This is a genomic window from Rhodoferax sp. GT1R46 (assembly GCF_056521285.1).
In genome coordinates this window covers 169,454-225,915 of sequence record NZ_JBWMBC010000007.1, presented here as the reverse complement: position 1 = coordinate 225,915, position 56,462 = coordinate 169,454, and the positions used below count along the sequence as shown (strand labels likewise).

Below are 56,462 nucleotides of genomic sequence, written 5' to 3'. Positions count from 1 at the left end.
GTGATGCTGGCGCTGGGCATCAGCCATTCACCCAAACTGCTGGTGGCCTGGCCGATTCTGCTGGGGGTGGGCGTCACGTTCAGCTGCATTGCGCTGATCTTTAACGCGCTGGCCAAGGGCTATGATTTTTTCACCTACTACTTCACCCTGTTCCTCACCCCCATGATGTTTTTGAGCGGCATTTTCTTTCCGCTCGAACAATTGCCTGTGGCGGTGCGCGTGGTGGCTGACTGGCTGCCTCTGAGCAATGCGGTGGCGCTGGTACGGCCTTTGTTCATGGACCAGTGGCCTGCCGAGGCCGCCCGCCACGCGCTCGTGCTGACTGCTTACGCCGTTGTGTCGTTCTGGCTGGCACTGGCGCTGACACGCAAAAGGTTCGGGCTGTAGCCCATTCAAGGCCTATTCAAACTGTTACGCATGTTGCATTTTCTGGGTAGATTTTCTGGGGCATGACACCTACCATTGATCTTTGAAAGGAAATCACATGGCAATGGCTCCAAGTTTCTTCGGCAAGCGCGAACCTGTTACCTCCCCACAGCGTCAGGCTTCTGGCTCCCAAAACACCACCGGGAGTGGTGCGGCGAGTAATACCGCAGCCCATGCAACCCCCTCTACCTCGCCTCAAACCGGTTCAGAGTTCACTGTGGTGACTCCGGTTACCGCCAGTCCGCCCGAGGGCGGTAGCAAGCTGACCGTGGGACCCAACATCAAGCTCAAAGGAGTTGAAATTACCGATTGCGACACGCTGGTCGTTGAAGGCATCGTCGAGGCGACCATGGATTCGCGCGTGATCCAGATTTCTGAGCGAGGCGCCTTCAAGGGCTCCGCGGAAATCGACATTGCCGAGATTCATGGCCATTTCGACGGCAACCTGACAGTTCGCCAAAAGTTGATCATCTATTCCACCGGCAAGGTCACTGGCAAGGTGAGCTACGGCAAGCTGATCATCGAAGAGGGTGGCCAACTGACGGGCGACATCCGTTTTGGGGGGGCTGCGAATGCGCCCACAGGCGGCAATGCGGACCGGTTGGGGTTGTCCGTAGCCCGGTGAACGTCTGCGCTGCCCTCAGAGCTTGGGCAGCCGGATGCGGCTGACCATCAATGAGCCGGACACAGCGAACAGTAAAACCAGGGGGTGCAAGGCAAAGCCAAACACCCTCACCTCCCCAAACCACATCGCCCCATGCAGGGCCCCTTGCGTGGCGGCAATAAACAATATGAACACCAGCAGCAGCGAGGTGGGAATCGGCGTTCCCTCAAAGTATTTCACTTTGTCCTGACCTTGCGAAAGCACCTCGGCCGTTACGTTGTAGCGGGCCAGGCGCGACACGCCGCAGGCGACAAAATAGGCCAGAACGACACGGTCGTAGAGCCCTTGCATGCCGCAGCCATACGCAATCACGGCGGGCGCCACGCCAAACGAGATGATGTCCGAGAGCGAATCCAGCTCCCGACCCAAGGCAGAGGTCTTCTGCCGCCACCGGGCGATCCGGCCATCGAGTACATCAAAGACCAGGGCGGCCAGCACCAGCGCGCAGGCAAAGTAGATATGGACGACCCCTCCGGTTTGCAGGTAGGTCATCATGGAAAACAGCGCCCCGACGCCGCACACCGCATTGGCCAGTGTGACCCAGTCGGCGAGGTGGAACTCCCGGATCATGGAGAAGGGTTTTTGCATGGTTCGCATCCTTAAAACGGGCAGACTACTCTACTTCTCCAAGAAAGTGTACCCATCCGCGAAACTGGCGGGTGCGCGAGTAAACGGGGCGAGGCACGACGAGTCGCCTGCATGTCTGCCTACGGGTGACATGTGGCAATGCGTGCCGACGTGCACCGTTTGCCACAAACTCAGCACGAGCCCACTGAATATTTCCCGGAGGTCCAATTTGCAAAGCTCCGTCGTACGGTCGCAAATTTCCGACCTCGCCATCATTTTTGTTCTGCTGGTGATCCCGCGCATGTTGCAGCGGTACAAGATCTGCGCAGAGGCCTCTGGCCGCTATTGAGTCATATGCTGATACGCACGCTTGTGTTGGCTGGGAATGCATGGATCGGCATGACCAATTTTGATTTCTCTTGGCAGGTGGCCGGACTGGTTGCGCTGACACTCCTAACCCCTTCGACTGGCTTCATTCTGGATTCCCTGCAAAGTCTGGGACTCGACGAACAAGAACAATTCTGGGTTACGAGCAAAGCGATCGTGGGCGAGTTGCTCGCATTGTTGCTTTTGTTTCTGATTTTGAAATCAGAATCTTACGTAGAACTCGCCATGTCGTCCGGCGTCCTGCTTGCCACGGCCGTCGGCTTACCGCTGGTGCTGATATTTTTGGGGAGGATAGTCATCCCTCATGCACCTGGATCCGAGTTTTCTCTACTGGTGATGGTCGGACTCATTTCTGCCTACCTTACCAAGCAAATTGGCGTGTACTACCTGGTTGGTGCATTCTTGCAGTGGCATGAAAGTTCCCGAAGCCGCCCTGCAATGGCAGTCGCTTGCGCTTGGTTTGAGCATGACTGCAGCGGTACTGCCACTAAGAGTCGGGATCGTCACCTTGCAAAGAGTGATCGTGCACAGGGACAGCGCATCAAGCAGTTTCCGGGTAGCCATCGCACCAAAGGAATTGCACTGGATGTTGACGCTTAGGGCTTCGATGATTAAGGTCCGCGATGTGACCCGATTACGCAACTTGTCTGGCAGTATTTGACGCCGAGGATGACTTGATCATGTCGGCCGCCTTCTCCGCGATCATGATGGTCGGCGCATTGGTATTGCCACTCACCACGCGCGGCATGATGGACGCATCCACCACCCGCAAACCTTGTATTCCACGCACCTTCAGTTCATGGTCCACCACATCCAGCGGACCGGTTCCCATGCGGCAAGTACCCACCGGGTGGTAGACCGTGTCGGCGTGGTCGCGAATGAATTGCTCCACCTGAAAGTCGTTGGTGGCCTTCGCGGAGTTCGCCGTCTCCTGCCCACCCAATGCGGCCAGCGCGGGTTGCTGCAGTAGCCCGCGCATGAGGCGGAAACCCCGCATCAACCGGTCCACGTCGTCGCGTTCGCCCAGAAAATTGGGGTCAATCAGTGGGGCGGCAAAGGGGTCCTTGCTTTGCAGTGTCACACTGCCGCGGCTGACGGGTCGCAGCAGACAGACGTGGCACGAGTAGCCATGGCCCAGCACCGTCTTGCGGCCGTGGTCCACCAGCTTGGCGATGGCAAAATGAAACTGTAAATCAGGCGTTCGCTCCTGGGGCTGGCTTTTGACAAAACCACCCGCCTCGGCAAAGTTGGTGGTCAGCATGCCGGTGCGCTGGTTGCGCCATTCAAAAATTCCCCGGATGGCGGCAACCACGCCAGCGAACGACACGCCAAAAGATTCCTTCAGATGCGGTGCATTGACCACTTGCACGGTGTCGATGTGGTCATGCAGGTTCTGCCCGACTCCCGGCAGGTCGTGCACTATCGCAATGCCGTTTTCCACCAGATGCTGTCGTGGGCCGATACCCGAGAGCATCAGCAGTTGCGGTGATTGCAGTGCACCTGCGCACAGCAACACTTCGCGTGCGGCGCGCAGCTGCTTGGTATCCCCCTCGTGGACAAACTCCACCCCCACGGCGCGCTGGCGCTCCATGAGAATGCGGGTGGTGTGCGCGCCGGTGAACACCTGCAGGTTGGACCGCTGCAGGTTGGGTGTGAGATATGCCTTGGCGGCACTGAAACGCTCGCCGTTCTTATGGGTCACCTGGTACAGGCCCACCCCTTCCTGGCTGGCGCCATTGAAGTCCGGGTTGACGGCAAAGCCCGCCTGTTGACCGGCCTCCACAAACACCGGCCCCAGGCGGTTGGGGCTGGTCAGATCCATCACATGCAGCGGCCCTTTGCTGCCATGAAACGCATCGGCGCCACGGGCATTGTCTTCGGCGCGCTTGAAATAGGGAAGCACTTCGTCGTATGACCAGCCCGGGTTGCCCTGCGCGGCCCAGTGGTCGTAGTCTTCACGCTGGCCACGGATGTAGATCATGGCGTTCACCGAACTGGAGCCGCCCAGCACCTTGCCACGCGGCTGGTAGCCGCGCCGCCCGTTCAGACCCGGCTGAACGGTGGTATCAAACTTCCAGTTCGCATCCCCACTTTTGGCCATCAGGGCCAGTCCCGCCGGGCAATGAATCAGTACGCTCTTGTCAGCCGGTCCCGCTTCGAGCAAGGCCACGGTAATGTCGGGGTTCTCCGTCAGCCGGGCTGCCAGCACGCAGCCGGCCGAGCCGCCGCCAATGATGATGTAGTCAAACATGCCGTGTGTCCTTTGTACGTGTGGCACTTTCAGTGCCGTCGCGCACCTTAGCCCAGCCACCTGCCCATGCCAAGCCCCGACTTACCCGGATGCCGCAGTTTTTGATTTTACATTGCACACAATTTAATTGTGTGCAATAATTCAACCCATGCCACTCAAAGCACTTGACTCCACGCCCAACCCCGCCCTAATGCTGGACAACCAGCTGTGCTTCGCCCTGTACTCCACCTCATTGGCCATGACCAAGCTGTACAAACCCTTGCTGGACGCGCTGGGGCTGACCTATCCGCAATACCTAGTCATGCTGGTGCTGTGGGAACGCGATGGCCTGACCGTGTCCGCCCTGGGTGAGCGCCTGTACCTGGATTCGGGCACGTTGACGCCCCTGCTCAAGCGCATGGAGGCCGCTGGCTGGCTGGTCCGCCAACGCTCCCAAGAAGACGAACGACGCGTGGAAGTGCATCTGACTCCGGATGGCCGCTCGCTCAAGACCCAGGCCGCCCGCATACCCGGCTGCGTCGTTGAAGCCACGGGCTGCCCCATTCCGGACCTGATGGCCCTGACCCAGCAGGTGCAGGCGCTACGGGGACGCCTGGCCCCCTCCCGCTGATCCCATTTTTAAACCGCTGCATTGGCGCAGCACAACCCGAAGGAAGCTCCATGACAACCAAAATTGAAAAAGTGATTTACCAGGCCCACGCCAAGTCCACCGGTGGCCGCGACGGCACCACCCGCACTTCCGACGGCCTGCTGGACCTGAAGCTGGCCGTCCCCAAGGAAATGGGCGGCGCGGGCGGCGGCGTCAACCCGGAGCAGCTGTTTGCAGCAGGCTACAGCGCCTGCTTCATCGGCGCGATGAAGTTTGTGGCGGGCGTGCAGAAGATTGCATTGCCAGCAGACACCAGCATTGAAGCCACTGTAGGCATTGGCCAGATTCCCGCCGGCTTTGGCATTGAAGTGCAAATGGTCGTGAGCATTCCCGGCATGGAGCGCGCTGCGGCTGAAGCCCTGGTGGCAAAAGCCCACGAGGTGTGCCCCTACTCCAACGCGACCCGCGGCAACATTGAAGTCACCTTGACGGTTGCTTAAGTAGAAGCCACCCTGCTGTCGCCTGCGCGGCCAGCCCCGGTTGTCGGGGCTGGCCGTTTGCTTTATCGTGCTCTCCCATGAACACCACCGACTTCCTGGTCCGCAAAGACCAACTCGCCACCACCGCGTTGCGCACCACGCCCACCACTGCTTTGCCCGAGGGCCAGGTACGGGTCCGCATTGCGTCTTTCGCGCTCACCTCCAACAACATCACCTATGCAGCCATGGGCGACGCCATGCAGTACTGGCGTTTCTTCCCGGTGACTGATACGGGTAGTGACGGCGTCGCCTGGGGCCGCATTCCGGTGTGGGGGTTTGGGGTGGTCAGCGAATCCCGCCACCCGCAAGTGGCCGTGGGTGAACGCCTGTATGGCTACTTTCCCATGTCGTCCTCTGTGGACCTTGCGCCTGAGAGAATCTCGGCAACCGCGTTCTCGGACGCAGCGCCCCACCGCGCCGAATTGCACGCCGTCTACAACCAGTACACCCGCTGCGCCACTGACCCGTTCTACACCGCGGACACCGAAGACGTGCAGGCCTTGCTGCGCCCCTTGTTCATCACGTCCTGGCTGATTGACGATTTTCTGGCCGACAACGCCTTTTTTGGTGCAACCGCCATCCCCGGGCAGCGGGGTCTCATGCTGCTGTCAAGCGCTTCCAGCAAAACCGCTTATGGCACAGCCTTCCAGCTGGCCCAGCGTCCGGAGGTGGAGGTGGTGGGACTCACATCTCCGGGCAACGTAGCGTTTTGTGAAAGCCTGGGCTGTTACCACCGGGTGCTCACCTATGACCAGCTGGCACAGATAGATCCCAACGCACCCAGTGTCTATGTGGACTTTGCCGGCAACGCCGCATTTCGCAAAGCCCTGCACGCCCATTGCACCCAGCTCAAGTTCAGCAGCTCCATTGGCGCCACGCATGTGGCGGAAATGGGCGGCGCCAAAGATTTGGCTGGCCCCAAGGCCACCCTGTTCTTTGCGCCGGCACAAATCAAGAAACGCAGTGCCAAGTGGGGCCCCCAGGAGTTTGGCCAGCGGCTGGTGCACTCCTGGCAGGCCTTCATCGCCGAGGTATCCCACCCGGAACATCCATGGCTCACCGTGCAACACCACGCGGGCGAGCAAGCCGTTCAGGCCGCTTACCTGCAGGTTTTGGGAGGTCGGGGCGACCCGCGCGTGGGGCACATTCTTTCGCTGTAGTCAGCCGCGTGCGGCATGATGGGTCCTGAACCCATGAAAACTACGGAGTCACGATGAGACTGGCCCTCCTGTCCGATATACACGCCAACCTGCAGGCCCTGGATGCCTGCCTGGCCCACGCGCGTGCACAGCAAGCCCAACGGTTTGTCTTTTTGGGGGATATGGTCGGCTATGGCGCCGACCCGGTCGCGGTCGTGGAGCGCATTCAGCTGCTCACGGAAGAGGGAGCCATGGTGATCCAGGGCAACCACGATGCCATGGCCGTAAAGCCCCCGCCCGAGGTCAAAACGGTGGGCGACAGCACCGCGGCCTGGACCCACAACCAGCTCAACGAGTCCCACCGCGCATGGATGCAGGAGCTGCCGTTAACCCTGCAAAAAGACACGGTGCTCTTCGTCCACGCCAGCGCCAACGACCCCGAGCTCTGGCGCTATGTGTACGACGCGCGCGCAGCCACCGCCAGCATGGATGCCGCCAACGCCTGGCCCGGCGTGCACTACGTCTTTGGCGGCCATGTGCATATGCAAACACTCTACTACCGCGGCGCGGGCGGCGGCCTGATGCCGTTCAAACCCCAACCCGGTGTGGCGGTGCCTGTGCCCAAACACCGCCAATGGCTCGGTACCGTGGGTTCGGTCGGGCAGCCCCGTGATGGCAACACCCAGGCCATGTACACGCTCTTTGACACGGATCGCGCGCAGCTGACCTTTCACCGCGTTGCCTATGACCATTTCAGCGCGGCAAGCGCCATTCGCCGCGCAGGGCTGCCTCCCTTCTTTGCGGACCGCCTGGAGACCGGACGATGAAACTGCTGGAGCCCGGCGCCCTTCTGGATGGCTTCATCATTGAGGAGTGCATCCACTCCGGGGGCATGGCCCATATTTACCGGGTGCACTACGCCGACCGCACACGCAGTCCGGGCTTTGCGATGGCCATGAAGATTCCGCGCATGACCGCGGGTGACGGTGCTGAAAACATTGTCAGCTTCGAGATCGAGAGCCAGATCATGCAGGTGCTCACCGGCACCCACGTGCCCCGGTTCGTTGCTGCGGGCGACCTGGACCGGGTGCCGTATCTGGTGATGGAATACATCACTGGCAACACGCTGCAGCACTGGCTGGACGCCGAGCTGGCCCCGACTTTGGACGAGATTGCCCGGCTGGGCTCTGCCATGGCACACGCGGCCCATGCCCTGCACCAGCAAAACACGGTGCACCTGGACCTCAAACCCGCCAACGTGCTGTTCCGGCCAGACGGCAGCGCGGTGCTGCTGGACTTTGGCCTCTCCTGCCACGCCCATTACCCCGACCTGATGGCCGAGCAATTGCGCAAGGCCGTCGGCTCCCCGGCCTGGATTGCGCCGGAGCAAGTGGTGGGTATGCGCGGTGACCCGCGTAGCGACATTTTTGCCATCGGCGTCATGCTCTATCAGCTGTGCACCGGCCGCTTGCCTTTTGGCGAGCCGCAAACGGCCGCCGGCCTGCGCCAGCGCCTGTGGGTAGACCCGGTACCACCGCGCAAGCTGAAACCGGAGTTGCCCGAATGGCTGCAAGAGGTGGTGTTGCGCTGCCTGGAGCCCGAAGCAGCCCAGCGCTATCCCTCGGCTGCACACCTCGCCTTTGACCTGAGCCACCCCGAGCAGGTGCAAATCACCGAGCGCGGACGCAACGTCACCGGCACCCGGTTTCGTACCCACTTCAAGCGCTGGATCAAGGCAGCGGGCATGCACTACCAGCCCAGCCCGATTGCATCCCAGCAGATTGAAGAGGTGCCCATCGTCATGGTGGCCATACCCTACAAGGACGTGACGGACGCCACGCTCTACTCCCTGCGCCAGGCCGTGGCGCGCTCTCTGGGCACACGCCCCGGTGCGCGGCTGGCATGCGTGACGGTCATACCGTCAGGAATCAGCAGTACATCCGATGAAACGAAAAGTGAAACCAGTGTGCACCGCCGCCACCTGACCACCCTGCGGCAATGGGCGCAGCCGCTGGACTACCCGGGCCGCCAGACCTCCTGCCATGTACTCGAATCCGGCGACGTAGCCCAGGCCCTGCTGGACTACGCCGTGGGCAACCACGCCAGCGTGATCGTGATGGGCGCCGCCACCCACGGTCTCAAGACCCAGCGTTTTGTTGCCACCGTGCCAATCAAGGTGGCCATGGAGGCACCCTGCACCATCATCCTGGTCAAGCAGGCCCTGCCGTTTGAACGGCTGGGCGAAAAATCGCCCGGTGGATCAGGGCAGAGTGGTGGTTACTCGGATTCGGATTCGGATCAGCCCTCCGTGTACGGCGACGACCTGGGCCCGCTGGGCTAGTCTGCCTCCCCCTCTTGCGATAAAGGCCGACAATCGCGGCATGCCCCATGAACGCGATACCCCCCCGGCTGGCAACGGCCCATCCCGCCACCCTTTTGAAACCCTGACCCCCGACCAGGTGCTGGATGCCCTCGACACCGTGGGCCTGCGCGGCGACGGCCGCTTGACCGCCCTGTCGTCGTATGAGAACCGCGTCTACCAGGTGCAGCTGGAAGACGGCAGCGCCGTGGTGGCCAAGTTTTACCGCCCCGCACGCTGGAGCGACGCGCAGATTCAGGAAGAACACGACTTTGCCGCCGAGTTGATGGCCGCCGAGGTGCCCGCCGTCGGGCCCATGAAACTGCAGGGCGCTACGCTGCACCACTTTGGCGGCTTTGCGTTCAGCGTCAGCCCACGCCGCGGGGGCCGCCCCCCCGAGCTGGACGATGGCGAGGTGCTGGAATGGATTGGCCGGTTTCTGGCGCGCATCCACACCGTGGGTGCCAAGCGCCCCTTTGCCGTGCGCCCGACGCTGAACCTGGAATCTTTCGGTATGGAGTCCATGCAATGGCTGCTGGAGCACGACAAGGTGCCGCTGGATGTGCAGTCCACCTGGACCAAAGCCTGCCAGGGCGCTATTGATTTAGTAGCTGGTTACGCTGCGTTGACGGGGGCTACAGGCCTAAAAGATTCAAATAACTCTCAGGACGATGGCATTGCCAGCCTGCGCCTGCACGGCGACTGCCATCCCGGCAACATTCTGTGGACACCCACGGATGCCGCCGCCAGCGCGGGCCCCGGCCCGCATTTTGTGGATCTGGATGACGCCCGCATGGGCCCCGCCGTGCAGGACATGTGGATGTTGCTCAGTGGCGACCGCTCGCAGCGCACACGCCAGCTCGGCGCACTGGTGGATGGGTACGAGCAGTTTCGCAACTTCGACCGCCGCGAGCTGGCGCTGATCGAGCCGCTGCGCACGCTGCGCCTGATTCACTACAGCGCCTGGCTGGCCCGCCGCTGGGAGGACCCGACCTTCCCCGTCAACTTTCCATGGTTTGGCTCCAGCGACTACTGGAAGGGCCAGGTGCTGATGCTGGAGGAGCAGATGGAAGCGATGCAGGAAGAGCCGCTGGTGGTTTGAAGACGGGTATTGAAGAAACGCACTGGCGGTAGAGAATAGGAATGACTTGGCCAATACGAAATCAATTCGCAATTGCAGCTGTGGGCTCTTGCGCTTTGCACGTGGCGGTCTTTTTGCTTTTCAGCCACACCTCGGTTGAATACAGGGCATCCAGACTGCACAGCAGAGGAAGAATCGTAGCGGTGCCAACACAGCTATTGCACGTGATTCCTGTTTTGTCCAGCCTTGCGGTCAGCCAGCCCCATTCGGCCACACTGAACAACAAAGAACCGGAGCACACCCCACCAACAACGGTCGATACCGATCCAGAGCGTCCCGCCGCTGCAGATGACCCGGACTCCACTGTCTATCTGCCAACCGATCTCCTCGAAGTAGGACCCGTTGTTATTGAGGACATACCCGGCGATCCGCCCGAACTACAAGGGCGTAGCGAGTCCGGGACCATGGTTCTGACGCTATTGATTAACGCCAATGGCACGGTGGATCAGGTGATTGTTGAATCTTCCGACTTGCCAGACATCTTTGCCGAAGTAGCCCGCCGCGACTTTTTGACCACGCGCTTTAGCCCTGGCGTACGCAATGGCTTGCCGGTGCCTACAGAGATGCGAATCGAGCTAAGCACCGCTGCGCGAGATTGACAGTCCACCTCACCTTCCCCGCCAACTTGCCGTGGTTTAAAGTCCTTTCGTTGGAGAGGCTGCGGCACAGGCCAAGTCCCTCATTCTGCCAAATGCGCAGAAATCGGGGCGCGGCTTGTCCCGTGCCACAGCGGTTGTTTCGCCGCTACCTGCGTCAACGAACAAATTCTAGGCACCACCGTAATACTGGTTTCGACCAAGAGCAGCCATCCACGAGACTGCTCCATTGCAGTCGCACGCGCAGCATTTTCGACCTAATCGCCAGGGTGGCGAGAATGTTTGAATGCCACCTTGGTCTGTTGCGTCTTCTGATACGGGGACACGGGGTTTAGTGGTTGCATTTAGTGTGAAGCGATTGCCACCTGATTTGCGATGTCGTTTGCCAGTGCTAAACGCCACAGCCGGCTGGCGCGCGCAACAAATATGCCGCTGGAGATTCCATACAGCACGCTGAATGCCAGTGCAAAGTTGCTGTCCTGCGCGAGTGAAGGGTGCATCCCTATGCTCACGCCCACAGCGTACTTGGTGAAGAACATGCCCATGAACAGCGCCAGTGGTACCGCGCTGCCTGGAATGCTGAACTGACGGCCCACGGCGTCAAACTGGATTTCTGTTGAAGTCAGCATTCGGATGCATACCCCGAAGGCAACTGCTGCACCTGCGAGCCAAGCCACCAACGCCAGTGGCGTGTTACCGAAAGCCGATACCACGCCAAAAAGTGACAGCACCGTCATAGCCAGCGGGAGGACGGTCGCGCGATTCAGGCTCACGCGGCTAGGCAGCATTTGCTTCAGACCCAGCGAGAGCAGGGCAACAAACAAAACTAAAACCCATTTGGGTGTACTGGCAACTATGTGCATCAACATGGCGATTCCTTTTGGCGGGTGAGCGAATGGGTGATGCCCGAACTGTGCCAGCGCAGGTACTCCCGGTGAACCGGTTTGCGACGCAATGTGCCGAAACCACCGTCAAAGTGCGCTGTAACGGCGCCAAATGCAAAAGTAATAAGTCCCCGAATCGCTCCGCAACACACCAGACTGCGGTGGTCAGCTTGCTGCTGCCTTCGCGGGTACTCAAACTGTTTACTCGATGTCAGCCGTCCCATGGGCTGGAAACCCACTTTGGGCTCAGCTGCCGCAGACCGTCCGCCAGCAGGAGCTATCGACCAAGATCAGTCATACAGAAGTTCCCCCCAAAGCAGACGGTCATCTCCTTGTTGGGAGGAAAAAACCAGATTTGCTAAAGTAATCTGTCCGGTCTATGCTGGTGCAGAACACTAGCCATCCAGCCAATCGCGGTCAATTGATATGCATGGTGGATCTTGACTAAGGGAATGCTCATGTCGCAAAAAAATGCTTCTATTTACAGCACGGTTGTGGATTTTCAAGAATCAAGATGCGACGTGAGCAACTCCCGTCGAGTTTTGCTTGGAATGTGGTCAGTGGCCGCTTTAAATTGGGCATTGTCTCCAGTTGCTGCATTTGCAAATGACTTACCTCCGTCGTTATCTGGGGCTGTATCAAAAATTGTGGCGACGAATGGAATTCGCATGCATTACGTTGAACAGGGGAAGGGGCCGCTTGTACTGCTATGCCACGGATTCCCTGAATGTTGGTATTCGTGGCGGCACCAAATTACTGTGTTGTCTGCGGCAGGCTATCGTGTTGTTGCACCAGACCTTAGAGGTTATGGAAAGACTGATAGCCCCAAGGGCGTGGAGAGTTATACGATCGTGGAGATCGTCAACGATTTGATTGGCCTGCTTGACACGTTGGGCGAGAAATCGGCTGTGATTGTTGGGCATGATTTTGGTGCCGTTGTGTCTTGGAATGCGGCTTTGTTACATCCTGACAAGTTCAAAGCTGTGGCGGCTTTGAGCGTTCCCTATTCGCCCCGCCGCGAGGATGCCCCCATTGCAACTTTTCAGAAATTCGCCAAGAACAACTTTTTTTACATTCTCTACTTTCAGGAAACTGGTGCCGCTGATGAAGAGTTGAATAGCCAAGTTGAAAAGGGCTTACGTTCGTTTTACTACTCTGCCTCCTACGAAAGTGAATTAGCTCGTTCGCAATTTCGACCTCCATCAAGAGCAACTAAGCTGCTTGAAACTTTAGTTGATCCAGGTAAACCGCCGTCTTGGCTAAGTCAATCCGATTTGACGTATTACGTGACCGAGTTCAGTCGGCATGGGTTTACTGGGCCATTGAATTGGTACAGAAATTTAGATAGGAATTGGGAATTAATGGCTCAATTCAAGGACGCGAAAATCCAGGTCCCAACAGTTTTTATATCTGGTGAGCGTGACCCTGTGCGCTTCCAGACAAAGCGTAACTTCGATGAACTGCCTTTGAACGTTCCAAAGCTGACAAAAACTGTTCTGATTCCTGAGTGTGGGCACTGGACGCAACAAGAAAAACCAGCCCAAGTCAACGCAGCTCTATTGGAGTTCTTGAGAGTTGTCACTGCTACTACATGAGTTTGCCAAGTGCCCACTATCGGGAATACTCTCACTCCCAATTCATTTCACGGTAAACCGGCGTCAAGTCGACAATGGTCCATTTGTGCATGAGTCGGAGAATATCCGGTTGGAGTAATCGCAAGCCAGCCACGGAACCAAAGCGAATTAATTGATGGTGATGGTCTGCTTTTCCGAATCCCCGCAGACCGCTTTGGGCCCAAACGAGACAACCAATAGCCACCTGACTAGTCAGGAAAGTACATCGTAAAAAATAGAAACAATGAGCCCAGTAAACACACGCCAACCAAACCTAAACCTCATCGGCTCCGGCCGCGTCGGACAAGCTCTGGCGCGGCTATGGCAACTGCAACAAACCTTCACAATTCAGGACGTCCTGACCACATCACTGTCCACTGCGCAATCAGCGGTTGGTGTCATCGGCGCAGGACAAGCAGTGGATCAACTGCACGCCATGCGCAATGCCGATGTGTGGATGCTGGCCGTGCCCGACGCCCAAGTGGCCGCTGCGGCCCAGTCGCTGGCCGATCAGTTCAAAGATGCACCGCCTGCCATCGCCTTCCACTGCAGTGGCGCGCTGAGTGCCGCTGCGCTGGCGCCACTGGCTGCGCTGGGCTGGCAGGTGGCCAGCGCGCATTGCATTTTGAGTTTTGCCGCCGTCACCACGGCGATTGCGCAGTTTCCCGGCACGCCGTGCGCGCTGGAAGGTGACGCAACGGCCTGCGCCGCGCTGCGCCCGGCGTTTACCGCCATTGGCGCGCGCTGTTTTGATGTGGCCAGTGCCGACAAATTGCTGTACCACGCCGCAGCCGTGTTTGCCACCAACTTTTTACCGGTTCTGCAGTCGGTTGCCGAGGACTTGTGGCGCAACACGGGTGTGCCTGCGGAGTTGATTCCGCCGCTGCGGGCCTCATTGCTGCGCAATGCGGTTGCCAACATCACCGCACTCGGCCCCAAGGCCGCATTGACCGGCCCGGCCGCCCGGGGCGACACAGAGGCCATTGCGCGACAAGGTGCAGCCGTCAGCGCCTGGGACCCGCAGACGGGCGCGGCCTACGAGGCCCTCAGCGCCTTGGCCTTGCGAATGGCCAGGTAGTTTTGCCAGACAAAGCCGATGAGTGATAGCACCACCACAGCGGCCAGCAGGTCCTGAAACGGCTGGTTCTCGGCAAAGTCCAACGCGTCATTCACCAGGTTGTAGACGGTAGCGGCCAGCAACAAGGCCACGGCACGCAAGCTCCAGGCAGTGGGCCGCAAATGCGCGGGGCCCATGCGCAAGAGCAAGCCGTGGCCCAACATGCCTGCCAGCAAGCCCAGGCTCATGCCAACTGCCACATCCCCCGGCCAATGTGCGCCCACGGCAATGCGCGACAAACCGGCACCAGCAGCCAGTACAAACAGCCACAGGTGCCAGGCTCTGCCTTTGGCGGGCAACGCGAAGTACAAAGCGGTCGCCACTGCAAAAGCAGTCAGGGTATGGCCCGAGGGCATGGACACGTTGTGCAGGGTCTCACCCACAATGCGCATCTGCGCGTTGTCCACCGCCGCCGCGGGCCGGGGGCTCTCTATGAAGCCCTTGCCGATGCGGGCAAACGCAATGGCGAACGGCGCAGCACACAGCCAAGCCCACATGAGGCGGGGTGCCAGCACCAGCAGCGGGGCGGTGACGCCCAGCACACCCCAGCCATTGCCCAAGAGCGAAAGTCCGGTCCACACCGGCGCAGCCACGGGCGCACACAGCGTGTTGATTGCAACAAACAGGGCGGGCTCAACCCAGTGCAGCCACAGCGGGGCGGTCAGCACGAACAGCAGCACCGGCAACAACCACATGCGCACCGTGAACACCGTGAAATAGGTCTTTAACCGGGACATCAGGGGCTTGCTTTCAAATGGGGTTTCGGATCACCCGACCAGTTGCTGCACGCATAAAACCGAAACGTGGCAATGGTGGCACCCAGGCGGTGCACATCTTGCGTATCGAGCAGGCGGCAGTCCGAAAAACCATGCACGCCCAGGGGCACTTCATATGCCAGTTGTGACCAGTCCACGAGCAGCGTGTTGCCTTCTGGCGGCAGGTCGCCGGCCCACAGGTCGAACTGGTCAAACCGGTCTTCCAGCACGTGCACCGGCAAAGGCCGTGCGTACCAGCCCAGACGGCTGGCCAGTGTCCAGTTTTGCACGCTCACACTCTGCAGACCTTGCTGCGCCGCGAGGGCACGGGCACGCGCACCGGCGGCGTCCCAGCCATGCAAATCGGCAAACGGATTGGACGGTGCTTGGGTATTGCCCTGGCCACTGGCACTGGTGACAAAGGGCACGCCGGCCGTGAGCATCAGCCCCAGCAGGCCCACGCTCACCACGCCCTGCGCGATGGCCAAAGCCAGCACGACTGCGCGGCGCCCCTGGCGCCAAGTGCGCGCCAGCGCAATGCCGACAAACGGTGCCAGCGCCACCCAGGCGGGTGCCGTCCAATGGGGCAAGCTGGTGCCGCCGCCCGACAGGGCCGCCATCACCATAAACGGCACCACAAAGAACAGCCGCAACGATTTTTGCAGCCCGCCTACCCAGCCCCACAACAGCAAGGGTCCATACACCAGCAGTTGGGTCAACAAGAACCGCAGCAGGTGCTGCACTTGCCAGCCGCCACCCGCGCCGTGCTCGGCCTGGTAGGTGAAGGAGATCCAGTGGTTCTGGTAGTTCCACACGGCCACCGGTGCCACCAGCACCAGCGCAATCAGCACTGCCAGCCACAACCAGGGGGTACGCAGCACACGCATGCCGTGCGCCATGATCAAGCACAGCGCCACGGCCACCGCCGCCAGAATGGCCGTGTATTTGCTCAGGCCCGCCAGCCCCAACGCCACGCCCAATGCCACCCAGAGCCACGGGCGCTGCAAGGCCGACGCATCCATCAACTCCCGTGTGAGCCACATCAGCGCCACCGTGAAAAACATGAGCAGGGTGTCGGGTAGCAAGCCAATACCCAGCACATGCAGCAAGGGTGCCAATGCCAGGGTCAGCACGGCCCAGAAGCCGGCATTGCCACCCGCGCCAGCGCCGCGATCGGCAGACGCTTCATCACCCTGCAGTCGCTCGGCCAATGCGTGCACCAGCACAGCCGTACCCAGCCACAGCAACTCGGGTACCAGCCGCAAAACCGCCGTGGGTGCGTTCAGAGCCACCAGCGGCCACTGCACCCAACCCACCAGTGGCGGGTGGTCAAAATAGCTCAGCGCAGGGTGTACCGCGTACAAGGCATAGTGCGCCTCGTCCACCGACAGACCGACGAACGCACCCAGACAAAAATGGATAACGAGCACCACCGCCAGCAGGAAGCGGACGTTGCCGGGAATAGCAAAAGAGGTAGGGAACGAGTGCAAGGGGAAACTGTTACCAAATGAAAACCCCCGCAGTCTAAACTGCGGCACACTAAGGAAAGCCTGCCATGCCTGAATTCGCCACCATCGACCCGCGCCTGTGCCCCCTGTGCCAGCAAAGCAACCAGTGCGCCAATGAAATCGAGCGGGAAACCGGCATCAAGCAGCCGCCCTGCTGGTGCACCACCGCCACGTTTGACAGTGCGCTGCTGGAGCGCATTCCGCCAGAGGCGCGCAACATGGCCTGCGTTTGCGCGCGCTGTGCCGCGCCGATAATTTAGACCACCCATTCACAACCAACCACCCCAAAAAGGATTGCCATGCCGACTTACCACATTGAAATGCTCGAAGGCCGCACCCTGGAACAGAAGAAAAAGCTGGTTGAAGAAATCACCCGCGTCAGTGTGGAAGTGCTGGGCGGCTCGCCCGACTCAGTCGACATCCTGATTGTTGACGTCAAACGCGAAAACTGGTCCACCGGCGGCAGGCTCTGGACCGAGCCACGCGAATAAACAATGGCCCCGTTGCGCACATAACCTTGCAAACAACAGGGTAAACTGTTATCCCATGTGCCAACTTCTCGGAATGAACAGCCACCTGCCGGCCAGCCTCACGCTGAGCTTCACCGGGTTTTCACAACGCGGAGGGTGTACCGACCACCACTCCGACGGCTGGGGCATTGCCTTCTTTGGTGCCGATGGTGGCTTGCCCGGCAAGGGCGTTCGTTGCTACCTGGATAGCGAAAGCGCCGCCACCTCACCCGTGGCCAAGATGCTGTGCAGCCACCCCATCAAGAGCCACAATGTGGTGGCCCATGTGCGCAAGGCTACCGTGGGCGCCATCACACTGGAGAACAGTCACCCCTTTGTGCGCGAACTCTGGGGCCGCTATTGGGTGTTTGCACACAACGGTGACCTGAAAAACTTCAACCCACGCTTGCATGGCAGTTTTCACCCCGTGGGCAACACCGACAGCGAGTTGGCCTTCTGCTGGTTGCTGCAGGAGTTAGCCAAATCGCACGCCACTGTGCCCAGCGTGGAAGAGCTCACCCTCACCTTGCACGAGCTGGTTCCGCAGATCGCCCGGCACGGCACCTTCAATTTTTTGCTGAGCAACGGTCAGGCCATGTGGGCCCACTGCAGCACCAAGCTGCACTACCTGTTGCGCCAACACCCGTTTTGCAAAGTGCAACTCAAGGATGACGATGTACGCGTCAATCTGGCCGAACTCAATGGGCCCGAAGACCGTCTAGCCATCGTCGTCACCGAGCCGCTGACCACCAATGAAACCTGGATTGCGTTTCAACCCGGCGAGTTCAAGGTGTTTGTCGATGGCATACCGATACCGGATCGGCGCGCTACCGTGCGCGTGCCTGAGCCGTCTCTAGCGCATCCATAAACATCGCGGCCACATCAAAGCCGGTCTGGTCGGTAATTTCCTGAAAACAGGTCGGGCTGGTCACGTTGATTTCGGTCAGGCTGCTTCCAATAATATCCAGCCCCACCAGCAGCAGACCGCGCGCAGCCAGCACCGGGCCCAAGGCCTCGGCCGTTGCCCGGTCGGAATCGTTCAGCGGCTGAGCAACCCCCTTGCCACCGGCAGCCAGGTTGCCCCGCACTTCGCTTCCCTGGGGAATACGCGCCAGGCAGAACGGCACGGGTTTGCCGCCGATCACCAATACGCGCTTGTCGCCATCCACGATCTCTGGCAAAAACTTTTGCACCATCAGGCTTTGCGCCCCGTGCCGATTGAGTGTTTCGGTGATCGAGCCCAGGTTCAGCCCATCCGGGCCGACGCGAAAGATACCCATGCCGCCCATGCCATCCAGCGGCTTGAGGATGATGTCTCGATGTTCGGCATGGAAGCGTTTGATGTCCTCGGGGTCCCGGGTGACCAGTGTCGGGCCGATGAACTGTGGAAACTCCATGATGGCGAGTTTCTCGGGGTGGTCACGCAGGGCGCTCGGTTTGTTGAAGACGCGGGCGCCTTCGCGCTCGGCCTGCTCCAACAGGTGCGTGGCGTAGAAATACTCGCTGTCGAACGGGGGATCCTTGCGCATCAGGATGGCATCGAACTCCTTCAGTGCCACTGCGCGCGTGCCGCGTTCCTCGAACCAGTCCTGCGCATCACCGGTCAAAGTGATGTCGCGCACATGGGCCATCACCTTGGCGCCGCGCTGCCACATGAGGTCCTGCTGTTCGCAGGCGCTGATGCGGTGTCCGCGCTTGTGCGCTTCGCGCATCATGGCAAAGGTGGTGTCCTTGTAAATCTTGAACGATGCGAGGGGGTCAGCAATAAAAAGAATGTCCATGGGATCCAGCCAAAGTAAATGTTAAAAAATGCCAGCGCTACTGCGCAGAAAGCCAATGGATAAACGGGGTCTTCGTCAGACGGAATTCCGCATCAGTGAACTGCGTCCAAGGTGCTGCACCAGCAGCGCCGCGGCCAGCGCCAGGGGAATGCGGTTCATCACGCGCTCGAACCAGCCGGTCCAGCCTGCCAGGGTGATCAGTGCGGCGCACACCAAGAAAGCACCGATGGCCTCGTTGATGGAAATACCACCCACGGCACCGGCACGGGCCAGAACGGCGGCCCCGGGCGTGCTCCAAGCCACCAGTACCGCGACGAAACCGGCGGTAAAAGCGGATAGGCTGAGGTCTTTGAAAAAATGCATGCGGGCCATTGTGACACCGCAGGCAAAACACGGCATGACCGGCTTATATTTCGATTTTGGAGCCCAGCTCCACAACCGAGTTGCTGGGCAAGTTCAGGAAGGCGGCAGCGCCGCTGGCGTTGTGGTGCATCTGCGCAAACAGCTTCTCGCGCCACTGCGCCATACCGGCTCCAATGGTGGGCACCACGGTGTCGCGCGACAGGAAGTAGCTGGTGGTCATGGGGTTGAGGTCGCACCCACGCTGCTTGATTTGCTGCAATGCCTTGGGCAAATCCGGATCATTCTTGAAGCCGTAGTGAATGACGACCTGCCAGCAGTCGTGACCCAGAGAGTCGATCTCCAGCCGCTTGTCCAAACCAATCCATGGCACTTCATGGTTGCGCACGGTGACGAACAGGTTGTTGGCGTGCAGCACCTTGTTGTGTTTGAGGTTATGCAGCAAGGCGTTGGGTACAGTGCCGACTTCAGCCGTCAGAAACACGGCGGTGCCCTCGACGCGTCCGGGTGGGCTGACAAACACGGCTTCCAGAAAACTGGGCAAATCAATGGCGTCGGAACGCAGCTTTTCGTTGAGCAATCGACGCCCGTCTTTCCAGGTAATCATCAGGGTGAAGATGCCGCCACCAATCAGGAGGGGAAACCATCCGCCATCAAAAAGCTTGAGCAGGTTGGAGGCCCAGAAGGCGAAGTCCACAATGAAGAAGAACCCGGTCGCGGCAATGCACAGAGCCAGGTTGTACTTCCAGCCATAGCGAATCACGTAGAAGGTCAGCACCGTCGTGATCAGCATGTCGGTGCACACCGCAATGCCGTAGGCCCCTGCCAGATTGCTGGATGACTTGAACATCACCACCGCCAAAACGATGCAAACAAACAGCCCCCAGTTGACAAAGGGCAAATAGATTTGACCGGTGTCTTTCACGCTGGTATGCATCACCTGCAGGCGAGGCAGATAGCCCAGCTGAATGACCTGCTTGGTGACGGAGAAAGCCCCGGAAATAAGGGCCTGCGAGGCAATCACGGTGGCCATGGTGGCCAGACACACCAAAGGCACCAAAGCCCAGTCAGGTGCCATCAGGAAGAAGGGGTTTTTAACGGCAGCAGGGTTGTCCAGCAGCAGTGCCCCCTGGCCAAAATAGTTGAGCGTGAGCGCGGGCATCACGATCGCAAACCAGGCCAGACGAATCGGCTTCTTGCCAAAATGCCCCAGGTCGGCGTAAAGCGCTTCGCCGCCGGTTACGCAAAGCACCACAGCGCCCAGAATAATGAAGGTGATACCTGGCTGGTTCCACATGAAAACCAGTGCGTAGTACGGGCTGATGGCTTTTAAAATACTCGGGTTGTCGGCAATGTGCACCACACCCAGCAGGGCAATGGAGGCGAACCACACCAGCGTGATGGGCCCGAAGAACTTGCCGATGCCGGTGGTGCCGCGTTTTTGCACCATGAACAAGCCCAGCAAGATCACCAGCGTGATCGGGATCACAAAGCGGTGCAGGGCAGGCGATATGACTTCCATACCCTCGACCGCCGAGAGCACGGAAATGGCCGGCGTGATGACGCCATCGCCATAGAAGAGACAGGTTCCAAAAATACCGACCAGCAGCAGCACCCGGCGCAACTGGGGTTTGTCTTTGACCGACTGGGATGCCAGCGCCAGCATGGCCACCAGTCCACCTTCGCCATGGTTGTCGGCGCGCAGCACCAGCACCACGTACTTCAGGGAAACAATGACCGTCAACGTCCAGAAAAAGATGGACAGGACGCCATACACATTCTCTGGGGTGAAGGGAACGTGGCCGGAACCAAACACCTCCTTGACGGCATAAAGGACACTGGTGCCGATGTCTCCGTAAACAACGCCGATGGCGCCAACGGTGAGCGCCGTAAGAGACGATTTGGATGCTGCCACAAGTTCACCCTACCCCGGTTCGAGGCGGGTTCCATTCCATTTGGGATTGCTATTTTGCGCCAGCCGGCCCATCTTGCAAGCGCAATCGGGACCAATCAGCGGGAATTTGACTGCATGTTGCAATGCAGCAACTGCAGCATTGGATCGCTTGCCCTAATCGTACTGCTCCGCCTCCGGATCGGTCGCTTCCAGTTCGTAGCTGGCCGCCAGCATCGCGAGCCGGGCAATCACGCCATACATGTAGAAACGGTTCGGGGCACTGGCGCCGGGCCGGATGCCGGGCTGAGGTAAGTGCGTACTCTCAGCAAACGCCAATGGAACATAGCTTGAGCCAGGTGCATTGAGGTTTTCGTCCACTTTGCGCTCGGCATGTACCCGGTAGAAACCGCCCACCACGTAACGGTCCATCAGGTAGACCACGGGCTCGGCGACCGCATCGTGCATGCGTTCGTTGGTCAGCACCCCTTCCTGAAGAATGATGTCGTGCACCTGGGCGGCCATTTTTGTCGCGCCTGCCGCTTTGCCGACCGGTTTGGGACGCAGGGAGTCGAGTTCCTTCACGTCACGCACCGTCATGATGCCCATGCCGTTGCTGCTGTTGTCGGCCTTGACCACGACAAAGGGCTTCTCCTTGATGCCGTATTCCTTGTACTTCTTTTTGATTTTGGCCAGCAGCGCGCTCACTGCACTGGTGAGCTTCTGCATATCCGCCTCGCTGGCGAAGTCCACCGTGCCGCATTTCTCGAACATCGGGTTGATCAGCCAGTGGTCCACGCCAATCAGTTTGCCAAAACGCTTGGAGACCTCTTCGTAGCACTTGAAATGAATGCTGTTGCGCCGGGAGGTCCAACCCGCATGCAACGGGGGCAACAGGTACTGCTCGTGCAGGTCTTCCAGAATGCCGGGCACGCCCGTGCTCAGGTCGTTGTTGAGCAGAATGGTGCAGGGGTCGAAGTCCTTGACGCCGAGACGGCCCTTGGTGCGAATCACCGGCTCCAGCGTGATGCTCTCACCGTTGGGCAGTTCAATGACGGTGGATTTTTTGACGTCCGGGCTGATGGAGCCAATGCGCACGTTGAGCCCCGCCATATGGAAGATGCGCCGCAATTGCGCCAGGTTGCTCAGATAGAAGGTGTTGCTCGGCTTGTTCTGCGGCACCACCAGCAGGTTCCGGGCCTCCGGGCAGATTTTTTCGATCGCGGCCATGGCTGCCTGCACCGCCAGGGGCAGCATGGCAGGCGTCAGGTTTTGCCAGCCGTCGGGGTACAGATTGGTGTCGACGGGTGCCAGCTTGAAGCCCGCGTTGCGAATATCCACGGAACTGTAGAACGGCGGGGTGTGCTCCATCCACTCCAGGCGAAACCAGCGCTCGATGGCGGGCATCGAATCCAGAATGCGCTGTTCGAGTTCATTGATGGGGCCGGTCAGGGCAGTAACGAGATGTGGAACCATACGGCCTTATTGGAGAGGTAATGTGATCAATACAGAGTGGGGTGGGAGGCGCCTGACAGGCGCTTAGTTCCCACCTTCGGCCAGCCAGTGGACCAGCGCCTTGGCTGATTCGGGGCTCAGCCGCTCATGGGCATCAATATGCACCAGGAACTCGCCGCTCTCGAATTTTTCGACGAACTTTTGTTCTGCCTGTGCATCGCCCTTGAGCTTGGACAGCCGCTCGGGCAAACGCTTGAAACTGGGGGCATCACCGCGCAGGTTGGCACCATGGCAGTTGTAGCAGCCCTTTTCGCTGGTCAGTTGCGGGTTGGCCAACGCGATCAGCGGCAACGCCAGTGTGGCGACCAGCGCGCCCAAGAGTGTGCTGAATGGTTTCATGGTGATTGCCTTCATCAATGGTCAGTGAACTGAATCCCGTTATGCCCGCACTTCCCCATCGCCGAGAACCACGTATTTCAACGAGGTCAGGCCTTCAATACCCACCGGGCCGCGGGCGTGGAATTTGTCAGTGCTGATGCCGATCTCAGCGCCCAAACCGTACTCAAAACCATCGGCAAAGCGGGTGCTGGTGTTGACCATCACGCTGGCGGAATCCACCTCGCGCAGGAAGCGCTGGGCATGCATGTGGTCACGGGTGAGGATGGCATCGGTGTGGTGGCTGCTGTAGCGGTTGATGTGGGCAATCGCCTCATCGAGCCCGTCCACCACCTTGATGCTGATGATGGGCGCCAGGTACTCTTCGTACCAGTCGCTCTCCTGAGCGGGCACACCGGGCACCCCCAAAATGGCGAGTGCCTCGGCGTCGCAGCGCATCTCCACCCCTTTGGCCGCGTAAATGGCGGCGATTTGGGGCAGAAAGTCTTTGGCCACACCGCGCGCTACCAGTAAGCCTTCAGCCGCGTTACACGGGCTGTATTTGCTGGTTTTTGCGTTGTCCGCCACGCGCACTGCCATGGCGATGTCGCACGGGTCGTCCACGTACACATGGCAGTTGCCGTCCAGGTGCTTGATGACCGGCACTTTGGCGTCGCGGCTGATGCGCTCGATCAGGCCCTTGCCGCCGCGTGGAATGATCACGTCCACATACTGCGGCATAGTGATGAGCTGGCCCACCACTTCGCGGTCGGTGGTTTGCACCAGTTGCACCGCGTCGGCGGGCAAGCCGCTCTCGGTCAGCGCTTGCTGCACTAGTCTGGCCAGCGCCTTGTTGGAGTCAATCGCCTCGGAGCCACCCCGCAGAATGCAGGCATTGCCACTCTTGATACTCAGGCTGGCGGCCTCAATCGTCACATTGGGGCGGCTCTCGAAAATCATGCCGAACACGCCAATCGGCACCCGCATCTGCCCGACACGAATGCCGCTGGGTTGCTGCTTCATGCCGATGATTTCGCCGATGACGTCGGGCATGGCGGCCAACTGCTCGCAGCCCTGGGCGCAGGTCTCGATCACTTTGGGGGTGAGCTTGAGACGGTCCACCATGGGTGCGGCCAGGCCAGCAGCCACGGCACGCTCAATATCTTTGGCGTTGTCGACCTGCAGATTTTCCACGTTCTCGCGCAACAGGCTGGCCAGCGTGCGAAGCGCTATGTTTTTAGTAGCTGTCTGCGCAGCAGCCATGCGGGCTGATGCCACTTTTGCCTGTGAACCCAGGGCGTTGGTGTATTCGGTGATGTTGATGGCATTCATGGCGCAATTTTCGCAGATTGGGGCCGGGTGGGCTAGATGCCGCGGGTGGGCTAGCGTTTGACGGGTGCGGGCGAAGACTTGGCACCCGCTCCGCACAGCGCACACAACTGCAGCGCCAAGCGGTGCAAGGCTTGCCATCCTGAGGTGGGCCAGTCGGGCTGCTTCAAACCTTTGACAATGCCATCCACCACATGGGCAGACTGCAGCAACCCGGCCAGCTGGACTTCACTGAGTTTGGGCAAGACCCGTTCAAACAGACGCTCTTTCACGCCCCAGATGCGGTTTTCCCGCAGGGCCATGGGCAGGGGGCGACCCTGGGCCATGGCGTCCTTCACCCGCTTGAGTGCGCGAATGTCTTCACTCAGGGTATAGTGCACCAGCACCTCGGCCTCGCCTTCGGCCTGCAGGCCGTCGAGCATGCGCTGCACCCGCACCGCCTGTCCGGCGAGCACGGCTTCGGACAGCTTGAACACGTCATAGCGGGCCACATTGAGCACGGCACTTTCCACCTGCTCGAATGACAAAACGCCACCGGCAGCACCATCCACCGGGAACAGCAGCCCCAGCTTCTGAATTTCCTGATGGGCGGCCAGCAGATTGCCCTCGACCCGGTCGGCGAAGAACTGCAGCGTGCGTTGGCCTTCCTCACCGGCCGCCACGCGCTGGCCCTGGCTGGAGAGGCGCTGGGCAATCCACTGCGGCAATGCAGCGCGCTCGACGGGCTCAACCTGCAGCGTGACACCAAAGCTCTCCAGCGCAGCAAACCAGGCGCTGGACTTGGTCATCTTGTCCAGACGCGGCAGCATGACGATGGTGAGGGTCGAGTCATTGCCCTGCGAGATCTCGGCGAGTTGCTGCAGGGCGGTGCTGCCGTCCTTGCCGGGTTTGCCCGAGGGGATGCGGATTTCGACGATCTGCTTGTCGGCAAACAGGCTCAGGCTACCGCCTGCGGCAAGCACCTCGCTCCAGTCAAAGTGGGCACCCGCTACGGTATGAGACGTGCGCTCGGTATAGCCCTGGGTACGGGCCACGGCGCGAATCGCGTCCAGCGCCTCCTGCACCAGCAGGGGCTCGTCACCGTGTAGCGTATAAAGGCTTTTGAGCCCACGCTGCAGGTGGTTGATTAGCTGATTGGCCGCGATTTGCATGGGGGTAGTTTAGGACAGCCGAAACGTCTCAAGGTGAATACTGGTCTCGGTGTTGCTGATGCCTTTGAGCAGCCGGATACGCTCCAGCACTTTGGCCAATTCCTGCAGGGTCTCCGCGCGCAGTTCGGCCAACAGATCCCAGCGGCCATTGGTGTCGTGCAGGGTGGCCACACCCGGCTCACCCAGCAGGCGGGCGATGACGGTACGGGTCTGGTTACCCTCGACCGCAATGCTCATCCAGGCGGTGATGGCGTTGTGCTGGACATCCGGGCGCAAGCGCACGGTGTAGCCCACGATGACGCCATCGTCTTCCAGACGGCGAATGCGATTGGTAACCGTGCCGCGTGACACCCGCAATTTGAGCGCCAGCGCGGCCACCGACAGGCGCGCGTCCTGGCGCAGCAAGGAGATCAGTTTTTGGTCCGTTTCATCCATTTCGGCAATTTACCATGCCATAACGGTAATTAACTACCATTTTTTATGCATTATTGACGATTGTTATTACCTCTGGAGGTGGCCACACTCGAACCCTAGCTTTCAGCCAACGAAGAGACACCCCATGACACACCCATCCACCACCCCCGGCGCCGCACGCACCAACACGCTCTTCCTGAGCCCCCCGGACGTGGCCAGCATCGTCAGTCGGCAGGGCATGCCCGCCACGCTGCAGGGCTTGGCCGCTTATATCCAGCAGGATTTCCTGCGCTGGAAAAGCTTTGACAAATCCGCACGCCTGGCCAGCCATTCCGCCGATGGCGTCATCGAATTGATGCCCATTGCCGACGCGAACACCTACACCTTCAAATACGTCAACGGCCACCCCAAGAACACCCACCAGGGTTTGTCCACCGTCATGGCCTTTGGCGTGCTGGCCGATGTGGCCACCGGCGTGCCGCTGCTGATCAGTGAGTTGACTCTGACCACTGCCATGCGTACCGCCGCCACGTCAGCCGTAGCCGCCCGCGCTCTGGCGCGGCCCGACAGCCGCGTGATGGCCCTGATCGGCAATGGCGCGCAAAGCGAGTTCCAGGCGCTGGCCTTTCATCACCTGGTGGGCATTGAGGAGGTTCGTCTATTTGATACCGACGCCCGCGCGATCGCCAAGCTGATGCGCAATTTGCAATCCAACCCGGATGCAGCCGGGCTTCGGCTGATCGCCTGTGCCAGCACGGCAGAGGCCGTGCGCGGCGCCGACATCGTGACCACGGTCACGGCCGACAAGACCAACGCGACCATCGTCACCGCCGATATGTTGACGCCCGGCATGCACCTCAACGCCGTGGGTGGCGACTGCCCGGGCAAAACAGAGATCCACGCCGACGTGTTGCACGCCGCCAAGGTGTTTGTGGAGTACGAGCCGCAAACCCGCATCGAAGGGGACCTGCAGCAAATGACCGGTGACTTTGCCGTGACCGAACTCTGGCAGGTGCTGAATGGCCAGAAAGCCGGCCGCGATAACGACGCGCAGATCACGATGTTTGACTCCGTCGGATTTGCGATGGAAGATTTTTCGGCCCTGCGCTATGTGCACGACCTGGCCCAGTCGCTCGGCTTGGGTGCAGCGATTCCGCTGATCCCGCAACTCTCGGACCCCAAAGATCTGTACCAGCTGGTTAGACCCTTAGCGGCGCAGGCGCCCGCCTGTAGGGCGCTGGCGCCGGGCCTCAATCCAGCTTCTTGATTGCAGCCAGTCGGCGCAGTAACTGCTGCACGATATCGGACTGCATGTCGCGGTACAGCAGGCCTTCTTCGGCTTCTTTGGCCAGCACCGCAGATTCGTTGAAACTGATGTCACGTTGCTGCGCAATTTCGGTCTCGGCGATCAGGTCCTTGCCCTGGGGCGTGCGGGCGCGGAATTTGAGCCGGATGCGCAACTGGAATTCGCGCACCTGGCCAGATGCATTGACGCCCACCACGGTCTTTTCACGCAGCTCCTGCAGAATGTCCACCACGACCTGTGGCGGCGTGGAACCACCCCTCGGCACCAGCGGCACCACGGCACCACCCAGATAGCGACTCAGCTCGGACGCGACCGCACCACCCGTCTCGGGCGTGACGGCGATGGTCTGGAAGACAAAGTTCTGGCTGACGCGCAGCTTGAAGCCGCAACCCGCCAGCAACACGCTAGCGCATCCAGCCCAAACAATAGTGCGGCGGTTCATAGGTGGATCCCAAAAAGCGACATGGGCCTAGATCACCACATTGACCAGGCGACCCGGCACCACAATCACCTTTTTGACCGGTGCACCGGCAGCAAAGCTGACAAAGGTTTCACACGCGAGTGCCGCGGCTTCGATTACCTCTTTGGAGGCATTCGATGGCACGACCACCGAGCCGCGCAGCTTGCCGTTGATTTGCAGCATCAGCTCCACTTCGTCCTGCACTAGGGCAGATGCGTCCACTACCGGCCAGGCAGTATCCAGCAGGTCACCCAGCGTGGCGGAATAGCCCAGTTCGCTCCACAGGGCATGGGCGATGTGCGGAGTGGCCGGATAGAGGCAGCGCAAGAGAATGGAGAAGCCTTCCATCAGCGCAAGCTGGGCACCCGCTGAGTCCATTGCCTTGAAGTCGTCCAGTGCGTTGATCATCTTCATGGCACCTGATACCACGGTGTTGTACTGCATGCGCTGGTAATCGTAGTCCACCTGCTTGAGCACAGTGTGCATCTCGCGTCGCAGCACTTTGGCTTCTTTGCCAAACTCAACGCCTTTCAGGCTTCCAGCCCCCGTAGTACCTGCGTTAGCAGCTACAAAATCCATAGCAGACAGCTTGACGCCAAAGTTCCAGACGCGGCGCAGGAAGCGGTAGCTGCCCTCGACGCCCGCGTCGTTCCACTCCAGCGTGGCTTCGGGTGGCGCGGTGAACATGGTGTAGAGGCGGGCGGTGTCGGCACCGTATTTGCCAATCAGGTCCTGCGGATCGACTCCGTTGTTTTTGGACTTGGACATGGTGCCCACGCCCTCGTAGTCAATCGGCGTGCCCACGGGCAAATCGCCCACGGGGTTGACCAGCCGGGCCCCGGTAACCTTGCCGCCGGCATCGACGACATGCTCCACATCGTGTGGCCAGAAGTACTCTTTGCCACCCTTCTCGCTTTTGCGGGAATAAATGTGGTTAAGCACCATGCCCTGTGTCAGCAGCTTGGTGAACGGCTCGTCCACCTTGACCAGCCCCAGGTCCCGCATGACCTTGGTCCAGAAGCGCGCATACAGCAGGTGCAGGATGGCGTGTTCAATGCCCCCGATGTACTGGTCCATCGGCATCCAGTACGCCGCACCCTCGCCCACCATCGCATCGGTCTTGTGCGGGTCGCAATAGCGCATGAAATACCAGGACGAGTCCACAAAAGTGTCCATGGTGTCGGTCTCACGGCGCGCCGCCACACCGCAAACGGGGCAGGTCACGCCGGCATGAAATCCTTCATGCTTGTGCAGTGGGTTGCCCGAGCCGTCGGGAATGCAATCCATGGGCAATACCACCGGCAGGTCTTTTTCCGGCACCGGCACGGCCCCATGCTCGGGGCAGTGAATGATGGGAATGGGCGTGCCCCAGTAGCGCTGGCGGCTCACGCCCCAGTCGCGCAGGCGCCAGGTAGTTCTTTTCTCGCCCAGACCGAGCTTGTGCAGTGCATGCGCCACGGCGTCGACCGCGTCGGCACACGACAGGCCGCTAAATACGTCCGAATTGACGGTGATGCCGCGTTGCTTGTCGCCGTACCAGTCTTGCCACTGGCGGTGATCGTAGGTGAGGCCGTCGACGTGCACCACGTCATAGATGGGGAAATCGTACTTTTTCGCGAACGCGAAGTCGCGCTCATCGTGGGCCGGAACACCCATGACCGCGCCATCGCCATAGCTCATGAGCACGTAATTGCCGACCCAGACATCAATTCGATGCCCGGTCAGCGGGTGAACCACTTGCAGGCCCGTGGGCATGCCCAGCTTTTCCTTGACGGCCAGCTCCGCCTCGGTGGTGCCACCGGCCTTGCACTCTTCGTTGAAAGCGGCCAGACGCAGATTGGTGCGCGCTGCGTGCTGTGCCAGCGGGTGCTCAGGGGCCACTGCACAAAAGGTGACGCCCATGATGGTGTCGGCCCGCGTGGTGAACACGTACATGCGGCCATCGCCGATCAGCTGGCCGTCTTCGCCTTTGATGTCGTGGGTGAACGCAAACCGGACACCGGCTGATTTTCCAATCCAGTTTTCCTGCATGAGCTTGACGCGCTCGGGCCAACCGGGAAGGCCGGTCTGCACCTGGTCCAGCAACTCTTCGGCGTAGTCGGTGATCTTGAGGTAGTAGCCCGGAATCTCGCGTTTTTCAACCGGTGCACCGGTGCGCCAACCCTTGCCGTCAATCACCTGCTCGTTGGCCAGCACGGTCTGGTCCACGGGGTCCCAATTCACGACCTGGGTCTTGCGGTAGGCAATGCCTTTTTCCAGCATCTTCAGAAACAGCCACTGGTTCCACTTGTAGTAGCTGGGGTCGCATGTGGTGACCTCGCGGCTCCAGTCAATAGCCAAACCCATCGCCTGCATTTGCGTGCGCATGTACGCAATATTCTCGTAGGTCCATTGGGCTGGCGGCACGCCGTTCTTGAGCGCCGCGTTCTCGGCCGGCAGTCCAAACGCGTCCCAGCCCATGGGCATCAGGACGTTGTAGCTGTTCATGCGCAGGTAGCGCGCGAGCATGTCGTTGATGGTGTAGTTGCGTACATGGCCCATGTGCAGCTTGCCGCTGGGGTAGGGCAGCATGGAGCAGGCGTAGAACTTCTTTTTGGACGCGTCTTCGATCACACGGTAGGCGTTTTGCCCGTTCCACAGGGGTTGCGCCCAATGGTCTTGTGCCGCTTTTTCGATGTCCAGGTGCTGGTATTTGTCTTGCATAAGTAAGAGCTGGGCGGAGGAGCCGCCTGATGGAGTGCTTGACAGGGATTTTAGGCGCAGCGCTGCTTACTTGGCTGCGGGTGGCGCTTCGGCGACGAAGCCAATTCGGCTGAGCCCGGATTGGTGCGCCAGTCCCATCACCTCAACCACCCGACCGTAAGGCACGGTGGCATCTGCACGGAGCCGGACTTCGGTGTCCGGGTTGAGCTGTGCCGCCTTCAGCAACACCGCAGCCAGCTCATCATTGCCCACCGGGCGGTCGTCGACAAAGGCCTGACCCGCTTTATCCAAGGCAAGGACTACGAACTTGGGCGCTTCCAGTGCCGTCGCGCTCTGTGCTTTGGGCAGATCCACCTTCACGGCACTGACGAGCAGCGGCGCCGTGATGATGAAGATGACGACCAGCACCAGCATGACGTCGACCAGCGGCGTCATATTGATTTCACTCATGGGCTGGGGGCCCGGGGTACGTTCAAGTCGGCCAAAAGACATGAGTACGTCCTAGCGTTTGTCAGGGGACTGCGTGAGCAATAGCTCGCGCAAATCACGCGCAAAACCTTCCAGATCCGCCTCAATGCGTCCGATGTAGCGACCCAGAATGTTGTAACCCAGTACGGCCGGAATGGCCACTGCCAGGCCCGCCGCCGTCATGATGAGGGCCTCGCCCACCGGACCGGCAATCTTGTCGATGCTGACCTGCCCCGCGCCCGAGATACCCATCAAGGCATGGTAGATGCCCCACACAGTGCCCAGCAAGCCGACGAACGGCGCGATGGCCCCCACTGTGGCCAACAACACCTGCCCTGACTGCAACTTGTGCAGCACGGCATGCAAGGCATCGCGCAATACCCGCGTGAGCTGCTGCGACTTGTCTCCAGCGCCGGCCAAGGTGCCCGCGGCATTGATCTGCGTCGCCTCAACCAGCGGGCCAACCATTGCTTCACGGTCAAAAGCGCGCAGGACGCGAAGGCCGTCTTCCATCGAACCTGCCTGCCAGAACGCCGCAGTGCTGCGCGCCACATCTCCGTGCGCACGCCGCAGCAACATGGCCTTCCACAAGATCACCACCCAGCTGCTTACCGACATCACCAGCAAAACCAGTGCCACGCCGCTGCTGACGGCATCCCCTCGCAACAGCAGATCCAACGCGTTCATGCAAGCCCCAGCACATCGAACATGTCGAACAGACCGGCCTTGTGTCCCGCGAGGAAACGCGCGGCCCGCAGGCTGCCTTGGGCATAGGTGACGCGACTGGACGACTTGTGGCTGATTTCGATTCGCTCGCCAATACCGGCAAACAGCACGGTATGGTCACCGACGATGTCGCCACCGCGAATCGTCGCAAAGCCGATGCTGGAAGGATCACGTTCGCCCGTCACGCCTTCGCGCGCATAGACAGCGCAGTCCTTCAGGTCACGCCCCAAGGCACCTGCGATCACTTCACCCATCTTGAGGGCGGTTCCTGACGGCGCATCCACCTTGTGGCGGTGATGCGCTTCAATGATCTCAATGTCGTAACCCGTGGACAGCGCCTTGGCAGCCATCTCCAGCAGCTTGAGCGTTACATTCACACCCACACTCATGTTGGGCGCCATGACGATAGCCATGTCTTTTGCGATCACGGCAATCTCGGCCTTTTGCGCATCGGTGAAACCGGTAGTCCCCACCACGGCAGCCACCCCCAATTCACGGCAGGCCTTCAGATGCTCCATCGTGCCTTCAGGCCGCGTGAAGTCGATCAGCACAGACCCCGGCTGCAAGCCCTGGCGCAAATCAGACGTAATCAGCACGCCAGTTGTCTGCCCGGAAAAGGATCCTGCATCGCGACCAATCGCCGGGCTGTCAGCCATATCGAGCGCGCAAGAAAGGGTGCAGTCGTCGGCGGCACGCACAGCATCAATCAGCATTTGGCCCATGCGACCGGAGGCCCCGGCAATGGCGATTTTGTGGGTCATATTGAAAATTCCGGAGGTATCGGCTTATTGCCCTGCAGGCTCAAGCGGCGGGTAGGTAGCCGGGGCAGTCGCTGCCGGCAAGGGCGCCGGGGCAGGCTTGGGTGCGACAGGAAATTTCTTCAGGCTTTGTTCAGACGCTTCCAGCACCGGCTGCGGACCCGACACCGGTTTTGATTTCAGGGTTGCCACGAACTCTGCCTCGCTGGGCAACTCATCGGCCTCTATGCGCTCCAGCACATCACCCTTGAAAAACACAGTGACTTTGCGCGACTGCGGCTCAGCGCCCTGGCGCTTCAGCGTGAACACATAATCCCAGCGATCCGCATGAAACACGCTGGCTAGCAGGGAGGTGCCCAGCACGTCACGAACCTGGGCGCGCGTCATCCCGGGCTTCAATACCGCAAGCTGCTCGCGGGTCACCACGTTGCCCTGCACCATATCGATCCGGTAGGGCGACACCACTCCCGCGACCTTGCTGCCTGCGCCACTGAGGCCACTGCATGCAGCCAGCCCCATCAAGGCGAGCGCCGCCAGGGGAAAACGGATGCTTCGGCAAATGTGATCTGACATGAATGCTTACGGGATATATGATCGCGTCATTGTAGCGGCTACCCCCTTGCCGACCCCCTGCGTGACCCCGCTGGAAAAACGCCCATGACCAATATCGACGAACTGAAAAGTACCGGCCTCAAAGCAACGGTACCGCGCCTGAAAATACTCGAAGTCTTTCAACGCAGCACACAGCGCCACATGACGGCTGAAGATGTCTTTCGGGTGCTATTGCAAGAGCGCTCGGATGTGGGCTTGGCCACCGTTTACCGGGTGCTGACCCAGTTTGAACAGGCCGACATTCTGTGCCGCAGCCACTTTGAAAGCGGCAAGGCGGTTTACGAACTGAATGAAGGGCAGCACCACGACCATCTGGTGTGCCTGGACTGCGGCAAGGTGGAAGAGTTCTACGACGCCGAAATTGAAAAACGCCAGCATGCAGTGGCCAAAGCCAAGGGCTTTTCCATCACGGACCACGCTTTGAGTCTGTACGCCACCTGCACGAAAGAAAATTGCCCGAATCGCGTGACAGCACAACGGGAACGCAGCTGATCGTTTGCAGCAGCGCAAGCGCTAGTGGTTGCCTTGCTCCATGGCCTTGCGGTGCCGCTCCACGAACTCCTGATAGGTGTCGATTCCACGCAATTGCAAAATGGTGTTGCGAACGGCCGCCTCCACCAGGACCGCGATATTGCGACCCGCGACGACTTGAATGACGACCTTGCGCACAGGGACGCCCAGCACATCCTGCGTGAGCGGCTCATACGGAATGCGCTCATATTCACGCTCCATGGTTTCCCGCCGGACCAGGTGAACGATGAGTTTCAGCCGCATCTTGCGGCGCACGGCTGTTTCCCCAAAAATGGCGCGGATATCGAGCAAGCCGATTCCCCGAACTTCGAGCAAATTTTGGAGCAGCTCAGGGCAGCGCCCTTCAATCGTCGTCTGGTTGATGCGAAACAAATCGACCGCATCGTCCGCCACCAGACCATTGCCCCGTGAAATCAACTCAAGACCCAGTTCGCTCTTACCAAGCCCGGATTCACCCGTAATCAGCACACCCAGCCCCAGAATATCCATGAACACGCCATGCATGGATGAGCGATCGGCAAAGTGTTTGGACAGATAAGCCCGCAACACATCAATCACAAATGCGGACGATTCACCCGTGGAGAACATGGGAATCTGCGCGCGCTCACACATCGACAGCAAAGCCTGGGGGGCCGTTTGGCCGTCGGCCAGGATCAGCACAGGGGGTTCCAGGGTCACAATGCGGGAGATGCGTCGGGCGCAGTCTTCCGGCGTGGCATTGATCAGATAGGCGATCTCGCGCTCACCGAGAATCTGCACGCGGTAAGGATGAATGTAGTTGAGGTAGCCGACCAAATCAGCGCCCGAGCGGGCCGCACGTACTGCGACTTCGTCGAAGCGACGCTCCGAAGCACCCAGGCCCGCGACCCATTCCCAACGCAGACGGCCACGAAACTCCTCAAACAGGACGTCGGCGCTGACAACGGTGGGTTTCACAACAAAGCCGCAGAAGGGTCTGGAGGTTCAGGTGGCTTGGGCAGATGACTGCCAGCCAGCAATCAAACCATGCAATTGCAATGCATCGGTAGTGCCCGTCAACTTCTCACGCAACGAGGCATCGCTCAACAATTCCGCTATTTCAGACAGAATTTCAAGGTGCTTTTGTGTCGCGGCTTCGGGGACCAAAAGAAAGATCATCAGGCTGACGGGCAGATCGTCCGGCGCGTCAAAACCAATCGGCTGCGCCAACTGGAACACTGCGGCCATGGGTGCGCGCAAACCCTTGATACGACCGTGTGGTATCGCAACACCGTGGCCCAGTCCAGTAGACCCCAGGCGTTCACGGGAGAACAGGCTATCCGTGACCAGCGCACGGCTGAGTCCGTGCAAATTTTCGAAAAGAAGGCCCGCTTCTTCGAATGCCCGTTTTTTACTGGTGACGTCGACTTGCGCAAGCACTTGCGAAGGGGACAGGATACTTGCTAGTCTGTTCATGGTCTGGGGCAGATTATGCACATAAAAAAACCGCCCGTTTTAGGGGCGGTTTTCCAAAATACGATTCAAGGTGGGGGTTACATCAGGCGCTTGGGCGCATCGTGGTGGTGATTTTGCAGGCGGTCCTTGTGGCGTACCACTTGTCGGTCCAGCTTGTCCACCAACTCGTCTACTGCCGCGTACAGATCCTCATGGGCGCTCTCGGCAAACAGGTCGCTGCCCTTGACGTGGATATTGCACTCCGCTCGCTGCCGTCGTTCCTTTTCCTTTTGATTCTCGACGGTGAGGAGTACTTTGACATCAACCACTTGGTCAAAATGTCGCATGATTCGATCTAGCTTGGTCGTCACATAACTACGTAAGGCGGGGGTAACTTCAAGATGGTGACCGCTGATCGTCAAATTCATAAATAGCCTCCAGTTGCTCTCGGGGTTGAAAAAGCCTTCCGTGGAAACACGGTCAGCACACAAACCAAAAAATGTTCAGAAACTCGTCTCGAGTGGTTTCACTATGCACCCTAAACTTGGCAATTGCAACGCCTATTTCTAACGCACTGCAGCATCTGAGGGGCATATTCCCGCCAGGATCAAAAATGCTGACCGGGCGCTTTGACGCCACCGCTCGGTGCGATAATTTAGCCAGCACAACTCTGGAGAGCCCTCCTTGGAAACCTACCCCAGTCGGTAGCTTTCAACTCCCATCACTGCGGCGGGGTTGAAAGCAGCCACCCATTGCCTCAGCCGATGCCATCCAAACCTGGGAGTGAGCCATGCTCAATATTTTCACGCTCGCCAACGGACGCCTCTTCCAGGAAGAGATCGAGTCCCTGGAAGAACTTTCGCAATTTCAGCCTATCTGGGTCGACCTGGAGTCCCCCACCGTAGAAGAAAAGCGCTGGATCAAGCAGTACTACGGCCTGTCGATTCCTGAAGATGCGATGGACGAGGATATTGAGGAATCCGCACGTTTCTACGAAGAAGACAACGGTGAGCTCCACATCCGCAGCGATTTCCTGATTGCCGATGACGACGAGCCCCGCACGGTGCGCGTGGCCTTCATCCTGAATCTGGTTAACGACGAGCTCAAAAGCAAAGGCGTCCTCTTCTCCATTCACGACGAAGATGTCCCGGTTTTCCGCTTGTTGCGCATGCGCGCGCGCCGTGCGCCCGGCCTGATCGAGGACGCCAAGGAGGTACTCCTCAAACTGTTTGATGCCGACGCCGAATACTCGGCCGACACGCTGGAAGGCATTTACGACGAGCTGGAAAAAGTGAGCAACAAAGTGCTCTCAGGCGACGTGACCGATGCGATGGCCGGTGAGGTGCTGGGCTCCATTGCCCGCCACGAGGACATGAACGGCCGCATTCGCCGCAATGTGATGGACACCCGACGTGCTGTGAGCTTCATGATGCGCAGCAAGATGCTTAACGGCGAGCAATTTGAAGAGGCGCGGCAAATTTTGCGCGACATCGATTCGCTGGATTCCCACACGGCATTCTTGTTTGACAAGATCAACTTTTTGATGGATGCGACGGTCGGTTTCATCAACATCAACCAGAACAAGATCATCAAGATTTTTTCAGTCGCCAGCGTCGCACTGCTGCCGCCTACGCTGATTGCCAGCATCTACGGCATGAATTTCAAGTTCATGCCGGAACTGGATTGGTCGCTGGGTTACCCCTATGCCCTGGTACTGATGCTGGCGAGCGCACTGGTGCCCATGTGGTACTTCCGAAAACGCGGCTGGCTCAAATAATCAAGAGAAATCGGCCTCTAGCCCCCGCAGATAGTGCGCCGTCAGCTATAAAAACTATAGCAAACGCATGAACTCGCCCATGATGCTGCGGGCGTAGACACTGGCAACTTCTGACACAAATTTCGGGAAATCGACGTGTGCCTGGTCATCCGCCCGGTCCGAGATGGTGCGCACGGCGGCAAATGGCACGCCATAGTCGGCGCACACCTGTGCCACCGCAGCGCCTTCCATTTCCACCGCCAGCGGCAGGTGACCGCAATCGTGCAGAGCACGCAGAATGGCCGCCGATTCAGTCAAGCCGCTGACAAACTGGTCACCGCTGGCAATCAGTCCCTGGTGAACGCCTGCCGCGCCCATATCCTTCCCGAGAGCCGTGCCGCACGCCTGCACCAGCAGGGCGGTCAGCCGGACATCTCCGAGGAAAACGGACTGTCCGTACAAGGGAACTTCATAGCGCGGGAACAGCGGTGAGGCATCCATGTCGTGCTGCACAAAACCGGTACCCACCACCACGTCGCCCACCTGCACACCAGGACCCACGCCCCCAGCGACGCCGGTGAAGACCACGCGGCCCACATCAAAGGTTTCTATCAGAGCTGCGGTTGTGGTGGCCGCAGCCACTTTCCCGATACGGGAAAGCCCGAGCACCACCGGCTTGTCCGCAAGATGACCACACCAGAAATCGCGCCCGGCACGCTGGACCCGTTGCGGGTTATGCAGCAGGGCGATGAGACCACCCTGCTCTTCTGCCAAGGCGCTCAGGATGGCAGTGGGTTGGTTTTCGGGTGCGTTACTTGTCACGCAACTCGCGGCGCAGAATCTTGCCGACAGGCGTTTTGGGCAAATCTGCGCGGAACTCCACGACCTTGGGCTGCTTGTAGCCGGTCAGGTTTTCCTTGCAGTAGGCGCGTACGTCGGCTTCCGTCAGACCCGGGTCTTTCTTGACAATCACCAGCTTGACCGCCTCGCCGGACTTCGCGTCCGCCATACCCACACAGGCACACTCCATGACGCCGGGCATTTGTGCTACAAGATCTTCCAGCTCGGTCGGAAATACGTTGAACCCGCTGACGATGATCATGTCCTTCTTGCGGTCCACGATCTTGAAGAAACCGTTGGCATCCACCACCCCGACATCGCCCGTCTTGAAGTATCCATCGGCAGTCATGACCTTGGCTGTCTCATCTGGGCGCTGCCAGTAACCCGCCATCACCTGCGGGCCCTTGATGGCAATTTCGCCTGACTGCCCGGCTGGCACTTCGTTGCCGTCGTCGTCCAGCAGCTTCATGTAGGTGCTGGGCAGGGGAATACCGATCGTTCCGGTGTACTCGGTCGCTGTCACCACATTGCAGCTCGCAGACGGAGAGGTTTCGCTCAAGCCGTAGCCTTCGCAAATCGGGCAACCCGTCTTCTCGAACCACAGTTTGGCCACCGCGCTTTGAACCGCCGTGCCGCCGCCCACCGACACCTTGAGGTGACTCCAGTCGACTTTATTGAAATCCGGGTGATTGGCCCAACCGTTGAACAAGGTGTTGACCGCAGGCAAACTGTGGATCGTATGCTTGCTCAACTCTTTCAGCACCGCAGGAATGTCGCGCGGGTTGGGGATCAGGATCAGCTTTCCACCGGTGCGCATTGACAGCATCATGCCCACGGTGAAAGCGAAGATGTGGTAGAGCGGCAAGGCGCACACCGCGGTGGGTTGCTCATTGGCTGGCACTTTGGCCATCACCGGCTGATTCCAGACCTCCGACTGCAGCACGTTGGCAATCACGTTGCGGTGCAAAAGAACAGCGCCTTTGGAAACGCCCGTGGTACCGCCCGTGTATTGCAGCACGGCCACGTCATCGGCCTTGAGGTCCGGCTTTTTGAAAGGTGCCTTGGTACCGACAGCGACCGCGGCATTGAACCGCACTGCGTTGGGCAGGCTGTAAGCAGGCACCATCTTCTTGACATTGCGCACCACATAGTTGATCAGTGCGCCCTTGAGCAGGCCCAGCTGATCACCCATGGAGCACATCACCACATGCTTGATCGGTGTAGCCGGAATGCATTTCTCCAGGGTCGAGGCAAAGTTCTCGATGATGATGATCGCCTTGGCGCCAGAGTCCTTGAGCTGGTGCTGCAGTTCGCGGGGTGTGTACTGTGGATTGACGTTCACCACTACATAGCCCGCACGCAAGATACCGGCTACTGCTACAGGGTATTGCGGCACGTTGGGCATCATGATCGCGATGCGATCGCCTTTGACCAGCCCCAGCGTTTGCAGGTAGCCTGCAAATGCCTGACTCAAACTGTCGGTCTGGGCGTAGGTAATGTCCTTGCCCATGAAGCTGTAAGCCACCTTGCCAGCGTATTTCTTGAAACTTTCCTCCATCAAGGCCACCAACGAGGTGTAGCCGGACGTGTTGATATCGGCTGGCACCCCTTTGGGGTAGCTTTTGAGCCAGATGCGTTCTGTCATGTCGTCGTCTCCGTTGTATCCAAATGCAGGCTCAGGTATTTTCACAGCGCCGTACTGCCACCCGGGCTGTGTTTTCCCTAGTATTTAGAAAGGAAATCAGGCCTTTAAAGCGGTCAAAACCTCGTCCAGCATTTTCTTGGCATCGCCAAACAACATGCGGTTGTTCTCCTTGTAGAACAGCGGGTTGTCGACCCCTGCGTAACCGGAGGCCATGCTGCGTTTCATGACCACCGAGGTCTTGGCTTTCCAGACTTCCAGCACCGGCATTCCAGCAATCGGGCTGGTCGGGTCGTCCTGAGCGGACGGGTTGACGATGTCGTTGGCGCCAATCACCATGGCCACGTCGGTGGCTGGGAAGTCATCGTTCAACTCGTCCATCTCGAACACGATGTCATACGGAACCTTGGCCTCGGCCAGCAACACATTCATGTGGCCCGGCATGCGCCCTGCCACCGGGTGGATGCCAAAGCGCACTTTGACGCCCTTTTCGCGCAGGAGCTTGGTAATTTCAAACACGGTGTGCTGGGCTTGCGCCACCGCCATGCCGTAGCCGGGAACGATGATGACGCTCTTGGCTTCACGCAACAGTTCAGCCGTCTCGGCAGCCGTTACCGCAACCACCTCACCTGCGGGCTGTTCCGCGCCGGCCACCGGCTTGGCTTTGGCGACGGTACCAAAACCGCCCGCTATCACACTGAAGAAGCTGCGGTTCATGGCGTTGCACATGATGTAGGACAGAATCGCGCCGCTGGAGCCCACCAGCGCGCCGGTCACGATCAGCAAGTCGTTGGACAACATGAAGCCGGTGGCCGCTGCGGCCCAGCCCGAATAACTGTTGAGCATGGACACCACCACCGGCATGTCCGCGCCGCCAATGGCCATGACCATGTGCACCCCAAACAGCAAAGCCACCACCGTCATAACGATCAGCGGCGTCAAGCCTGCGGCCATGGTTTCAGCGTGCAGGAACTCGCGCCCGAAATAGATCACCACCAACAGGCCCGCCAGGTTCATGAAATGGCGACCCGGCAACAACACCGGATTGCCACCGATACGACCCGACAGCTTGCCAAATGCAACGATGGAGCCGGCAAACGTGACGGCACCGATGAAGATGCCGATGTAGATTTCCAGTTCGTGAATCGCCTTCGCTGCCCCTGCGAAACCTTCGGTCGCGGACGGGTCGATGAACGTCGCAAAACCCACCAGCATGGCAGCCAAGCCGACCATGCTGTGCATCAGTGCGACCAGCTCGGGCATCTGGGTCATTTGCACCGTGCGGGCGGCGTACAAACCAATACTGCCGCCCACCACCATGGCGCCAATGATCCAGGGGATACCGGCCATGGTCACGCTGGGGCCAAACACCGTGGCCAGCACGGCCAGCGCCATACCGACCATGCCGTACAGATTGCCGCGCAAGGATGTTTCCTGGTTGGACAGACCGCCCAGGCTCAAGATGAAAAGAATGGTCGCGCCAATATAGGAGACCGTTGCCAAATTTGCAGACATCAATCGTCTCCCTTATTTACGGAACATGGCCAGCATGCGCTGGGTGACGGCAAAGCCGCCAAACATATTGATGGCGGTGAGCACAATGCCCGCTGCGGCCAGCCAGGTGATCGCGTCGTTGGGCCGGTTCAGGGCACCAGCAATCGGCGATATCTGCACCAGCGCGCCAATCGCAATGATGCTGCTGATGGCATTGGTCACGCTCATGAGCGGTGTGTGCAAGGCCGGTTTGACATTCCAGACCACCATGTAGCCCACAAAGCAACCCAGCACAAACACCGTGAAGTGCCCCAAAAACTCTTTGGGCGCATTGGTACCAATGAGCCAGAACAGCACGGCGGCAAAGCCAAAAATAACGGCCGTGCGCTGCACAGACGCGGGCGCGCTACTTTGCCCATGCCCGCCCTTCGGCTTGGCCACCACTGCCGCAGCAGGCTTGGCTACCGCCGGCACCGCTGCTGGCTTGAGCGCGGGGGCCGGCCAGGTGACATTACCTTGCTCGATGACGGTCAGCCCCCGGATGGCATCGTCCTGCATGTTGACGTTGATGACGCCGTCTTTGGTCTTGCACAACTCTTCCGAGAGGCGAAACAGGTTGCTGGCGTACAGCGTCGAAGACTGTTTGGACAGGCGCGAGACCAGGTCCGTGTAGCCAACGATGGTGACGCCGTGCTTGACCACTGCCTGGCCGGGCTCGGTCAGCTCGCAATTGCCACCCTGCTCAGCCGCCATATCGACGATCACGCTGCCCGGCTTCATGCTCTTGACCATCTCTGCGGTGATGAGCTTGGGAGCCGGCTTGCCCGGTATCAGCGCGGTGGTGATGATGATGTCCGCCTCACGGGCCTGCTGGGCGTACATGGCGCGCTGCGCCTGCTGGAAGCCTTCCGACATGACCTTGGCGTAGCCGCCACCGCCCGAGCCTTCTTCCTCGTAATCGACCTTGACAAACTCGCCGCCCAGGGACACAACCTGGTCCGCCACTTCAGCGCGGGTGTCATTGGCGCGCACGATGGCACCCAGGCTCGCAGCCGTACCAATCGCGGCCAAACCGGCCACACCGGCACCGGCGATGAAAACCTTGGCTGGAGGCACCTTGCCAGCGGCAGTGATCTGTCCATTGAAGAAACGGCCAAAGGCATTGGCCGCCTCAATGACGGCACGGTAGCCGCTGACGCCCGCCATGGAGGTCAATGCGTCCATCTTCTGGGCGCGGCTGAGGGTGCGCGGCAGGCAATCGATGGCCAGCACGGTGACCTTGCGCGCGGCGAGCAGCTGCAGCAATTCCGGATTTTGTGCAGGCCAGATGAAGCTGACCAGCGTTGCGCCTTCGCGCATCAGACCGACTTCTTCGGGAGTCGGGCCACGCACCTTGAAGACGATGTCAGATGCAGCCCACAGATTGGCAGCACCTTCGATCACGTCAGCACCTGCGGCGCGGTAGGTGTCATCACTGAAATTGGCCGCATCACCAGCGCCCGATTCCACCGCAACCTTGAACCCGAGTTTGATCAGTTTTTCGACGACCTCGGGGACCGTGGCCACGCGCTTTTCGCCCGGAAAAATCTCGCGTGGAACGCCAATGCGTTGCGACGTTTCAGTGGATACACCAGCCTGCATGAAGCGACTCCTAGACTTGTTATTGGAAACTGCGCGGTCAGACCCTTCAACGGTAAGTTCCGCGAAAGGTATTGCGGCCGCAACTTTAACTGAATTTGCCCCTGCTACCGCTAAGGTCTGCGCCTGATGAGACCCAAAAGGAGTCGTATCTGATAATTGGCCATGGATACACGATGGAAACCCAGTGTCACCGTAGCGACGGTCATCGAAAAAGAGGGCCGTTTTCTGCTGGTGGAAGAGCACACCCCTGAAGGTCTGCGCCTGAACAACCCCGCTGGCCACCTGGACCCTGGCGAGTCGCCCGCCCAGGGTTGCGCCCGCGAGACGCTGGAGGAGACTGCCTGGCACTTCACGCCCACGGCGTTGGTCGGCATTTATCTATCGCGCTTTCAGCGCGCGACCGAAGACATCACCTATTTGCGGTTTGCCTTTTGCGGCGAACTGGGCACCTTTGACCCCGATCGCACGCTGGACACCGGCATCGTGCGCGCCTTGTGGATGACACCCGACGAGGTTCGCCAAAGCGCTGCGCGCCACCGCAGCCCGCTGGTACTGCAGTGCATGGAGGACTATCTCAAAGGCCAGCGCTACCCGATGGCGCTCATCAACACCGACTCCAGTGTCTGGCCAGCTGACGTATTGCTATGAAAATAATAGCGGCTTGCGCAATAGTTACGGGGGCTAGAGCCCTAATTGGCACTCAGCACCGGGGCTCTGCACCCAGACTCCTTAAAATCACGCCATGAGTAAGCAACGTATCGTGGTGGGCCTGAGCGGGGGCGTGGATTCGGCGGTGACCGCCTATCTGTTGAAACAGCAAGGCCATGAGGTCGTCGGCATCTTCATGAAGAACTGGGAAGATGACGACAGCGATGACGAGAACAATAAGTACTGCTCGTCGAACATCGATTTCGTGGACGCTGCGGCCGTGGCAGACGTCATCGGCATTGAAATTGAACACGTCAACTTTGCCTCTGAGTACAAGGACCGTGTATTTGCCGAGTTTTTGCGCGAGTACCAGGCAGGGCGCACGCCCAACCCGGACATCCTGTGCAACGCCGAGATCAAGTTCAAGGCATTCCTGGACCACGCCATGCGACTGGGGGCGGAGAAGATTGCTACCGGCCATTACGCCCGTGTCCGTCAGAACCCCACCACCGGCCTGCACGAGTTGCTCAAAGGCCTGGACCCCGGCAAAGACCAGAGCTACTTCTTGCACCGCTTGAGCCAGGCGCAGCTTTCCAAAACGCTGTTCCCGGTGGGTGAATTGCACAAGACCGAGGTGCGCCGCATTGCCGAGGAAATGAAGCTGCCAAACGCCAAGAAGAAAGACTCCACCGGCATCTGCTTCATCGGCGAGAGGCCGTTTCGCGAGTTTTTGAACCGCTATATCGCCAAGGAGCCTGGCCCCATCAAAAACCCCAAAGGCCAGACCATTGGCCAGCATGTGGGGCTCAGCTTCTACACCCTGGGCCAGCGCCAAGGACTGGGCATTGGCGGCCTCAAAGCCAAAGGCGCACAAAAAGGAGGGGGGGAGCACGCACCCTGGTTCGTTGCACGCAAAGACATGCAGACCAACACCCTATGGGTCGTGCAGGGACATGAACATCCGTGGTTGCAATCACTGGACCTGCAGGCACAGGACGTGAGCTGGGTTGCCGGGGCGCCGCCCGGTGCGGGCACGCTCTCGGCCAAAACCCGCTACCGCCAAAACGACGCAGAGTGCCTGCTGCAAGACGCAATCCAAGACCGGTTCAGCCTGCATTTCACACAGTCACAATGGGCTGTCACGCCGGGACAGTCTGCCGTGCTGTATGACGGAGACGTTTGCCTGGGGGGTGGGGTAATTGCCTCAGCCCATGCGGGCGAGTAGGGTTTCCATGTCCTTGAGCATGTTGTCCAGATCGACTTTTTGCTCGGCGTCCGGGTTCATGCGGGCACTGAGCTCTTGCTCCATGAAACACACCGTCATGCGCAGATAGGTGCTGTCCAGGGCCTTGCGGACCGCTGAAAACTGCTGCCCGATCTTCAGACAACTTTCGCCCTCTTCCACCATGCGGTGAATGCCACGGATTTGGCCCTCCGCGCGGCGCAGACGGTTCAACACATCGGTTCGGGCTTGGGTATCGTTCAACACGGTCACGGGGCGGCTTTCATTGGTTTTTGCAATTTCGCCGTCCATTTTCGTTGCTATTCCCATAGTTGACCACCAGAAAGGTTGTTAGTCGGGTGCTACTTCAAACGTGCCTGCAGACTGTCGAAGACTTCAATCGTCACAGGAATTCCCAGCCCGACACTTTGGGTCACGGTGCAATAGGCTTCAAACTGGTCCAGTACACGGTCCAAGTGCGTGAGCGCCGCAGCGGGCACCCCCAAAGTGAGCACGGCGCGGATTTGCAACACGCGCATCCGGCCCTGCTCGTTACGTCCCACTTCCGCGTGCACGTCGCACTGCAGGGGCTCCGGCGCTTGCTTGAACTTGCGCAAGGCGAACAGCAGCGAATCAGACAGACAGCTTCCAACCGCTGCGGCAAGCAACTGCACAGGTGACGGGCCCAGCCCGCTGCCCAATGGCGCCGGCTCATCACCCAGGATGGAAGGTACCGACACCCCGAACTGGATGTCGAACTGGTAATCCTGCTTTTGCTGCAGGTGGACCTGAATGGCGGATTCGCTCATGGCTCGTCCGGTCTCAGTTAGCACAACCAATTTTTGACTCTGGCACACCCAGCTTTTTCAGGATGATGCCCAAAGGACAAAAATTGGTAAAGCCGGACTGGAACAGATTGACTCCCACAAAGGCTGTGAAAGCGAGCGCCCATTTGCTGAGAAAGAAGGGGCTGCCCTCAACGCCCAGTGCCAAAGAAATCATGATGAACAAACCGGCAAAAACAACGATGTAACGCTGAACAGTCATGGAAATACTCCTAAAGAAAAAACAAATTGAAAAGACAGAAAACTTACGATTTCGTTTTCTCGGCCAAGCGGACAATGCCCAAGGCTTTGAGAACATATTTTTCATAGACGGGCTCCGAGTTGCCCGTCTTGATCTTGCGCATGAAGTACTTCTCAAAGCCGATCTTGGCCAGATGGACCCACTTGCCCTTTTTGAACCAGTTCACATTGCGCGGGGGAATTTGTGGCAACGCCACAAATGCCGCGCCGGTGTCCCCCATGTCAGCGAGACAAATGGCATTCCAGGTGCCTTTGGCTTCGGCGGGTTTTCCGTTGAGCTCGTCCGCAATGTTGTGTGCAATGGCACCCACCATGCTTTCGATCATGTAGCCGGTTTTGGGTGTACCGGTCGCCACAGGCGTCACTTCCACCGGCGGAATGGCAACGCATACGCCAGCCGAGAAAATATTTCGGTACGCCTTGCTGCGCTGAAATTCATCAATCAGCACAAAGCCCCGTGGATTGCACAGATTGGGCACGGCGGCTACCGCATCCACCCCTTTGAACGCAGGCAGCATCATGGACAACTTGAACGCGACCTCATGCTCTTTGTAGACGGCGCCCAAGTCATCGAGCTGGGTTACAAACAACTTGCCTTCTTCGACGCGCGTGGTCTTGGCGTTGGTGATCCACTTCATGTCACGGTTGCGCATTTCGGACTCCAGCATCGATTTGCTGTCGCCTACGCCACCCAGACCCAAATGACCAATGTAGGGCTCGCTGGTCACATAGGTAATGGGCACCTTGTTGCGCAGCTTGCGCTTGCGCAAGTCGGTATCCAGAATGAATGCGAATTCGTACGCGGGGCCAAAGCAGCTTGCGCCCGGCATCGCGCCGATCACCACAGGGCCCGGGTTTTCCAGAAACTTCTCGTAATCCTTGAAGAATTCCTGCGCATGGTCCACGCTGCAAATGGAGTGGGTAAAACCACCGCCACCCGAGGCCAAGGGCCCGGCGCCCGGCACTTCGCTGAAGGAAAGTTTCGGGCCGGTGGTGATGACCAGGTAATCGTAGTCCAGTGTTGCCCCACCATCCAGCGTCACGCGGTTGGCGGGAGCATCAATACCCGTTACCGCTTTGGGCACAAAGTCTATGCCCTTCTTCGCAAGATACGGAGCAATTGGCAGGGTAATCTGCTCGCGTTCGCGCCAGCCCACGGCGAGCCAGGGATTGCTGGGTACGAACTGGAAGTAGTCGGTTGAGTTGACTACCGTCACGCGGTGTTCTTTTCCCAGAAGCTCGCGAATTTCGTAAGCAGCGGGCATGCCGCCAATACCTGCGCCAATGATGACGATGTGTGCCATGGTTTGTCTCCTTCAGTTAAGAGGTTATTAATTTGGGCTTTGCAAGAGAATGTTCGCGTCTGTGCGCGATTCCATACGGCGCCGGTACAAGGCGTAGTAGAGGACAGGAATGACCACCAGCGTGAGCACGGTCGATACCAAAATACCAAAAATGAGGGCGATGGCCAATCCGTTGAAGATCGGATCATCCAAGATGAAAAAGGCGCCAATCATGGCCGCCACGCCCGTCAGCACGATGGGTTGCGCACGCACCACCGCAGACTGCAATACCGCGGCCTTGAACGCCATTCCCTGACTCACCTGCAGCTCAATGAAGTCCACCAGCAAGATGGAGTTGCGCACAATGATTCCCGCCAGCGCAATCATGCCGATCATGCTGGTGGCCGTGAATTGCGCTCCGAGTAAAGCGTGCCCCGGCATCACTCCAATAAGCGTCAACGGAATCGGCGCCATGATCACCAAGGGCGCTAAGTAGCTGCGGAACTGGGCTACAACCAGCAGATAAATCAGAATCAGGCCCACACCGTAAGCGGCGCCCATGTCCCGGAAAGTCTCATAGGTGATTTGCCACTCGCCATCCCACTTGATGGCGTATTCCTGGTAGTGATTTCCGGGCTGCCGTATCCAGTATTCACCAGTCTTATCGCCACCGGGTTTGGCAGCATCCTTCAGAGTCGAGCGAATGGCAAACAGCCCATACAGGGGGGAGTCCAGCTTTCCGGCCATGTCGCCCATGACGTAGCTCACGCCCTGCAAGTCTTTGGTGTACAGGGGCTTGTCAATGATCCCGCGTTGCACCTGCACCAATTCCGACAAGGGGACCAGTTGACCGTTGGCCGCACGCATCGGCAACGCCAGAATGGCATCCAGCCCAACCTGACTTTCTGGTGGCAGCTGAATCCGCACGGGAATCGGGTATTTGGACTGCTGGTCATGCACATAGGCCGCATCGGTGCCCGACAAGGCCGATGACACGGTCTGGGCTATGGCGGCCACCGGAATCCCCAGTGATTCAGCGCGCTGACGTCGCACGCGCAAGAAGGCGCGCGGTGCGTCTTCCCGCAAGCTGGTATCGGTGCCAACAATGTCAGCGGTAGCGCCAAACGCGCTCGCTACCTGCAACGCAAGCTTCTGACGACCCGCTTCATCCGGCCCATAGATCTCCGCGACCAGAGGTGACATGACGGGTGGTCCGGGTGGTACTTCCACGACCTTGATCCGGCCATGGTGCCGCAGACCAATGGCTTCCAATTCCGGACGCAGCCTTTGTGCAATGGCATGGCTTTTCTCGCTACGGTGGTGTTTGTCCACCAGGTTCACCTGCACGTCCCCCTGCTCAACATCGGAGCGCAAATAGTATTGACGCACCAACCCATTGAAAGTGATGGGAGAGGCGGTTCCCGCATAAGCCTGAAGATCCCGCACTTCAGGCTGTTTGGCGAGAAATGCTCCCAGATCCTGCAAGGTTGCCGCGGTATCTTCCAGTGGGGTCCCCGCAGGCATATCCACCACCACCTGAAATTCGCTCTTGTTGTCAAAGGGCAGCATTTTGAGCACAACCCACTGCACCATCACCAAGCCTACGGACAGGAGGAGCGCAATGATGATGCCGCCCAGCAGCATCCAGCGCTTGCGTGCGCTGTCCAGCAGAGGCGTGAGAACCTTGCCGAAGAGCCGTTGTACTCTGGATTCTTTCACTGGCGCATCACCCTGAGAAGCAGGGCCGTGGCTGGCATGCCCCTGCTGGCGCATGAACTGCAAGGCCAGCCAAGGTGTCACCGTGAAGGCGATGGCCAGGGACAACGCCATGCCCAGGCTTGAGTTGATAGGAATGGGGCTCATGTAGGGCCCCATCAGACCGGACACAAAGGCCATGGGCAACAACGCAGCAATGACGGTCAACGTTGCCAGAATCGTGGGACCACCCACCTCGTCGACCGCGCGCGGGATGATGTCTTTAAGGGCCGCTTCGGGTGTGAGCTGCTGGTGTCGGTGGATATTTTCGACCACCACAATGGCGTCGTCCACCAGAATGCCGATTGAAAATATCAGCGCAAACAGTGAAACACGATTGAGCGTGAATCCCCAAGCCCATGACGCAAAGAGCGTCGCTGTCAATGTCAGGATCACTGCCGCACCAACGATCACCGCCTCGCGCCGACCCAGCGCAAACCCGACCAGCAAGATGACCGAGCCTGTAGCAAACGCCAGCTTCTGAATCAGCTTGTTGGCCTTTTCTGCGGCGGTCTCTCCATAGTCGCGCGTTACCGTTGCTTCAATGTTGGAGGGAATGACGGTGTTGCGCAGGGCCTGGAGCCGCGCCACCACGGCCCGCGACACATCAACCGCGTTCTCGCCCGGCTTTTTGGTCACGCTAATAGTGACGGCGGGGAAAGCTTGTCCAGTGGCGCGAGGCTCCACGGCAGTGGCAGCGGCACCCGCGTCCGTTGCGACTGGGGCGGCTCCCGGGGTAAACCACACATAGCGTTGGGCCTGCTGTGCGCCCGCTTCTATGTCAGCCACATCACGCAAGAACACCGGTTTTCCCTGGCTGGTGCCTACAATCAGGTCACCTACATCGGCCTCTGAGCGCAAAAATTCGCCCGCATCGACGGTCAGCATCTGGGAGCCCGCGTCTGCCTTGGTGCTTTCCAGGACGCTTCCGGCGGGCATGCCAAAGTTGGCTGCCGTTACTGTCTTCTTCAGGCTCAAGAGGTCCACACCCCGAGCGCGCAAGCGTACGGGGTCCACCACCACATGAATGGCCCGGCCCGGCCCCCCAATGGTTTGAACTTCCCGCACACCAGGAACGGCTTTGAACTCGGTCTCCATGGTGTGGGCAACGGTCTCCAGCCCAACCGCCGGCAATGCTTCTTTGCTCCAAAGAGTGACGGCTACCACCGGTACGTCGTCAATGCCCTTGGGCTTGACGATGGGCGTCAACGCACCCAGATCTTTGGGCAACCAGTCCTGATTGGCGTTCAGTACGTCATACAGGCGTACCAGCGCTTCCGTACGGGAAACGCCGACCTTGAACTGAACCGACAGCACCGCCAGACCGGGACGAGCCACTGAATAGGTGTGTTCTATGCCGGCGATCTGCCCCAGCAGCTGCTCTGCAGGGCGGGCAACCATGTTTTGTACGTCGGCACTGCTGGCTCCTGGAAAAGGAATCAGCACATTGGCCATGGTCACATTGATCTGCGGCTCTTCTTCACGGGGCGTGACCATCACCGCAAAAAGGCCGAGCAACATGGCCACCAGTGCCAGCAGCGGAGTCAGCGCGTTCGACTGAAATGCGGCGGCAATACGCCCCGAAACGCCCAAAGTCTGTTTTTCGTTCATGACGGACTCACTTTGCGGGTGCCGCTGGCATGGCATTGATAAAGCCCGCGCGAATGGGGTCCAGCGCAACGGACTCACCGGCCTTCACACCCGCCAGCACTTCCACACCCTCCTTGCCAAAATGGGCGCCCAGCCGCACAGCACGCAGGGAAAAGGCGCCGTTAGCCGCCACGTAGACCGCCGTCAGTTCACCGCGCCGGACAACGGCCGCCTCTGGCACCAGTAATTTGGAGGACGAATTTGGCTGGGCTTGTGAGAACCGGACGTTCACCTGTTGGCCCGGCATGAGATTGGCACTGTCCCGGGATGGCAATTCCAGACGCCATTCCGTCGTTTGCGAAACGGGATCTGCCGAGGGCACGGCACTGCGCGATACAGGAGCAATCCACTGCGCCTGATTCTGCGCACCATCGACTTGAATGAGTGTTTCGCTCGCCGCGCGAACCACCTGAATGCGCGACGCGGGCACCTGAACCACCACGCGCAATGGCAAAGGCGCGTACACAGTCACCAAAGGCTTTCCAGGTACCGCCAGATCACCAGCCTCCGCATGAGTCTGAAGAACCCAACCATCGTAGGGGGCACTCACCCGAGTAAAGCCCTGGGAAATACTGGACTGTCGGGCTGTAGCAGTTGCCTGATCCCGAACCGCAGCCGCGCCCTTGTACTGCGCATCAGCGGTATCCAGCGCCGCCTTGCTCACAAAGCCCTTGCTTTGCAAGTCTCGCGTGCGCTCCAGATTGGCCTGTGCGTTGCGCAGTTCGGCATCCGCCTGATTGATCTGGGCCTGGCTTTTTTGCATGCCCGCAGCAGCTTCGCGATCGTCGATCGTGGCCAGAACTTGTCCGGCGCGGACTTTGTCGCCCGCTTTTACGGAAATAGTGGCAATGCGTCCTGAGGCCTGCGCTGCAATCGTGCTCTGCTTGACCGCCTGCACAACGCCATCCAGTTCATAGGCCGAGCCTATTGCCCGGGATTGAACCAGGGAGGTCGGTACCGGCGTGGATTGCGCCAAGGCAGAGGCAACACAAAATGTAGCCGCCACCACAAACGAAGCTTTTCCGAAAAACCCGTACCCCAGCGAAAGGCCATCGTGATGCAGAACTGTCGTCTTCATATCTTCTCCTGTATACCCCGTGCAGTATACGATAATACTACATGGGGTATCAAGCGTGTTGATAAAACGCATGTTGCGTTGACGAACTTTCCGTCGATTGACGTCCTTGGCAAGCGGCAATAGCGAAATGCTACTATTTGCCAATTTAGTTAGTGCGCACCAAGTTCAGGCACGGACTCACCCACCATGAGCCAAAGACCCATGTTTCATGTTTTCCGCAATGCCGACGGCACCATTCAAACGGTGTCAAGAGAGCCGCAAGCAGATAGCGAATTGCTAAGCGAGGACGACCCGGAAGTTCAGCGCTTCTTCAGTTCCAAGTATTTGGAGCCGGCCTTCAATGCGGCGGATGCAGACTTTGTGCGGGTACTTGAGGACTTGATCGACACCCTCATCATGAAAAACGTGATTCGCCATACCGATCTGCCTGCCGCCGCGCAAACGAAACTGATGCTTCGAAAAGGTCTGCGCAACCGGGTCAAGGGTGCGTTGAATCTGCTGGGAGGGGACGAGCGAATTCTGTAAAAGGAGTCTGTCACCCAACCACTCAGCCAACGCCAGACGAACTGCATGCAGACAAACCAAAGCACGAACAAATCACCCCCGTGGCGAGTGGGGGAGCACAGCGCCCACTTTGACCCGCTTCTTGACTGCGTAGTCGCGATAGCGAGAATTTACGGAATCACGACAACACAAGAATCCTTGTCCGCCGGGTTGCCGCTGGAAAGCAACTTGATCACCCCCAGCCTGCTGCCACGTGCTGCGGCTCGTGCTGGCCTGACGGCCAAGCTGGCGCGTCGTTCTCTGACGGACCTGCGCCCGGGCCTGCTGCCCGTCATTCTCCTGCTCAAGGAAAATCAGGCCTGTATTTTGCTGGAGTGGATGGACACCGGGGATGCCCGTGTGCGCTTCCCTGAAAATGGCGAGTCTTCAGATGTATTGACCAAAGAGGAACTGGAGGGTCTTTACGCCGGCATCGTTTTCTTTATTCGACCGGTTTTCAACTTTGATCCACGGACACCGGATACGGGTCACGTGAAATCGCGGCACTGGTTCTGGAGTGTCGTATTCCAGAATTGGCGCCTGTATCGGGACAGCCTGTTGGCCGCTCTGCTGATCAATCTCTTTGCGCTGGTAATGCCGATGTTCTCCATGACGGTCTATGACCGCGTGGTCCCCAACCGCGCGGAAGAAACGCTCTGGGTTCTGGCCGTGGGCGTGTTGCTGATGATGGTCTTCGACACACTGCTCAGGATTCTGCGCTCCTACATTCTCGACACCGCGGGAAAACGCATTGACGTAACGCTCTCCGCCCGAATCATGGAACGCGTTCTGGGGCTCGGAATGGTTGACCGCCCGGCTTCCGTCGGGTCGTTTGCCGCCAACCTGCGAGCGTTTGAGTCCGTGCGGGACTTTGTCGCATCGGCAACGATCACGGCACTGGTAGATATCCCATTTGTCTTTGTGTTCTTTTTTGTCATTGCGTGGATTTCGCCCTGGCTTGCAGTGCCTCCACTTTTGTGCATTCTGCTTTTGATCTTGGTGTCTCTGGTTGTTCAGCAAAAAATGCAGGAGCTGGTCGACATAACCCAACGTGCTTCATCGCAGCGCAATGCCACGCTGGTCGAGAGCCTGGTCGGCATAGAAACTATCAAGTTCATGGTGGCAGAGAGCAGTTTTCAACGGCGATGGGAGCAGTCCACGGTCTTTCTTGCCCAAAACGGAACCAAACTTAAATTACTCTCCTCGGCGACGATGAGCACGGTGCAAATGTTGCAGCAGTTGGTATCGGTGACTGTCGTGATCGTCGGCGTTTACCTGCTCATAGACAACCAGGTCAGCATGGGTGGAATTATCGCGGCGTCCATGCTGGCAGGCAGAGCCATGGCGCCCTTTGGCCAGGTTGCCGGCCTTCTGCTGCAGTATCACAACGCAAAAAGCGGCCTGGCGTCGATCGAGAAGCACATGCAGACGAAGCCAGAGCGTGCAGAGGATTCCGCGTTTCTTCACCGAAACGGGTTTCAAGGCACTATTGAGTTCAAAGACGTCAGCTTTTCCTATCCCGGACAACAGCAGTCCGTATTGAGCAATGTGTCGTTCAAGATCACTGCCGGCGAGAAAGTGGCGTTTATTGGCCGCGTTGGATCGGGCAAATCGACCATTCAGCGGCTGATACTGGGGCTTTACAAGCCCACCGAAGGGGCAATCCTGATTGATGGCATTGATCTGAGACAAATTGACCCTGCCGAACTGCGCAGGGCCGCAGGGTTTGTCTCCCAGGATGTCAGCTTGTTTTACGGCACGCTCAAGGAAAACATTGCCTTGGGTGCCCCCTTTGCAGACGACCAGGACGTGATTGCCGCCGCGGAGGTTGCAGGGGTCACTGAGTTTGCCAATCGGAACCCACGCGGATTTGACATGTTGATTGGTGAGCGGGGGGAGTCCCTCTCCGGCGGACAAAGACAGGCAGTGGGCATTGCACGCGCGGTTCTGAACGATGCGCCTATCTTGTTACTGGATGAGCCCAGTAGCGCAATGGACCACCAAAGCGAGGATATTCTGAAGGCACGCCTGCGACGCTTTACGACCAGCAAGACGGTGATTTTGGTGACGCATCGCACGTCGTTGCTTGAGCTGGTTGACCGGTTGATCGTGATTGATAACGGCCAGATCATGGCTGATGGACCTAAAGCACAGGTAGTCGAAGCCCTGCAAAGCGGCAGAATTGGCAGGGCTGCCTGATGGAGGAAAAAATCAAAAGGTCAAAGCGCCTGTCCGCGGCTTGGAACACGGTCTACCAACGATGCTCGGGATGGATGGATTGGGTGATGCAGGCCCTTGCGGGCAAGCACACGGAACTGGACGGCGATTTCGATGCCAACGCGGATTGGGCTATCGCCGAGCAGACGCCTGAAGGTGCGCGTATTTTGGCATGGCTGAGCGTTGCTGCTGTGCTTGTGCTACTTCTTTGGTCCGCGTTCGCGGTACTGGACGAGGTTACGCGTGGTGAAGGCAAGGTGATTCCTTCTAGGCAGGTGCAAGTCATGCAAAGCCTGGACGGCGGTATCGTTTCAGAGATATTGGTTAAAGAGGGCCAAAGTGTCAAAGTGGGTGACCTCTTGCTGAAGGTAGATCCCACACGAATGGTGTCTTCCTTGCGGGAAAACCGATCACAATACCTCTCGTTGCTGGCGAAAGCGGCACGGCTACGGGCACTCGCTGAGGGATCGCGTTTCTTGCCACCCGATGAAGTGACGAAGGAAGCACCTGAGATCGTTGAGCAAGAACGTGCACTTTACGAATCCAGGCGTGCCGAGCTTGATGCAACCATAGGGGTCGCAAGGCAACAGTCGTCCCAACGGTCACAAGAACTAATATCGATCCGCGCCAAGCGCGAGCAGGCGGCCCAGAGCTACAACCTGACCGCTCGTGAACTGGAGATGACACGTCCCCTTGCCAAAACTGGTGCCATTTCCGATGTCGAATTGTTGCGATTGGAGCGAGACGTCGCACGGTATCGGGGTGAACGTGACAGTGCAAACGCGGATATTCCAAGACTGGAGTCTGCCGTTGCCGAGTCAGCGCGAAAGATTCAGGAAATTGAGCTGACGTTCCGCAACATCGCGCGATCAGAGTTGAGCGAAGCCAACGCAAAACTCAATGCACTCTCTGAAGGTAGCACTGCTTTGGAAGACCGGGTAAAGCAAACCGAAATTCGCTCGCCAGTCAACGGCACGGTCAAGCAACTCAAAGTGAATACTGTCGGTGGCGTAGTCCAGCCTGGACGAGACTTGATTGAGGTTGTTCCATCGGACGACGCGTTGTTGCTTGAGGCACGGGTGTTGCCACGGGATATTGCCTTTTTGCGGCCAGGCCAGAAGGCTTTGGTGAAGTTCACCGCCTATGATTTCGCGACCTACGGCGGTCTTGAGGCAACGCTGGAACACATCAGTGCGGACACGGTAGTTGACGAGAAAGGCAACGCCTTTTTTCTGGTTCGGGTACGCACCCTTTCCAATAGCATTGGGGCCCAGAATTTCCCCATCATCCCAGGCATGGTTGCTGAAGTCGACATCCTTACCGGAAAAAAGTCAGTACTCGCTTACTTGATGAAACCGATACTGCGGGCAAAAGCGAAGGCAATGACAGAGCGATGAAGAGCGCGCCAAAATTAGTTTTGGTTAGTCAAGACGAGGGGCTGATTGCGCACTGGCAACGTGCTTTGGGCAGGAAATCCTTAGTTGTTGAATCCACTTTTTCAGACTATTCCAGCGCTGAGCGAATGCATGGCACAGCCGCTTGGATTGATCTGTCAGGACCAAACATACCAGCCTGGAACGATGCAACGTGGCATTCTGTCTGCAAAATAGGCGGGGGCCGGATAATCGCAGCGAGTTCCAATCCGAACGACAAAGACGCCATTGAGGCCTTAGATGCTGGCTGTGTGGCTTATTGCCACGCTTTCTCAGATGGATCGACTCTCAAGCAAATCCAGCAAGTTGTTGATGCCGGGCACGTATGGATTGGAAAAACCTTGATGCAACGCTTGCTCCAGAACGTCAATCAAGTCGTTTCATCCAAACGTGAACCGGACTCCAGTTGGAGTGGAGAGCTTACCCAACGAGAGCGGGAAATTGCGACTTTGGCTGCCAACGGTGCCTCCAACAACGCAATTTCAATCGACTGCAATATTTCTGAAAGAACCGTCAAAGCCCACTTAAGTGCTGTTTTCAGCAAACTGAACATCACAGACCGCCTGCAACTTGCACTCCGTGTGCACGGAATCAACTGAGAGGAAAACACACTCGCACCCTGTACTTGAGGCCAATAGCCCAAAGTCAGCGGATTCTCTACAGTCAGCCAATATTCCCTTGCTGTACTTTAAAGAATCCCCATGGCTACCAATCAAATATCTGCTCAGGCGCGTGGCGTTGTCGTAATTTTGCAGGGAAAAGCCTGGCTTATCGATGCTGAAGGCAACCGAAAACCGCTTAGTGTTGGCGATGAAGTGCAAGAGGGACAGCAAGTTGTCACGGAAGAAGGCACTCGCCTTGAGCTAGCCCTGCCAAATGGACAGCCGTTGCTTGTTGCATCAGGGCGTGAACTATTGATAGATGCCAGTCTGCTGGGTACAGACAGCACAGACAAGTCAGAAGCTTCGCTGCAAGACTTGAACAGCGGAACTTCCCAGCTTGCCAAAATTATTGGCGCAGGTGGTGATCTCTCTGCTGAACTGGATCCCACGGCTGCTGGTCTGGAAGGTGGCGGAGCCAGTGACTCACACAGCTTTGTGAGGGTGATGCGTATTGAAGAACAACTTTCACCCTTGTCGATTGCGCAGGGTGGAGACCAGGGCGATAGAAGTCCGCAGGATTTCGAACGTACAGTAGCCGGCAACACCAGCGCCCCAGGCAGCGACGCCGCCGCAGTCGACATAGGAAATATTCCCGCCGTCCTCTCCTCGGCCACCGTCGCCCTGACCGAGACCAATGCGCCTCTCACCGCCAGCGGCACGCTGACCATCACCGATGTCGACAGCGCCGCCACCTTTGTGCCCGCCACCCTCACCGGTACCTACGGCAGCCTGGCCA

56 protein-coding genes and 1 pseudogene (1 of these 57 cut by a window edge) are annotated in these 56,462 nt (G+C 59.0%); 25 read left to right on the top strand and 32 right to left on the bottom strand.

Annotated elements, in window-relative coordinates:
* A protein-coding gene (locus tag AC097W_RS15985; protein ID WP_479603613.1) for an ABC transporter permease crosses the window boundary here: on the top strand, positions 1-387 show its final stretch. 462 nt of this gene lie to the left of the window's left edge; the window shows 387 of its 849 coding nt (coding positions 463-849); its start codon lies beyond the left edge, outside the window; its stop codon occupies positions 385-387.
* Positions 388-484: 97 nt separating this feature from the next.
* A complete protein-coding gene (locus tag AC097W_RS15980) occupies positions 485-1,051 on the top strand; it encodes a bactofilin family protein (protein ID WP_479603612.1) in 567 nt (188 codons plus the stop codon).
* Positions 1,052-1,066: 15 nt separating this feature from the next.
* Here the strand turns inward: AC097W_RS15980 and pssA are convergent, their stop codons facing one another.
* Entirely contained in the window at positions 1,067-1,687 is a 621-nt protein-coding gene (gene pssA, locus AC097W_RS15975; protein WP_479603611.1) for a CDP-diacylglycerol--serine O-phosphatidyltransferase, read from the bottom strand.
* 129 nt (positions 1,688-1,816) lie between these two features.
* On the opposite strand from pssA, the gene AC097W_RS15970 reads away from it, so the two are divergent.
* The gene (locus AC097W_RS15970) at positions 1,817-2,644 is read left to right on the top strand and encodes a cation:proton antiporter (protein WP_479603610.1); all 828 of its coding nucleotides are present in this window, start codon (positions 1,817-1,819) and stop codon (positions 2,642-2,644) included.
* A gap of 34 nt (positions 2,645-2,678) precedes the next feature.
* Here AC097W_RS15970 and AC097W_RS15965 read toward each other — a convergent pair whose 3' ends face one another.
* A complete protein-coding gene (locus AC097W_RS15965) occupies positions 2,679-4,295 on the bottom strand; it encodes a GMC family oxidoreductase (protein ID WP_479603609.1) in 1,617 nt (538 codons plus the stop codon).
* Between the two features lie 148 nt (positions 4,296-4,443).
* Here AC097W_RS15965 and AC097W_RS15960 point away from each other — a divergent pair, with 148 nt between their 5' ends.
* The 7 genes from AC097W_RS15960 (at position 4,444) to AC097W_RS15930 (ending at position 10,661) form a co-directional block, all read left to right on the top strand.
* The gene (locus tag AC097W_RS15960; protein ID WP_479603608.1) at positions 4,444-4,905 is read left to right on the top strand and encodes a MarR family winged helix-turn-helix transcriptional regulator; all 462 of its coding nucleotides are present in this window, start codon (positions 4,444-4,446) and stop codon (positions 4,903-4,905) included.
* Positions 4,906-4,955: 50 nt separating this feature from the next.
* Positions 4,956-5,384, top strand: coding sequence for an organic hydroperoxide resistance protein (locus tag AC097W_RS15955; RefSeq protein WP_479603607.1), 429 nt, complete (start codon positions 4,956-4,958; stop codon positions 5,382-5,384).
* A gap of 77 nt (positions 5,385-5,461) precedes the next feature.
* Positions 5,462-6,583: a DUF2855 family protein gene (locus AC097W_RS15950; RefSeq protein WP_479603606.1), complete on the top strand. Its 1,122-nt coding sequence runs from the start codon at positions 5,462-5,464 to the stop codon at positions 6,581-6,583.
* A 53-nt stretch (positions 6,584-6,636) separates the two neighbouring features.
* Positions 6,637-7,389 (top strand): metallophosphoesterase family protein, encoded by a 753-nt coding sequence (locus AC097W_RS15945; protein ID WP_479603605.1) that lies wholly within the window; start codon positions 6,637-6,639, stop codon positions 7,387-7,389.
* Positions 7,386-8,903 carry a protein kinase domain-containing protein gene (locus tag AC097W_RS15940; protein ID WP_479603604.1) on the top strand — a complete coding sequence of 506 codons (1,518 nt, stop codon included), beginning with the start codon at positions 7,386-7,388 and terminating at the stop codon, positions 8,901-8,903. Before AC097W_RS15945 ends, AC097W_RS15940 begins: the two co-directional genes overlap by 4 nt.
* 40 nt (positions 8,904-8,943) lie before the next feature.
* A complete protein-coding gene (locus tag AC097W_RS15935) occupies positions 8,944-10,023 on the top strand; it encodes a serine/threonine protein kinase (protein WP_479603603.1) in 1,080 nt (359 codons plus the stop codon).
* 182 nt (positions 10,024-10,205) lie between these two features.
* A complete protein-coding gene (locus AC097W_RS15930; protein ID WP_479603602.1) occupies positions 10,206-10,661 on the top strand; it encodes an energy transducer TonB in 456 nt (151 codons plus the stop codon).
* Positions 10,662-11,002: 341 nt separating this feature from the next.
* On the opposite strand, the gene AC097W_RS15925 is transcribed toward AC097W_RS15930, so the two are convergent.
* On the bottom strand, positions 11,003-11,527 hold the full coding sequence (locus AC097W_RS15925) for a DUF6622 family protein (protein ID WP_479603601.1): 525 nt from the start codon (positions 11,525-11,527) through the stop codon (positions 11,003-11,005).
* Positions 11,528-12,000: 473 nt separating this feature from the next.
* Between AC097W_RS15925 and AC097W_RS15920 the strand changes: the two genes are divergently transcribed.
* Positions 12,001-13,137 (top strand): alpha/beta fold hydrolase, encoded by a 1,137-nt coding sequence (locus tag AC097W_RS15920; RefSeq protein ID WP_479603600.1) that lies wholly within the window; start codon positions 12,001-12,003, stop codon positions 13,135-13,137.
* Positions 13,138-13,399: 262 nt separating this feature from the next.
* Positions 13,400-14,233 carry a Rossmann-like and DUF2520 domain-containing protein gene (locus AC097W_RS15915; RefSeq protein WP_479603599.1) on the top strand — a complete coding sequence of 278 codons (834 nt, stop codon included), beginning with the start codon at positions 13,400-13,402 and terminating at the stop codon, positions 14,231-14,233.
* Here AC097W_RS15915 and AC097W_RS15910 read toward each other — a convergent pair.
* Positions 14,191-15,009 carry a phosphatase PAP2 family protein gene (locus tag AC097W_RS15910; protein ID WP_479603598.1) on the bottom strand — a complete coding sequence of 273 codons (819 nt, stop codon included), beginning with the start codon at positions 15,007-15,009 and terminating at the stop codon, positions 14,191-14,193. The two genes, AC097W_RS15915 and AC097W_RS15910, sit on opposite strands and share 43 nt — an antisense overlap.
* Positions 15,009-16,517, bottom strand: a complete 1,509-nt coding sequence (locus tag AC097W_RS15905) for an ArnT family glycosyltransferase (RefSeq protein ID WP_479603597.1) — start codon at positions 16,515-16,517, stop codon at positions 15,009-15,011. The genes AC097W_RS15910 and AC097W_RS15905 overlap by 1 nt, the downstream gene beginning before the upstream one ends.
* 65 nt (positions 16,518-16,582) lie before the next feature.
* Here AC097W_RS15905 and AC097W_RS15900 point away from each other — a divergent pair, with 65 nt between their 5' ends.
* The 3 genes from AC097W_RS15900 to AC097W_RS15890 are packed head-to-tail and all read left to right on the top strand — an operon-like array spanning position 16,583 to position 17,912.
* Entirely contained in the window at positions 16,583-16,795 is a 213-nt protein-coding gene (locus AC097W_RS15900) for a cysteine-rich CWC family protein (protein WP_479603596.1), read from the top strand.
* Positions 16,796-16,834: 39 nt separating this feature from the next.
* Complete coding sequence (locus AC097W_RS15895) at positions 16,835-17,026, top strand: 4-oxalocrotonate tautomerase (RefSeq protein WP_479603595.1); 192 nt, start codon at positions 16,835-16,837, stop codon at positions 17,024-17,026.
* A gap of 55 nt (positions 17,027-17,081) precedes the next feature.
* Complete coding sequence (locus tag AC097W_RS15890; protein ID WP_479603594.1) at positions 17,082-17,912, top strand: class II glutamine amidotransferase; 831 nt, start codon at positions 17,082-17,084, stop codon at positions 17,910-17,912.
* Here the strand turns inward: AC097W_RS15890 and gshB are convergent.
* The 8 genes and pseudogenes from gshB to AC097W_RS15850 all read right to left on the bottom strand — a co-directional run bounded on the left by gshB (position 17,872) and on the right by AC097W_RS15850 (position 25,821).
* Positions 17,872-18,825, bottom strand: a complete 954-nt coding sequence (gene gshB / locus AC097W_RS15885; protein WP_479603593.1) for a glutathione synthase — start codon at positions 18,823-18,825, stop codon at positions 17,872-17,874. The genes AC097W_RS15890 and gshB overlap by 41 nt on opposite strands.
* Positions 18,826-18,927: 102 nt before the next feature.
* Positions 18,928-19,188 (bottom strand): annotated as a pseudogene (locus AC097W_RS15880) (benzoate/H(+) symporter BenE family transporter); the annotation flags it as partial.
* A 43-nt stretch (positions 19,189-19,231) separates the two neighbouring features.
* Complete coding sequence (locus AC097W_RS15875) at positions 19,232-21,100, bottom strand: potassium transporter Kup (protein ID WP_479603592.1); 1,869 nt, start codon at positions 21,098-21,100, stop codon at positions 19,232-19,234.
* Between the two features lie 153 nt (positions 21,101-21,253).
* Positions 21,254-22,552, bottom strand: a complete 1,299-nt coding sequence (gene gshA, locus AC097W_RS15870; RefSeq protein WP_479603591.1) for a glutamate--cysteine ligase — start codon at positions 22,550-22,552, stop codon at positions 21,254-21,256.
* Positions 22,553-22,615: 63 nt separating this feature from the next.
* Positions 22,616-22,930 carry a c-type cytochrome gene (locus AC097W_RS15865; protein ID WP_479603590.1) on the bottom strand — a complete coding sequence of 105 codons (315 nt, stop codon included), beginning with the start codon at positions 22,928-22,930 and terminating at the stop codon, positions 22,616-22,618.
* Positions 22,931-22,969: 39 nt separating this feature from the next.
* A complete protein-coding gene (locus AC097W_RS15860; RefSeq protein ID WP_479603589.1) occupies positions 22,970-24,238 on the bottom strand; it encodes a glutamate-5-semialdehyde dehydrogenase in 1,269 nt (422 codons plus the stop codon).
* A 50-nt stretch (positions 24,239-24,288) separates the two neighbouring features.
* Complete coding sequence (holA, locus tag AC097W_RS15855; RefSeq protein ID WP_479603588.1) at positions 24,289-25,386, bottom strand: DNA polymerase III subunit delta; 1,098 nt, start codon at positions 25,384-25,386, stop codon at positions 24,289-24,291.
* 9 nt (positions 25,387-25,395) lie between these two features.
* Positions 25,396-25,821: an Lrp/AsnC family transcriptional regulator gene (locus tag AC097W_RS15850; protein WP_479603587.1), complete on the bottom strand. Its 426-nt coding sequence runs from the start codon at positions 25,819-25,821 to the stop codon at positions 25,396-25,398.
* A gap of 124 nt (positions 25,822-25,945) precedes the next feature.
* Here AC097W_RS15850 and AC097W_RS15845 point away from each other — a divergent pair, with 124 nt between their 5' ends.
* Positions 25,946-27,067, top strand: coding sequence for an ornithine cyclodeaminase (locus AC097W_RS15845; RefSeq protein ID WP_479603586.1), 1,122 nt, complete (start codon positions 25,946-25,948; stop codon positions 27,065-27,067).
* Here the strand turns inward: AC097W_RS15845 and AC097W_RS15840 are convergent.
* The 6 genes from AC097W_RS15840 to AC097W_RS15815 all read right to left on the bottom strand — a co-directional run bounded on the left by AC097W_RS15840 (position 27,051) and on the right by AC097W_RS15815 (position 32,794).
* Complete coding sequence (locus tag AC097W_RS15840; protein WP_479603585.1) at positions 27,051-27,548, bottom strand: LPS-assembly lipoprotein LptE; 498 nt, start codon at positions 27,546-27,548, stop codon at positions 27,051-27,053. The two genes, AC097W_RS15845 and AC097W_RS15840, sit on opposite strands and share 17 nt — an antisense overlap.
* Before the next feature lie 27 nt (positions 27,549-27,575).
* On the bottom strand, positions 27,576-30,269 hold the full coding sequence (leuS, locus tag AC097W_RS15835; protein WP_479603584.1) for a leucine--tRNA ligase: 2,694 nt from the start codon (positions 30,267-30,269) through the stop codon (positions 27,576-27,578).
* Between the two features lie 66 nt (positions 30,270-30,335).
* On the bottom strand, positions 30,336-30,761 hold the full coding sequence (locus tag AC097W_RS15830; protein ID WP_479603583.1) for an ExbD/TolR family protein: 426 nt from the start codon (positions 30,759-30,761) through the stop codon (positions 30,336-30,338).
* A 9-nt stretch (positions 30,762-30,770) separates the two neighbouring features.
* On the bottom strand, positions 30,771-31,424 hold the full coding sequence (locus AC097W_RS15825) for a MotA/TolQ/ExbB proton channel family protein (RefSeq protein WP_479603582.1): 654 nt from the start codon (positions 31,422-31,424) through the stop codon (positions 30,771-30,773).
* The gene (gene dapB, locus AC097W_RS15820; RefSeq protein ID WP_479603581.1) at positions 31,421-32,224 is read right to left on the bottom strand and encodes a 4-hydroxy-tetrahydrodipicolinate reductase; all 804 of its coding nucleotides are present in this window, start codon (positions 32,222-32,224) and stop codon (positions 31,421-31,423) included. The genes AC097W_RS15825 and dapB overlap by 4 nt, the downstream gene beginning before the upstream one ends.
* A gap of 24 nt (positions 32,225-32,248) precedes the next feature.
* Complete coding sequence (locus AC097W_RS15815; RefSeq protein WP_479603580.1) at positions 32,249-32,794, bottom strand: outer membrane protein assembly factor BamE; 546 nt, start codon at positions 32,792-32,794, stop codon at positions 32,249-32,251.
* A gap of 84 nt (positions 32,795-32,878) precedes the next feature.
* Here AC097W_RS15815 and fur point away from each other — a divergent pair, with 84 nt between their 5' ends.
* Positions 32,879-33,325, top strand: coding sequence for a ferric iron uptake transcriptional regulator (gene fur, locus AC097W_RS15810; RefSeq protein ID WP_479603579.1), 447 nt, complete (start codon positions 32,879-32,881; stop codon positions 33,323-33,325).
* A 21-nt stretch (positions 33,326-33,346) separates the two neighbouring features.
* Here the strand turns inward: fur and hprK are convergent, their stop codons facing one another.
* The 3 genes from hprK to hpf form a co-directional block, all read right to left on the bottom strand.
* Entirely contained in the window at positions 33,347-34,300 is a 954-nt protein-coding gene (gene hprK, locus AC097W_RS15805; RefSeq protein ID WP_479603578.1) for an HPr(Ser) kinase/phosphatase, read from the bottom strand.
* Between the two features lie 27 nt (positions 34,301-34,327).
* Positions 34,328-34,798 carry a PTS sugar transporter subunit IIA gene (locus tag AC097W_RS15800; RefSeq protein ID WP_479603577.1) on the bottom strand — a complete coding sequence of 157 codons (471 nt, stop codon included), beginning with the start codon at positions 34,796-34,798 and terminating at the stop codon, positions 34,328-34,330.
* A gap of 77 nt (positions 34,799-34,875) precedes the next feature.
* The gene (gene hpf / locus AC097W_RS15795) at positions 34,876-35,205 is read right to left on the bottom strand and encodes a ribosome hibernation-promoting factor, HPF/YfiA family (RefSeq protein ID WP_479603576.1); all 330 of its coding nucleotides are present in this window, start codon (positions 35,203-35,205) and stop codon (positions 34,876-34,878) included.
* A gap of 362 nt (positions 35,206-35,567) precedes the next feature.
* On the opposite strand from hpf, the gene corA reads away from it, so the two are divergent.
* Entirely contained in the window at positions 35,568-36,554 is a 987-nt protein-coding gene (gene corA / locus AC097W_RS15790; RefSeq protein ID WP_479603575.1) for a magnesium/cobalt transporter CorA, read from the top strand.
* 54 nt (positions 36,555-36,608) lie between these two features.
* Here corA and AC097W_RS15785 read toward each other — a convergent pair whose 3' ends face one another.
* The 4 genes from AC097W_RS15785 to AC097W_RS15770 form a co-directional block, all read right to left on the bottom strand.
* Positions 36,609-37,355 carry a 5'-methylthioadenosine/adenosylhomocysteine nucleosidase gene (locus AC097W_RS15785; protein ID WP_479603574.1) on the bottom strand — a complete coding sequence of 249 codons (747 nt, stop codon included), beginning with the start codon at positions 37,353-37,355 and terminating at the stop codon, positions 36,609-36,611.
* The gene (locus AC097W_RS15780) at positions 37,345-39,018 is read right to left on the bottom strand and encodes a long-chain-fatty-acid--CoA ligase (protein WP_479603573.1); all 1,674 of its coding nucleotides are present in this window, start codon (positions 39,016-39,018) and stop codon (positions 37,345-37,347) included. The genes AC097W_RS15785 and AC097W_RS15780 overlap by 11 nt, the downstream gene beginning before the upstream one ends.
* 96 nt (positions 39,019-39,114) lie before the next feature.
* On the bottom strand, positions 39,115-40,530 hold the full coding sequence (gene pntB / locus AC097W_RS15775; protein WP_479603572.1) for a Re/Si-specific NAD(P)(+) transhydrogenase subunit beta: 1,416 nt from the start codon (positions 40,528-40,530) through the stop codon (positions 39,115-39,117).
* 12 nt (positions 40,531-40,542) lie between these two features.
* Positions 40,543-42,150 carry a Re/Si-specific NAD(P)(+) transhydrogenase subunit alpha gene (locus AC097W_RS15770; RefSeq protein WP_479603571.1) on the bottom strand — a complete coding sequence of 536 codons (1,608 nt, stop codon included), beginning with the start codon at positions 42,148-42,150 and terminating at the stop codon, positions 40,543-40,545.
* A gap of 162 nt (positions 42,151-42,312) precedes the next feature.
* On the opposite strand from AC097W_RS15770, the gene AC097W_RS15765 reads away from it, so the two are divergent.
* Together AC097W_RS15765 and mnmA are read left to right on the top strand one after the other, a co-directional pair.
* A complete protein-coding gene (locus tag AC097W_RS15765) occupies positions 42,313-42,798 on the top strand; it encodes an NUDIX hydrolase (protein WP_479603570.1) in 486 nt (161 codons plus the stop codon).
* Between the two features lie 94 nt (positions 42,799-42,892).
* Positions 42,893-44,023: a tRNA 2-thiouridine(34) synthase MnmA gene (mnmA, locus tag AC097W_RS15760; protein WP_479603569.1), complete on the top strand. Its 1,131-nt coding sequence runs from the start codon at positions 42,893-42,895 to the stop codon at positions 44,021-44,023.
* Here mnmA and AC097W_RS15755 read toward each other — a convergent pair.
* From AC097W_RS15755 to AC097W_RS15730, 6 genes are read right to left on the bottom strand one after another with little or no spacing between them, the layout of a single operon-like run.
* Positions 44,003-44,332 (bottom strand): metal-sensing transcriptional repressor, encoded by a 330-nt coding sequence (locus tag AC097W_RS15755; RefSeq protein WP_479603568.1) that lies wholly within the window; start codon positions 44,330-44,332, stop codon positions 44,003-44,005. The two genes, mnmA and AC097W_RS15755, sit on opposite strands and share 21 nt — an antisense overlap.
* Positions 44,333-44,382: 50 nt before the next feature.
* Complete coding sequence (locus AC097W_RS15750; RefSeq protein WP_479603567.1) at positions 44,383-44,829, bottom strand: OsmC family protein; 447 nt, start codon at positions 44,827-44,829, stop codon at positions 44,383-44,385.
* 13 nt (positions 44,830-44,842) lie between these two features.
* A complete protein-coding gene (locus tag AC097W_RS15745; protein WP_413857127.1) occupies positions 44,843-45,067 on the bottom strand; it encodes a YgaP family membrane protein in 225 nt (74 codons plus the stop codon).
* A 43-nt stretch (positions 45,068-45,110) separates the two neighbouring features.
* Positions 45,111-46,409 (bottom strand): NAD(P)/FAD-dependent oxidoreductase, encoded by a 1,299-nt coding sequence (locus AC097W_RS15740; RefSeq protein WP_479603566.1) that lies wholly within the window; start codon positions 46,407-46,409, stop codon positions 45,111-45,113.
* Between the two features lie 27 nt (positions 46,410-46,436).
* Positions 46,437-49,754 carry an efflux RND transporter permease subunit gene (locus AC097W_RS15735; protein ID WP_479603565.1) on the bottom strand — a complete coding sequence of 1,106 codons (3,318 nt, stop codon included), beginning with the start codon at positions 49,752-49,754 and terminating at the stop codon, positions 46,437-46,439.
* A gap of 7 nt (positions 49,755-49,761) precedes the next feature.
* Positions 49,762-50,871, bottom strand: a complete 1,110-nt coding sequence (locus AC097W_RS15730; protein ID WP_479603564.1) for an efflux RND transporter periplasmic adaptor subunit — start codon at positions 50,869-50,871, stop codon at positions 49,762-49,764.
* Positions 50,872-51,057: 186 nt separating this feature from the next.
* Here AC097W_RS15730 and AC097W_RS15725 point away from each other — a divergent pair, with 186 nt between their 5' ends.
* The 5 genes from AC097W_RS15725 to AC097W_RS15705 form a co-directional block, all read left to right on the top strand.
* Positions 51,058-51,396 (top strand): hypothetical protein, encoded by a 339-nt coding sequence (locus AC097W_RS15725; protein WP_479603563.1) that lies wholly within the window; start codon positions 51,058-51,060, stop codon positions 51,394-51,396.
* Positions 51,397-51,441: 45 nt separating this feature from the next.
* On the top strand, positions 51,442-53,613 hold the full coding sequence (locus AC097W_RS15720) for a type I secretion system permease/ATPase (RefSeq protein ID WP_479603562.1): 2,172 nt from the start codon (positions 51,442-51,444) through the stop codon (positions 53,611-53,613).
* Positions 53,613-55,028 carry an HlyD family type I secretion periplasmic adaptor subunit gene (locus tag AC097W_RS15715; protein WP_479603561.1) on the top strand — a complete coding sequence of 472 codons (1,416 nt, stop codon included), beginning with the start codon at positions 53,613-53,615 and terminating at the stop codon, positions 55,026-55,028. The genes AC097W_RS15720 and AC097W_RS15715 overlap by 1 nt, the downstream gene beginning before the upstream one ends.
* A complete protein-coding gene (locus AC097W_RS15710) occupies positions 55,025-55,663 on the top strand; it encodes a response regulator transcription factor (protein WP_479603560.1) in 639 nt (212 codons plus the stop codon). The genes AC097W_RS15715 and AC097W_RS15710 overlap by 4 nt, the downstream gene beginning before the upstream one ends.
* A gap of 102 nt (positions 55,664-55,765) precedes the next feature.
* A partial coding sequence (locus tag AC097W_RS15705) for a retention module-containing protein (protein WP_479603559.1) occupies positions 55,766-56,462 on the top strand: 697 nt, incomplete at its 3' end.

Excerpts from the sequence above, each read along its gene's own strand:
- pntB (WP_479603572.1), bottom strand. The coding sequence starts at position 40,530 with ATGTCTGCAAATTTGGCAACGGTCTCCTATATTGGCGCGACCATTCTT.
- corA (WP_479603575.1), top strand. The coding sequence starts at position 35,568 with ATGCTCAATATTTTCACGCTCGCCAACGGACGCCTCTTCCAGGAAGAG.
- AC097W_RS15900 (WP_479603596.1), top strand. The coding sequence starts at position 16,583 with ATGCCTGAATTCGCCACCATCGACCCGCGCCTGTGCCCCCTGTGCCAG.
- AC097W_RS15890 (WP_479603594.1), top strand. The coding sequence starts at position 17,082 with ATGTGCCAACTTCTCGGAATGAACAGCCACCTGCCGGCCAGCCTCACG.
- fur (WP_479603579.1), top strand. The coding sequence starts at position 32,879 with ATGACCAATATCGACGAACTGAAAAGTACCGGCCTCAAAGCAACGGTA.
- holA (WP_479603588.1), bottom strand. The coding sequence starts at position 25,386 with ATGCAAATCGCGGCCAATCAGCTAATCAACCACCTGCAGCGTGGGCTC.
- AC097W_RS15765 (WP_479603570.1), top strand. The coding sequence starts at position 42,313 with ATGGATACACGATGGAAACCCAGTGTCACCGTAGCGACGGTCATCGAA.
- AC097W_RS15725 (WP_479603563.1), top strand. The coding sequence starts at position 51,058 with ATGAGCCAAAGACCCATGTTTCATGTTTTCCGCAATGCCGACGGCACC.
- AC097W_RS15935 (WP_479603603.1), top strand. The coding sequence starts at position 8,944 with ATGCCCCATGAACGCGATACCCCCCCGGCTGGCAACGGCCCATCCCGC.
- AC097W_RS15710 (WP_479603560.1), top strand. The coding sequence starts at position 55,025 with ATGAAGAGCGCGCCAAAATTAGTTTTGGTTAGTCAAGACGAGGGGCTG.
- AC097W_RS15815 (WP_479603580.1), bottom strand. The coding sequence starts at position 32,794 with ATGTCAGATCACATTTGCCGAAGCATCCGTTTTCCCCTGGCGGCGCTC.
- AC097W_RS15945 (WP_479603605.1), top strand. The coding sequence starts at position 6,637 with ATGAGACTGGCCCTCCTGTCCGATATACACGCCAACCTGCAGGCCCTG.
- AC097W_RS15960 (WP_479603608.1), top strand. The coding sequence starts at position 4,444 with ATGCCACTCAAAGCACTTGACTCCACGCCCAACCCCGCCCTAATGCTG.
- AC097W_RS15715 (WP_479603561.1), top strand. The coding sequence starts at position 53,613 with ATGGAGGAAAAAATCAAAAGGTCAAAGCGCCTGTCCGCGGCTTGGAAC.
- AC097W_RS15750 (WP_479603567.1), bottom strand. The coding sequence starts at position 44,829 with ATGAGCGAATCCGCCATTCAGGTCCACCTGCAGCAAAAGCAGGATTAC.
- AC097W_RS15825 (WP_479603582.1), bottom strand. The coding sequence starts at position 31,424 with ATGAACGCGTTGGATCTGCTGTTGCGAGGGGATGCCGTCAGCAGCGGC.
- AC097W_RS15735 (WP_479603565.1), bottom strand. The coding sequence starts at position 49,754 with ATGAACGAAAAACAGACTTTGGGCGTTTCGGGGCGTATTGCCGCCGCA.
- AC097W_RS15755 (WP_479603568.1), bottom strand. The coding sequence starts at position 44,332 with ATGGACGGCGAAATTGCAAAAACCAATGAAAGCCGCCCCGTGACCGTG.
- AC097W_RS15955 (WP_479603607.1), top strand. The coding sequence starts at position 4,956 with ATGACAACCAAAATTGAAAAAGTGATTTACCAGGCCCACGCCAAGTCC.
- gshB (WP_479603593.1), bottom strand. The coding sequence starts at position 18,825 with ATGGACATTCTTTTTATTGCTGACCCCCTCGCATCGTTCAAGATTTAC.
- AC097W_RS15850 (WP_479603587.1), bottom strand. The coding sequence starts at position 25,821 with ATGGATGAAACGGACCAAAAACTGATCTCCTTGCTGCGCCAGGACGCG.
- AC097W_RS15895 (WP_479603595.1), top strand. The coding sequence starts at position 16,835 with ATGCCGACTTACCACATTGAAATGCTCGAAGGCCGCACCCTGGAACAG.
- AC097W_RS15915 (WP_479603599.1), top strand. The coding sequence starts at position 13,400 with ATGAGCCCAGTAAACACACGCCAACCAAACCTAAACCTCATCGGCTCC.
- mnmA (WP_479603569.1), top strand. The coding sequence starts at position 42,893 with ATGAGTAAGCAACGTATCGTGGTGGGCCTGAGCGGGGGCGTGGATTCG.
- leuS (WP_479603584.1), bottom strand. The coding sequence starts at position 30,269 with ATGCAAGACAAATACCAGCACCTGGACATCGAAAAAGCGGCACAAGAC.
- AC097W_RS15740 (WP_479603566.1), bottom strand. The coding sequence starts at position 46,409 with ATGGCACACATCGTCATCATTGGCGCAGGTATTGGCGGCATGCCCGCT.
- gshA (WP_479603591.1), bottom strand. The coding sequence starts at position 22,552 with ATGGTTCCACATCTCGTTACTGCCCTGACCGGCCCCATCAATGAACTC.
- AC097W_RS15800 (WP_479603577.1), bottom strand. The coding sequence starts at position 34,798 with ATGAACAGACTAGCAAGTATCCTGTCCCCTTCGCAAGTGCTTGCGCAA.
- AC097W_RS15925 (WP_479603601.1), bottom strand. The coding sequence starts at position 11,527 with ATGTTGATGCACATAGTTGCCAGTACACCCAAATGGGTTTTAGTTTTG.
- pssA (WP_479603611.1), bottom strand. The coding sequence starts at position 1,687 with ATGCGAACCATGCAAAAACCCTTCTCCATGATCCGGGAGTTCCACCTC.
- dapB (WP_479603581.1), bottom strand. The coding sequence starts at position 32,224 with ATGACCCACAAAATCGCCATTGCCGGGGCCTCCGGTCGCATGGGCCAA.
- AC097W_RS15720 (WP_479603562.1), top strand. The coding sequence starts at position 51,442 with ATGCAGACAAACCAAAGCACGAACAAATCACCCCCGTGGCGAGTGGGG.
- AC097W_RS15865 (WP_479603590.1), bottom strand. The coding sequence starts at position 22,930 with ATGAAACCATTCAGCACACTCTTGGGCGCGCTGGTCGCCACACTGGCG.
- AC097W_RS15980 (WP_479603612.1), top strand. The coding sequence starts at position 485 with ATGGCAATGGCTCCAAGTTTCTTCGGCAAGCGCGAACCTGTTACCTCC.
- AC097W_RS15920 (WP_479603600.1), top strand. The coding sequence starts at position 12,001 with ATGTCGCAAAAAAATGCTTCTATTTACAGCACGGTTGTGGATTTTCAA.
- hpf (WP_479603576.1), bottom strand. The coding sequence starts at position 35,205 with ATGAATTTGACGATCAGCGGTCACCATCTTGAAGTTACCCCCGCCTTA.
- AC097W_RS15770 (WP_479603571.1), bottom strand. The coding sequence starts at position 42,150 with ATGCAGGCTGGTGTATCCACTGAAACGTCGCAACGCATTGGCGTTCCA.
- AC097W_RS15830 (WP_479603583.1), bottom strand. The coding sequence starts at position 30,761 with ATGTCTTTTGGCCGACTTGAACGTACCCCGGGCCCCCAGCCCATGAGT.
- AC097W_RS15860 (WP_479603589.1), bottom strand. The coding sequence starts at position 24,238 with ATGAATGCCATCAACATCACCGAATACACCAACGCCCTGGGTTCACAG.
- AC097W_RS15965 (WP_479603609.1), bottom strand. The coding sequence starts at position 4,295 with ATGTTTGACTACATCATCATTGGCGGCGGCTCGGCCGGCTGCGTGCTG.
- AC097W_RS15950 (WP_479603606.1), top strand. The coding sequence starts at position 5,462 with ATGAACACCACCGACTTCCTGGTCCGCAAAGACCAACTCGCCACCACC.
- AC097W_RS15780 (WP_479603573.1), bottom strand. The coding sequence starts at position 39,018 with ATGACAGAACGCATCTGGCTCAAAAGCTACCCCAAAGGGGTGCCAGCC.
- AC097W_RS15745 (WP_413857127.1), bottom strand. The coding sequence starts at position 45,067 with ATGACTGTTCAGCGTTACATCGTTGTTTTTGCCGGTTTGTTCATCATG.
- AC097W_RS15845 (WP_479603586.1), top strand. The coding sequence starts at position 25,946 with ATGACACACCCATCCACCACCCCCGGCGCCGCACGCACCAACACGCTC.
- AC097W_RS15970 (WP_479603610.1), top strand. The coding sequence starts at position 1,817 with ATGCGTGCCGACGTGCACCGTTTGCCACAAACTCAGCACGAGCCCACT.
- AC097W_RS15940 (WP_479603604.1), top strand. The coding sequence starts at position 7,386 with ATGAAACTGCTGGAGCCCGGCGCCCTTCTGGATGGCTTCATCATTGAG.
- AC097W_RS15840 (WP_479603585.1), bottom strand. The coding sequence starts at position 27,548 with ATGAACCGCCGCACTATTGTTTGGGCTGGATGCGCTAGCGTGTTGCTG.
- AC097W_RS15730 (WP_479603564.1), bottom strand. The coding sequence starts at position 50,871 with ATGAAGACGACAGTTCTGCATCACGATGGCCTTTCGCTGGGGTACGGG.
- AC097W_RS15910 (WP_479603598.1), bottom strand. The coding sequence starts at position 15,009 with ATGTCCCGGTTAAAGACCTATTTCACGGTGTTCACGGTGCGCATGTGG.